At 30.5% G+C, this 57,671-nt stretch carries 49 protein-coding genes and 1 pseudogene (1 of these 50 running past the window's edge); 18 read left to right on the forward strand and 32 right to left on the reverse strand.

Annotation, left to right across the window (positions count from 1 at the left end; translation table 11 throughout):
- Positions 1-87 precede the first annotated feature (87 nt).
- From ACSHW5_RS10170 to ACSHW5_RS10190, 5 genes are all read left to right on the forward strand, one after another.
- Positions 88-1,053: an FISUMP domain-containing protein gene (locus ACSHW5_RS10170; RefSeq protein WP_435676022.1), complete on the forward strand. Its 966-nt coding sequence runs from the start codon at positions 88-90 to the stop codon at positions 1,051-1,053.
- Positions 1,054-1,866: 813 nt separating this feature from the next.
- Entirely contained in the window at positions 1,867-1,992 is a 126-nt protein-coding gene (locus tag ACSHW5_RS10175) for a hypothetical protein (protein ID WP_435676023.1), read from the forward strand.
- A 3-nt stretch (positions 1,993-1,995) separates the two neighbouring features.
- Positions 1,996-2,469, forward strand: a complete 474-nt coding sequence (locus ACSHW5_RS10180) for a DUF6169 family protein (RefSeq protein ID WP_435676024.1) — start codon at positions 1,996-1,998, stop codon at positions 2,467-2,469.
- Between the two features lie 606 nt (positions 2,470-3,075).
- Positions 3,076-3,690, forward strand: a complete 615-nt coding sequence (locus ACSHW5_RS10185; RefSeq protein ID WP_435676025.1) for a hypothetical protein — start codon at positions 3,076-3,078, stop codon at positions 3,688-3,690.
- Complete coding sequence (locus tag ACSHW5_RS10190) at positions 3,680-3,928, forward strand: hypothetical protein (protein WP_435676026.1); 249 nt, start codon at positions 3,680-3,682, stop codon at positions 3,926-3,928. Before ACSHW5_RS10185 ends, ACSHW5_RS10190 begins: the two co-directional genes overlap by 11 nt.
- Positions 3,929-4,302: 374 nt before the next feature.
- Here ACSHW5_RS10190 and ACSHW5_RS10195 read toward each other — a convergent pair whose 3' ends face one another.
- The 3 genes from ACSHW5_RS10195 to ACSHW5_RS10205 form a co-directional block, all read right to left on the reverse strand.
- Positions 4,303-5,481 (reverse strand): AIR synthase related protein, encoded by a 1,179-nt coding sequence (locus ACSHW5_RS10195; RefSeq protein WP_435676027.1) that lies wholly within the window; start codon positions 5,479-5,481, stop codon positions 4,303-4,305.
- A gap of 185 nt (positions 5,482-5,666) precedes the next feature.
- Positions 5,667-5,849: a hypothetical protein gene (locus ACSHW5_RS10200; protein ID WP_435676028.1), complete on the reverse strand. Its 183-nt coding sequence runs from the start codon at positions 5,847-5,849 to the stop codon at positions 5,667-5,669.
- 217 nt (positions 5,850-6,066) lie between these two features.
- On the reverse strand, positions 6,067-8,250 hold the full coding sequence (locus ACSHW5_RS10205) for a glutamine synthetase III (protein ID WP_435676029.1): 2,184 nt from the start codon (positions 8,248-8,250) through the stop codon (positions 6,067-6,069).
- Between the two features lie 174 nt (positions 8,251-8,424).
- On the opposite strand from ACSHW5_RS10205, the gene ACSHW5_RS10210 reads away from it, so the two are divergent.
- From ACSHW5_RS10210 to recQ, 3 genes are all read left to right on the forward strand, one after another.
- Positions 8,425-9,441, forward strand: coding sequence for a glutamine synthetase beta-grasp domain-containing protein (locus ACSHW5_RS10210; protein WP_435676030.1), 1,017 nt, complete (start codon positions 8,425-8,427; stop codon positions 9,439-9,441).
- Between the two features lie 421 nt (positions 9,442-9,862).
- Positions 9,863-10,789 carry a malate dehydrogenase gene (gene mdh / locus ACSHW5_RS10215; protein WP_435676031.1) on the forward strand — a complete coding sequence of 309 codons (927 nt, stop codon included), beginning with the start codon at positions 9,863-9,865 and terminating at the stop codon, positions 10,787-10,789.
- Positions 10,790-10,980: 191 nt separating this feature from the next.
- Positions 10,981-13,092: a DNA helicase RecQ gene (recQ, locus tag ACSHW5_RS10220; protein WP_435676032.1), complete on the forward strand. Its 2,112-nt coding sequence runs from the start codon at positions 10,981-10,983 to the stop codon at positions 13,090-13,092.
- Between the two features lie 114 nt (positions 13,093-13,206).
- On the opposite strand, the gene ACSHW5_RS10225 is transcribed toward recQ, so the two are convergent.
- Positions 13,207-14,883, reverse strand: coding sequence for a formate--tetrahydrofolate ligase (locus ACSHW5_RS10225; protein WP_435676033.1), 1,677 nt, complete (start codon positions 14,881-14,883; stop codon positions 13,207-13,209).
- Between the two features lie 190 nt (positions 14,884-15,073).
- Between ACSHW5_RS10225 and ACSHW5_RS10230 the strand changes: the two genes are divergently transcribed.
- The 4 genes from ACSHW5_RS10230 (at position 15,074) to obgE (ending at position 21,220) form a co-directional block, all read left to right on the forward strand.
- A complete protein-coding gene (locus ACSHW5_RS10230; RefSeq protein ID WP_435676034.1) occupies positions 15,074-15,676 on the forward strand; it encodes a hypothetical protein in 603 nt (200 codons plus the stop codon).
- A gap of 159 nt (positions 15,677-15,835) precedes the next feature.
- Entirely contained in the window at positions 15,836-18,811 is a 2,976-nt protein-coding gene (gene secDF / locus ACSHW5_RS10235; RefSeq protein ID WP_435676035.1) for a protein translocase subunit SecDF, read from the forward strand.
- A 204-nt stretch (positions 18,812-19,015) separates the two neighbouring features.
- A complete protein-coding gene (locus tag ACSHW5_RS10240) occupies positions 19,016-20,134 on the forward strand; it encodes an adenylate kinase (RefSeq protein ID WP_435676036.1) in 1,119 nt (372 codons plus the stop codon).
- Between the two features lie 96 nt (positions 20,135-20,230).
- Entirely contained in the window at positions 20,231-21,220 is a 990-nt protein-coding gene (gene obgE / locus ACSHW5_RS10245; RefSeq protein WP_435676037.1) for a GTPase ObgE, read from the forward strand.
- A 1,618-nt stretch (positions 21,221-22,838) separates the two neighbouring features.
- On the opposite strand, the gene ACSHW5_RS10250 is transcribed toward obgE, so the two are convergent.
- The 3 genes from ACSHW5_RS10250 to ACSHW5_RS10260 form a co-directional block, all read right to left on the reverse strand.
- Entirely contained in the window at positions 22,839-23,285 is a 447-nt protein-coding gene (locus ACSHW5_RS10250; RefSeq protein WP_435676038.1) for a hypothetical protein, read from the reverse strand.
- Between the two features lie 184 nt (positions 23,286-23,469).
- Positions 23,470-24,819 (reverse strand): M56 family metallopeptidase, encoded by a 1,350-nt coding sequence (locus ACSHW5_RS10255; protein WP_435676039.1) that lies wholly within the window; start codon positions 24,817-24,819, stop codon positions 23,470-23,472.
- A gap of 227 nt (positions 24,820-25,046) precedes the next feature.
- Positions 25,047-25,409, reverse strand: a complete 363-nt coding sequence (locus ACSHW5_RS10260; RefSeq protein WP_435676040.1) for a BlaI/MecI/CopY family transcriptional regulator — start codon at positions 25,407-25,409, stop codon at positions 25,047-25,049.
- A 166-nt stretch (positions 25,410-25,575) separates the two neighbouring features.
- Here ACSHW5_RS10260 and ACSHW5_RS10265 point away from each other — a divergent pair, with 166 nt between their 5' ends.
- The 5 genes from ACSHW5_RS10265 to ACSHW5_RS10285 all read left to right on the forward strand — a co-directional run bounded on the left by ACSHW5_RS10265 (position 25,576) and on the right by ACSHW5_RS10285 (position 32,376).
- Positions 25,576-26,076, forward strand: coding sequence for a DUF456 domain-containing protein (locus tag ACSHW5_RS10265; RefSeq protein ID WP_435676041.1), 501 nt, complete (start codon positions 25,576-25,578; stop codon positions 26,074-26,076).
- Between the two features lie 245 nt (positions 26,077-26,321).
- Positions 26,322-28,577, forward strand: coding sequence for a xanthine dehydrogenase molybdopterin binding subunit (locus tag ACSHW5_RS10270; RefSeq protein WP_435676042.1), 2,256 nt, complete (start codon positions 26,322-26,324; stop codon positions 28,575-28,577).
- A gap of 241 nt (positions 28,578-28,818) precedes the next feature.
- Positions 28,819-29,316 (forward strand): hypothetical protein, encoded by a 498-nt coding sequence (locus ACSHW5_RS10275; RefSeq protein ID WP_435676043.1) that lies wholly within the window; start codon positions 28,819-28,821, stop codon positions 29,314-29,316.
- A complete protein-coding gene (locus ACSHW5_RS10280) occupies positions 29,313-30,263 on the forward strand; it encodes an XdhC family protein (RefSeq protein ID WP_435676044.1) in 951 nt (316 codons plus the stop codon). Before ACSHW5_RS10275 ends, ACSHW5_RS10280 begins: the two co-directional genes overlap by 4 nt.
- A gap of 151 nt (positions 30,264-30,414) precedes the next feature.
- Positions 30,415-32,376, forward strand: coding sequence for an adenylate/guanylate cyclase domain-containing protein (locus ACSHW5_RS10285; RefSeq protein WP_435676045.1), 1,962 nt, complete (start codon positions 30,415-30,417; stop codon positions 32,374-32,376).
- Between the two features lie 565 nt (positions 32,377-32,941).
- On the opposite strand, the gene ACSHW5_RS10290 is transcribed toward ACSHW5_RS10285, so the two are convergent.
- The 15 genes and pseudogenes from ACSHW5_RS10290 to ACSHW5_RS10360 form a co-directional block, all read right to left on the reverse strand.
- Positions 32,942-34,348 carry an FAD-dependent oxidoreductase gene (locus ACSHW5_RS10290; protein WP_435676046.1) on the reverse strand — a complete coding sequence of 469 codons (1,407 nt, stop codon included), beginning with the start codon at positions 34,346-34,348 and terminating at the stop codon, positions 32,942-32,944.
- A 54-nt stretch (positions 34,349-34,402) separates the two neighbouring features.
- Positions 34,403-34,783: a hypothetical protein gene (locus ACSHW5_RS10295; protein ID WP_435676047.1), complete on the reverse strand. Its 381-nt coding sequence runs from the start codon at positions 34,781-34,783 to the stop codon at positions 34,403-34,405.
- Positions 34,784-34,836: 53 nt separating this feature from the next.
- Positions 34,837-36,525, reverse strand: a complete 1,689-nt coding sequence (locus ACSHW5_RS10300) for a CRTAC1 family protein (protein WP_435676048.1) — start codon at positions 36,523-36,525, stop codon at positions 34,837-34,839.
- On the reverse strand, positions 36,518-37,183 hold the full coding sequence (locus tag ACSHW5_RS10305; RefSeq protein ID WP_435676049.1) for a DUF6796 family protein: 666 nt from the start codon (positions 37,181-37,183) through the stop codon (positions 36,518-36,520). Before ACSHW5_RS10305 ends, ACSHW5_RS10300 begins: the two co-directional genes overlap by 8 nt.
- Before the next feature lie 95 nt (positions 37,184-37,278).
- Positions 37,279-37,737: a DUF2062 domain-containing protein gene (locus ACSHW5_RS10310; RefSeq protein WP_435676050.1), complete on the reverse strand. Its 459-nt coding sequence runs from the start codon at positions 37,735-37,737 to the stop codon at positions 37,279-37,281.
- 202 nt (positions 37,738-37,939) lie between these two features.
- A pseudogene (locus ACSHW5_RS10315) lies at positions 37,940-38,644 on the reverse strand (DUF547 domain-containing protein).
- A gap of 31 nt (positions 38,645-38,675) precedes the next feature.
- Positions 38,676-39,731: a DUF2652 domain-containing protein gene (locus ACSHW5_RS10320; protein ID WP_435676051.1), complete on the reverse strand. Its 1,056-nt coding sequence runs from the start codon at positions 39,729-39,731 to the stop codon at positions 38,676-38,678.
- An 11-nt stretch (positions 39,732-39,742) separates the two neighbouring features.
- Positions 39,743-41,257, reverse strand: coding sequence for an FMN-binding glutamate synthase family protein (locus ACSHW5_RS10325; RefSeq protein ID WP_435676052.1), 1,515 nt, complete (start codon positions 41,255-41,257; stop codon positions 39,743-39,745).
- Between the two features lie 38 nt (positions 41,258-41,295).
- Positions 41,296-41,982: a hypothetical protein gene (locus tag ACSHW5_RS10330; protein ID WP_435676053.1), complete on the reverse strand. Its 687-nt coding sequence runs from the start codon at positions 41,980-41,982 to the stop codon at positions 41,296-41,298.
- Positions 41,983-41,984: 2 nt separating this feature from the next.
- Positions 41,985-43,031, reverse strand: a complete 1,047-nt coding sequence (locus tag ACSHW5_RS10335; protein WP_435676054.1) for a D-alanine--D-alanine ligase — start codon at positions 43,029-43,031, stop codon at positions 41,985-41,987.
- 75 nt (positions 43,032-43,106) lie between these two features.
- Positions 43,107-43,610: a DinB family protein gene (locus ACSHW5_RS10340; RefSeq protein WP_435676055.1), complete on the reverse strand. Its 504-nt coding sequence runs from the start codon at positions 43,608-43,610 to the stop codon at positions 43,107-43,109.
- A 105-nt stretch (positions 43,611-43,715) separates the two neighbouring features.
- Positions 43,716-44,261 (reverse strand): YceI family protein, encoded by a 546-nt coding sequence (locus ACSHW5_RS10345; RefSeq protein ID WP_435676056.1) that lies wholly within the window; start codon positions 44,259-44,261, stop codon positions 43,716-43,718.
- 47 nt (positions 44,262-44,308) lie between these two features.
- Entirely contained in the window at positions 44,309-44,776 is a 468-nt protein-coding gene (locus ACSHW5_RS10350; protein ID WP_435676057.1) for an OB-fold protein, read from the reverse strand.
- A 280-nt stretch (positions 44,777-45,056) separates the two neighbouring features.
- Positions 45,057-45,329 carry a hypothetical protein gene (locus ACSHW5_RS10355; RefSeq protein ID WP_435676058.1) on the reverse strand — a complete coding sequence of 91 codons (273 nt, stop codon included), beginning with the start codon at positions 45,327-45,329 and terminating at the stop codon, positions 45,057-45,059.
- Positions 45,330-45,351: 22 nt separating this feature from the next.
- Positions 45,352-45,933, reverse strand: coding sequence for a sigma-70 family RNA polymerase sigma factor (locus tag ACSHW5_RS10360; RefSeq protein WP_435676059.1), 582 nt, complete (start codon positions 45,931-45,933; stop codon positions 45,352-45,354).
- A gap of 498 nt (positions 45,934-46,431) precedes the next feature.
- Between ACSHW5_RS10360 and ACSHW5_RS10365 the strand changes: the two genes are divergently transcribed.
- A complete protein-coding gene (locus tag ACSHW5_RS10365; RefSeq protein WP_435676060.1) occupies positions 46,432-46,752 on the forward strand; it encodes a hypothetical protein in 321 nt (106 codons plus the stop codon).
- 6 nt (positions 46,753-46,758) lie between these two features.
- Here ACSHW5_RS10365 and ACSHW5_RS10370 read toward each other — a convergent pair whose 3' ends face one another.
- From ACSHW5_RS10370 to ACSHW5_RS10415, 10 genes are all read right to left on the reverse strand, one after another.
- On the reverse strand, positions 46,759-46,893 hold the full coding sequence (locus ACSHW5_RS10370; RefSeq protein WP_435676061.1) for a hypothetical protein: 135 nt from the start codon (positions 46,891-46,893) through the stop codon (positions 46,759-46,761).
- Positions 46,894-47,007: 114 nt separating this feature from the next.
- Positions 47,008-47,559, reverse strand: coding sequence for a CHAP domain-containing protein (locus tag ACSHW5_RS10375; protein WP_435676062.1), 552 nt, complete (start codon positions 47,557-47,559; stop codon positions 47,008-47,010).
- A gap of 11 nt (positions 47,560-47,570) precedes the next feature.
- Positions 47,571-48,497 (reverse strand): endonuclease/exonuclease/phosphatase family protein, encoded by a 927-nt coding sequence (locus ACSHW5_RS10380; protein WP_435676063.1) that lies wholly within the window; start codon positions 48,495-48,497, stop codon positions 47,571-47,573.
- Positions 48,487-49,230, reverse strand: coding sequence for a transglutaminase-like domain-containing protein (locus ACSHW5_RS10385; protein ID WP_435676064.1), 744 nt, complete (start codon positions 49,228-49,230; stop codon positions 48,487-48,489). Before ACSHW5_RS10385 ends, ACSHW5_RS10380 begins: the two co-directional genes overlap by 11 nt.
- A gap of 5 nt (positions 49,231-49,235) precedes the next feature.
- Positions 49,236-49,946 (reverse strand): hypothetical protein, encoded by a 711-nt coding sequence (locus ACSHW5_RS10390; RefSeq protein WP_435676065.1) that lies wholly within the window; start codon positions 49,944-49,946, stop codon positions 49,236-49,238.
- The gene (locus ACSHW5_RS10395; RefSeq protein WP_435676066.1) at positions 49,943-50,674 is read right to left on the reverse strand and encodes a hypothetical protein; all 732 of its coding nucleotides are present in this window, start codon (positions 50,672-50,674) and stop codon (positions 49,943-49,945) included. Before ACSHW5_RS10395 ends, ACSHW5_RS10390 begins: the two co-directional genes overlap by 4 nt.
- Positions 50,674-52,281 carry a hypothetical protein gene (locus ACSHW5_RS10400; protein ID WP_435676067.1) on the reverse strand — a complete coding sequence of 536 codons (1,608 nt, stop codon included), beginning with the start codon at positions 52,279-52,281 and terminating at the stop codon, positions 50,674-50,676. Before ACSHW5_RS10400 ends, ACSHW5_RS10395 begins: the two co-directional genes overlap by 1 nt.
- 4 nt (positions 52,282-52,285) lie before the next feature.
- Entirely contained in the window at positions 52,286-53,497 is a 1,212-nt protein-coding gene (locus ACSHW5_RS10405; RefSeq protein ID WP_435676068.1) for a hypothetical protein, read from the reverse strand.
- A gap of 12 nt (positions 53,498-53,509) precedes the next feature.
- A complete protein-coding gene (locus ACSHW5_RS10410; protein ID WP_435676069.1) occupies positions 53,510-56,881 on the reverse strand; it encodes a hypothetical protein in 3,372 nt (1,123 codons plus the stop codon).
- A gap of 6 nt (positions 56,882-56,887) precedes the next feature.
- Positions 56,888-57,671: the 3' portion of a hypothetical protein gene (locus ACSHW5_RS10415; RefSeq protein ID WP_435676070.1), read on the reverse strand. It continues 692 nt past the right edge of the window; 784 of the gene's 1,476 nt are visible here — the last part of the coding sequence; the start codon falls outside the window, past its right edge; it ends in the stop codon at positions 56,888-56,890.

Here is a 57,671-nt window from a genome sequence, read left to right on the forward strand (position 1 = left end):
AAAAAAATCGGAAATAACTTTCGGTAAAAATTGAAAAATTAACCTAAAAAAAGGTCAACCTATATCAGGATAATACAATAAAACCCTATGAAAAAACTAAAAAGATATTGCTTAAGTATTAGTATGTTAATAACAATATTTACATCTTGTAGTGATGATAATTCTACACCAGAAGTGTCTAATGAATTACCAATAATTGAAATTCTTACGCAAATTGATGTAACAGATATTATTATAGGATCAACACTAACAATAGAAACAAATATAACTGATAGCGATGGATTGATAACCGAGGCAAAATTATCAATTAATGATATTGAAATAGAAACTATTAATTCATTACCTTTTAATTTCACTTGGAATACACAATCAGAAACTGAGGGTGTATCTGTTGTTAAAATTGCTGCTTTTGATGACAAGGGCTCTTCAACTATTATAGAAAAACAAGTGATTTTAAGCGCTAATTTTACTTGTGGAAATGATTTTTTTGACACAAGAGATGGAAACATTTACAAAACTATTCAAATTGGAAATCAGTGTTGGATGGCTCAAAACTTGAATTATAAAACAACTGAAGGATGTTGGAATTATCTAAACAATGAAATAAATGGAGAAATTTACGGGAAATTATATAGTCGCGAAAATGCTTTGATTGTTAGCCCGGAAGGGTGGCATTTACCCACTGATGAGGAATGGAAAATATTAGAAGGAACTGTTGACAGTCAATTTACTGTAGGTGACGAGGAATGGAATGATTGGTCTTATAGAGGATTTGATGCGGGAAAAAATCTTAAATCTACAACTATGTGGATTGAAAATGGAAATGGAACAGATTCATTTGGTTTTAATGCACTCCCAGGAGGATTTAGAACAGGAAGTGCTACAAACGAAGATAACAATTTTGAGAATTTAGGGTTTAGTGCTCCATTCTGGACAAGCACAAGCGCTGGAAGTGATTTACTATGGAATAGAGAATTATTTTCATCAAAAAACACGGTTCATCGTTCATTTGAAAATAGTTGGGCATTTGCTATACGTTGTATAAAAAATTGAATATAGCAAGACTACACACAACACCGGTAACCGTTGCACAACCCATTAAAAAAATAAAAAAATTCTTTTTTAAGCCCTTTTTAAGGGCTTTTTAATTTTTAAGAACTGCCATTTTTCTAAATTTAAATTGGCTTATAACTATGAATATGGACTTTACATCGAGCTTTTTGTCCCTGAATACAGAAAATCTAAATGAAGTATTTCTTTTAAAAGTCTGTAAAAATTGTTCTTGGGAACACGCTCACTCAACTGGAAATTATTGAACAGCTTTTCTTGATAGTTTTTCTTGCCTTGCATTACTAAATATACAAAATTTCTGTATCTTTAACAAGACGTTGTGCAACAGGCACAACGTGTATAATTTATTGCTGGCTTTCCTATAAATAAATAAAAAGTGACATCTATATTTGATTTTTTTTTAGCTTGACTTTCTCATAAAAAAACAACTAACTAACTTCGTTTAACCACTGATAAAATGAATTAAAACTCACCTTATCATTTCGTTACCTAAAATACTTAGGAAACGTTATTTTAATTAACATTCTTAGTTGAAATCTTTATTTTTTTTCCACAGCTTTTTTTAGCTTGTTTGTGGGAATTTACTCTCTGACTTGTAAAAGTGGAATAATTTTTGTAACTTCTGAACTGTATAAACGTCATATAATAAAGTAACAATAAGCAGTATTATAAGTTTTATCTATAAAATATAAATAATAAATAAATAATAAGTTTCATTTAATACGTAACAAAATTTTTTTAAACCATACATTTGTCAGAGACTTTGTTATAAATAAAGTATAAACATTAGCAACTATGAATTATTCAACAACAATAAAAGCAAATTCAAATACTATAAAAGTATTGAATAAGATGGTTTCTGATAAAGAAGCTCATAGAAAATCTATTGTTGCTTCAATTAAAAGAAAATTGAAAAAATAGAAAATGTATAAATATAGTAGAAAACAGGGGTCTAATGACCCCTATTTTTATTTTGAAACAAAAAATAATTTAACCTACTATGTTGCATTTAGAAATATTTCACAAGATTTACATCCTTTAAACAACTTGTATTCATTAGACTTTGGAGAAATAGATAACAAGAAAGCTAAAGGTGATTCAAAAATATCCAGAACAATACTTGAAATAATTTTGAAATTTATTGAAAAAGACAATTCTAGGGTAATTCACTATCTATGTGATAATAGTGATTCTAAAAATCTAAACAGAAAAAGACTTTTTAGTCGGTGGTTCGCATTGAAAGAAACAGAGAACTGGATGAAATATGATTATGATTTTGACAGTATAGAATATAATATTTCATTTATTTATAATACTAAATTTTATAATACTGATAAAATGCAAGAGGAAATATTGCTTACATTAGATGTTTACGAAAGAGCAAAAGATGAAATTTAATTTTACTTCCTACGTCAGTAATTTTGCCCACACTTTTAAAAAAATAAAGGTTCAGTAACGTCAATGAACTTTTGAGAAAACTCCCGTATCTACATACTTACCCTTTTGTTAATCTTTTGGGCGTTACAATGTTGTGCTTGCTTACCCAAGTAAATATGCCTCTGTATACGATTTCTGCTTGGTTTATACTGAGCGTAATCGATGTTCAGTACCGAGTTTTGTAGTCGGTATTTGCTCTTTATTCAATCGCAAATAACCTTCAGATAAAACCTCGCGGTTTTCACCCTTGCGACTTACTAATGCTTCAAGACATTACTCCCGCGTATAAGGGACTTGCACCCAATAGATTAATTATTTACCTTTCGGTTTATAAAAGATGCCCATACTGGGCATTCACACAGTGTATAAAACATAGCTATTATAGGCTTTCTGAGAGGTTTTTACTTATTTACAAAGTACGCCAAATTTTTATTTTTGTATATTTAGAAAAAGAAAGTAAACATAAAAAATAAAAATTCGGCTTGTGCTAAATCCGAAAAATTAGCGACTATTTATACGCTACGTTTCATACAATAACCGTTTACAAATATTAAAAACTAAAAAAAATTGGGAGGAGAAGGAAGCATCCAAGGAATGAGAACTAGTTTGAGTAACAATAAAAAGTTACTCGGAAAAAAAAGTATGTTCAGACCTGAAAGAACTTTCTTGAGATTGAAAAATGAATATATTACATACGCAGGTGGTAAAATTGTATTAAAAAAAGCTACTAAATCACAATTAAAAGCTATTCGATTAAAAATTATAAAAGAAAGGAAGAAAAAATATTATGTAACAAGCATTATATTTCTTGTGCTGTTTTCTACAATCGGCTTATTAACTTACAACTCTTTTCATAATAATATAAATGTTGAAAAAGAAAAAATTGAAAAAATTCAATTGAGCGACAAAATTGAAAAAAGTCTTGTTTATATAACAAAAGGTGATGATTGGTTAAAAGAACGAAGTTGGCATAATGCAATTTTTGAATATCAAATAGCTAATAAAATTTTACCCAATGATTATGTGATAAACCATCGATTAGCCAATGCATTTAGCTTGAGGTGTGAAAATGAATTTAAAGATTGTAAGAAAGGAAAAAAACTAGTTGATAGATTGATAAAGCAATTCCCAGAAAAAACGGAGTTACTAGCACTAAAAGAACGGCTAAAATATGAATACTAATGAAAACATATTAGACAGTATTGTTACTTTTCTTAACAACATAAATATTAAGGTAGTTGAAAAAGAATTAAAAAACGATACCTTCTTACCCGGTTTAAGTCTTAAAAGAAATACCATTTTAATGGATAAAAAGAAGTTAAAATATCCTGGTGATTTATTACACGAATCTGGTCATATAGCAGTAACAGAAGAAAAACGTAGACCATTAATTGGTACAAGTGAAATGGATACAGATTAGCCAACTCCTGCTGATGAAATTGCCGCAATACTTTGGTCTTATGCTGCTTTATCTCATTTAAAATTAGATCCGAAAGTTGTCTTTCATCCTAATGGCTATAAAGGTTCTTCAGAATGGTTTATAGAACAATTTAGTAATAAAATTTATACAGGATTACCTCTTTTAAAATGGATGGGCTTCTGTAGTGATGATGAAAAATTTCCTATCATGAAAAAGTGGCTAAGATAAATTTACTAGATGATTAGACTAAAACGAAACAGCTGATCACATTTAAGAATACAATCTAAAAGCAAAAAAGGCAGTGAAATAAAATCACTACCTTTTTTTATGAATTCTGAAATGCTATTTTAAAGCATCACATTGTTTACTTTATTTTAGTATTCAAATACACCAAACTCACTTGTAATGGTCAACTTCTTAGTTTCTGACGCTTCTACTCTACCTACAATTTTTGCATCTACATTAAACGATTTAGAAATGTTTATGATGACTTCTGCAATTTCTGGAGATACATAAATTTCCATTCTATGTCCGCAGTTAAAAACTTGATACATTTCTTTCCAATCTGTTTTCGATTGTTCTTGTATCAATTTAAACAAAGGCGGAATTGGAAATAGATTGTCTTTTACAATGTGTAACTCATCCACAAAGTGTAATATTTTTGTTTGTGCACCACCAGAACAATGAATCATTCCATGTACCGTATCTGAGTTAAATTCTGATAAGATTTTTTTAATAATTGGCGCGTATGTTCTTGTTGGAGACAATACTAATTTACCAGCATCAATAGGAGAATTCTCTACTTTATCTGTCAATTTTATATTTCCAGAATACACCAAATCAGCAGGAACGGCAGCATCAAAACTTTCTGGGTATTTTTCTGCTAAATATGAATGAAAAACATCGTGTCTTGCAGATGTTAATCCATTAGACCCCATTCCTCCATTGTATTCAGTTTCATAAGTTGCTTGCCCAAAAGACTCTAAACCAACAATTACATCACCCGCTTTTATATTTGCATTATCTACAACATCTGTACGTTTCATTCTTGCAGTTACCGTAGAATCTACAATAATGGTACGCACTAAATCGCCAACATCTGCAGTTTCACCTCCGGTGGAATGAATGGTAACGCCAAATCCTTTTAAGTCTTCTATTAATTCTTCTGTTCCGTTTATAATTGCTGATAAAACTTCACCAGGAATCTTACTTTTATTTCTACCTATCGTAGAGGAAAGTAGTATGTTATCTGTTGCACCAACACACAAAAGATCATCAATATTCATTATTAAAGCATCTTGTGCAATGCCTTTCCAAACAGAAATATCACCTGTTTCTTTCCAATACATATATGCTAAAGAAGATTTTGTTCCTGCACCATCTGCGTGCATTATTAAACAATAATCTTCATCATTTGTTAAATAATCTGGTACAATTTTACAAAATGCCTTTGGAAACAAACCTTTGTCTATATTCTTAATTGCATTGTGTACATCTTCTTTAGATGCCGAAACGCCACGTTGTGCGTATCTTTTAGAAACTTCTTTACTCATGTTATTGTATTGTGAGTTGCAAATTTAGTCTTTTGATTAAAAAAAACGATAGAAACCTGTATGAATATTTAAAATTAAAGACATCAAGTGCCTCTAGGGAATGTTCATTCTTTTTGTTTACGCTAAAGAATAACATAAAAAAAACCGAATGAATATCATTCGGTTTTTAAAAAATTATAATCTATTTATTCCCAATCTGGCATTGTAGCATCAGAGAATAACAAATATCTAAGATCAACAGCAATTATATAATCTACATCTACCTTATAAATCGATTTTAAAGACAATCCGTCATTAGAAGTATTCACAAAAATAACCTGTGATTCATTAGGAGAAAACCTAGGATCTACATCTATAGTTCTTACCATATTTTCTATAGATAACTTATGTTTTCTCCGTCTGGCTACCAATAAAAAACAACTTTAATTAGATGAAAATCAGCAACTTACGTTTTATACTTGCCAGTTTTAATTATATACGTGTTGTTCTCATCACCATAAAGAAAACCAAGACTTGTAAAACCTATTATAACAAAAGTAATTTCCCTTTTTCTTAAAAAAGCTAATTGATTTACGCCATACGTACTTACCTAGTAAATAACAATTCTCTATATTTTGTTAATGGCCATAAATCATCATCAACCATTGTTTCTAGCTTATCACAATGGTATCGTATTTGCGTAAAAAAAGGTTTTACTTTACCACAATACATTTCGGCAGATTTAAATCCGGTTTTTAGATTGGCTTTTTTTCGTTCTTCAATCATTTTTAAAACCAACGCATTAATTTGGGTAATATGATTAGAGATAGTCATAATTAACTCTAGCTGTTCTTTTGCAATATTTTTGTAGTCTTCTCCAAAAATTTCTTTTAAATTTTTAGCATTTTCCAATAATGTATTTTGGTATTTTATTGCAGTAGGAATTACATTGTTCCTAGCAAGGTCTCCCAAAACCCTACTTTCTATTTGTACTCTTTTTGTGTATTCTTCCAATTCTATTTCATAACGAGCTTCTACTTCTATTTTACTCATTACCTCCATTTCTTCATAAAGGTCTATCGTTTTCTTGCAATTTTTTACTTTTAAAGCTTCCGGCGTAGTTTTAATATTACTTAAACCTCTCCTTTTAGCTTCTTTTTCCCAAGCTTCTCCATAACCATCACCATCAAAACGAATCTTTTTTGATGCTTTGATATATTCTCTTAAAACATTAAAAATAGCTTCGTCCTTTTTTAAATTTTCAGAATCTATTAATGCATCAACTTCTACTTTAAATTCTTTTAATTGTTTTGCTACAATAGTGTTTAAAACCGTCATAGGTGTTGCACAATTTGCCCAAGAACCTACAGCTCTAAACTCAAATTTGTTCCCAGTAAAAGCAAACGGAGAAGTTCTGTTTCTATCTGTATTATCTAATAAAATTGCAGGAATCTTACCGATAATATTTAATTTTAAATCGGTTTTTTCTTGTGGTGATAATTTACCAATCGTTACGTTTTCTAACTCGTCTAAAACTGCGGATAATTGTGTACCTATAAACACAGACACAATTGCCATTGGTGCTTCATTTGCGCCTAACCTGTACTCATTACTTGCAGATGCTACAGAGGCTCTTAGCAATTCTTCATTTTCATAAACGGCTTTTATAGTATTTACAAAAAAAGTTAAAAATTGCAGGTTTTTCATGGGGGTTTTTCCCGGACTTAACAAATTAATGCCAGAACTAGAAGACAAGGACCAGTTATTATGCTTACCAGAACCATTTATTCCTTCAAAAGGTTTTTCATGAAATAATACTTTAAGTTTATGTCTGCGAGAAACTTTTTCCATCACATCCATTAATAATGAGTTATGATCTACCGCTAAATTTGCTTCTTCAAAAATAGGCGCTAACTCAAACTGATTTGGGGCAACCTCATTATGTCTTGTTTTAACAGGTATACCTAACAACATACATTCTTGTTCTAAATCTTGCATAAAACTCATAGCTCTAGCAGGAATTGTTCCAAAATAATGATCGTCTAATTGTTGTCCTTTTGCAGAAGAATGCCCTAATAAAGTTCTACCGGTTAACAAAATATCTGGTCTAGACAAAGCAAGCGCATCATCAATTAAAAAATATTCTTGTTCCCAACCTAAGGTTGCAATTACCTTGTTTGCATTTTTATCAAAAAACTTACAAACCGCTGTTGCATGTGTATCTATGGCTTGCAAAGCTCTTAAAAGTGGTGTTTTATTATCTAAAGCTTCTCCAGTAAAGGCCACAAAAATAGTAGGAATACACAAGGTAGTTTCATAAATAAAAGCAGAAGATGTTGGGTCCCAGGCTGTATATCCTCTAGCTTCAAATGTATTTCTAATTCCTCCATTCGGAAAACTTGAGGCATCTGGCTCTTGTTGCACTAGTTGCTCTCCATCAAATTTTTCCATAGCCAAACTACCATTGATAGATTCAAAAAACGCATCGTGCTTTTCTGCAGTTGCACCTGTAAGTGGCTGAAACCAATGTGTATAATGAGTAGCTCCTTTAGACATTGCCCAATCTTTCATACTAACGGCAACTTGGTCTGCAATTTTGCGATCTATTTTGGTACCATGTTCAATGGCATTCATCACACTTTCATAGGCCGCTCTTGTAAGATACTGTTGCATAGCGTATTTGTTAAAGACATTTTTACCAAATAAAGATGATCTTTTTTCAGTTTGAATCACTTTTATAGGGTTCCTATTCAGTGTTTCTTGCAAAGCGTTGAATCTAATTGTTGACATAATCTTAGTTATTGCTATCTATTTTTAATTTAAAACAAATATACCCCAATCAAATTTAGGGATAAAATTATTTTTTAGCTATTTTAAATATTTAACCCCTTATTTTTTTGATATGTTACGATTTTTTTTGACTTTTGTAAAAGAAAAATCATTTAAACAATTATATAACATATTATGGCAAAAATTAAATTAGAATACATTTGGTTAGATGGATACTTTCCAACTCAAAACATGAGAAGTAAAACTAAAGTTGAAGAACACGATGACTTTAAAGGAACAGTTGAAGAATTAGGCCTTTGGTCTTTTGATGGATCTTCTACCAAACAAGCTTCTGGTGGAGCTTCTGACTGTATTTTAAAGCCAGTTGCTATTTATCCAGATCCTACAAGAAGAAATGGGTATTTAGTAATGACGGAAGTTATGAATGCTGATGGAACACCACATGCTTCTAACGCACGTGCAACTATTGAAGATGATGATAATGATTTCTGGTTCGGATTTGAACAAGAATATTTTATCATGAACACAAGCACAGGTTTACCTTTAGGATTTCCAAGAGGTGGTTACCCAGCTCCACAAGGACAATATTACTGTTCAGTAGGTGGATTATACACACATGGTCGTGATTTTGTTGAAGAGCATGCTGATTTATGTATTGATGCAGGTTTAAACTTTGAAGGAATTAACCAAGAGGTTGCTTCTGGACAATGGGAATACCAATTATTTGCAAAAGGAGCAAAGAAAGCAGGTGATGAAATTTGGGTATCTAGATATTTATTAGATCGTTTAACAGAAGGTAAAGGAATGTACATTGAGTACCACCCAAAACCATTAGGTGATACAGACTGGAATGGTTCTGGAATGCACGCTAACTTCTCTAACTCTATCTTAAGAACTTGTGGTTCTAAAGAAAAATATATTGAAATTTGTGAAGCTTTCCGTCCTGTAGTAAAAGAACATATTGAAATTTACGGTGAGTTTAACGACCAACGTTTAACTGGTAAGCATGAAACTGCTTCAATCAACGATTTCTCTTGGGGAGTTTCTGATAGAGGAGCTTCTATCCGTATTCCAATTATCGCTGTAGAAAAAGGATACAAAGGATGGTTAGAAGACCGTCGTCCTTCTTCAAACGCAGATCCATATAAAGTAGCTGCAAGAATTATTAAAACTGTAAAACCAGTTAAATAATCTTACTACTTTTAGTAAAACACAAACGCTAACATTCATTTGTTAGCGTTTTTTTATGCAAATACTAAATACCAAATTCACCCAACAGAACACATCACTATTATTTTAGTAGCTTACTATAAAAACAGAACGAGCCATTATTATACGTACAGAGCCAGAGACAAAGAAACTTTTTGCAAATACACATTCCTAAGAAATAATTAGAGAAATTGCTTAAAAGCAAGATAATAAACATTTAACGATAGCATACACAAAGTTATCTACACCAATTACGAGATGAAAGCCCACTATTATTAATAAACATCTTTATAAAAAAAGACTAGTTTTTTAAACAGTCTTTTTCCTTTTTAATAGCCTCAAATTAGTACAATTATCGTATTTTTGTTATATAAATTAAACATAAATTTTAAATATAATAGATATGAAAGTTACAGTAGTAGGAGCAGGAGCAGTAGGTGCTAGTTGTGCAGAATACATTGCAATTAAAGACTTCGCTTCTGAAGTTGTTATTTTAGACATTAAAGAAGGTTTTGCAGAAGGTAAAGCAATGGATTTAATGCAAACCGCCTCTTTAAACGGTTTTGATACAAAAATTACAGGAAGTACAAATGACTATGCTAAAACAGCTAATTCTAATGTTTGTGTAATTACTTCTGGGATTCCAAGAAAACCAGGAATGACACGTGAAGAATTAATTGGAATAAACGCAGGAATTGTAAAAACTGTTTCAGCAAATTTAATAGAACACTCTCCAAACACAATTATTATTGTGGTTTCTAACCCTATGGATACAATGACCTATTTAGTGCATAAAACCACAGGTTTACCAAAAAATAAAATTATTGGAATGGGTGGTGCTTTAGACTCGGCTCGTTTTAAATATAGATTAGCAGAAGCTTTAGGAGCGCCTATTTCTGATGTTGATGGTATGGTAATTGGTGGGCATTCTGATGTTGGTATGGTGCCTTTAACCCGTTTAGCTACTCGTAACTCTGTTCCTGTATCAGAATTTATTTCTGAAGAAAGATTAGAACAAGTTTTACAAGACACTAAAGTTGGTGGTGCAACCTTAACAGGTTTATTAGGTACTTCTGCTTGGTATGCTCCTGGAGCTGCTGTGAGCGCTTTAGTACAAGCTATTGCTTGTGACCAAAAGAAAATTTTCCCATGTTCTACTTTATTAGAAGGAGAATACGGTTTAAATGACTTATGTATTGGAGTTCCTGTTGTTTTGGGTAAAAACGGAATTGAAAGCATTGTAGAAATTAACTTAACTGACGCGGAAAAAGCGCATATGCAAAAATCTGCAGAAGGAGTTTCTAAAACTAACGGATTGTTAGAATTATAATATGTTTTTAGACATCGTCTAAAAAACAACACAAACTTAAAGCCTCAAAAATATTTTTTGAGGCTTTTTTATATCCACTTTTTATCAGAAGCAACTTTTAAAAACTACCAATACCTCAAACACACTTCTACATCCAAGTTGATTACAAACACGTAAAACATGTATATTTGCACCTAAAATTGCTCAAAAATTTGAATAGAGAAACACATACACTTTTAAAAAACGTATTTGGTTATGATAACTTTCGCCCTTTACAAGAAGAAATCATAAACCGAACAATAGATGGCAAAGACAGTTTTGTACTAATGCCAACTGGTGGCGGAAAATCAATTTGTTTTCAAATTCCTGCATTGGTTTTTGATGGAATTACACTTGTAGTCTCACCTCTTATTTCATTAATGAAAGACCAAGTACAAGCCTTAAAAGCTAACGGAATAAAAGCAGATTTCTTTAACAGTTCTATTTCTCCACAAGAAGAAAATGAAGTAATTACAAAAGCAATTAACGGAGAATTGCAATTGTTGTATTTATCACCTGAAAAATTAATATCGGTGAGCAATACGTGGTTAAAACAACTAAACATAAAATTAGTAGCTATAGATGAAGCGCATTGTGTAAGTATGTGGGGACATGATTTTAGGCCAGAATACACACAATTAAAAGTATTTAGAAATTCGTTGCCAAATGTACCTTTTATGGCATTAACAGCCACGGCTGATAAATCTGCTAGAAAAGATATTGAAGAACAATTGGGCTTAAAAAACTCTAAATTATTTATTTCCTCTTTTGATAGAAAAAATTTAAGCATCGATGTTAGAGGACAAGTACAAAAAAAGCAGAAGTTACAAGAAATTATCAATTTTATAAACCGTAGAAAAAACGAAAGCGGCATTATTTATTGCTTGAGCAGAAAAAACACAGAAGAAGTTGCCAATTATCTTAAAGAGAATGGACATTCTGTTGCGTTTTATCACGCAGGAATGAATCACGAAGAAAGAGAAAACACACAAAGTGATTTTATAAATGACGACACAAAAATAATTGTGGCTACCATTGCCTTTGGAATGGGAATTGACAAATCGAATGTGCGTTATGTAATTCATTATAATTTACCCAAAAATCTAGAAGGCTATTACCAAGAAATAGGAAGAGCAGGAAGAGACGGATTGCCGTCTGAAACCATACTTTACTACAACATGAGAGATTTTGTACTGTATAGTCAATTTGCAGACAATGGTGCAAATAGCAACATGCAAAAAGAAAAGCTACATAGAATGCTTCAGTTTACAGAAGCAAAATCGTGTAGACGAAAAATATTATTATCCTATTTTGGAGAACATCTTACTGAAAATTGTGGCAATTGTGACGTTTGCGAAAATCCTCCAAAAGATTTCGAAGGCACTATTTTATGCCAAAAAGCGCTTTCTGGAATTGCACGAATGAAGGAAAAAGACGGTATTACAATGCTGATAAATATGCTAAGGGGAAGTAATAATGCAGACATTCATTCAAAGCAATATTTCAACCTAAAAACGTATGGAATTGGAAAAGATGTTAGTTTTTTTGATTGGCGAGATTATATCATTCAAATGGCAAACCAAGGGTTGATAGAGATTATGTACAGCGAAAATTCTGCTTTAAAAATATCGCCTATTGGCTGGCAAGTTTTAAAAGGAGAAAAAACCATCCGATTAACAACCCCATTAAAAGCAAAAGATAAAAAGAAAACACAAAAAGCAATAAAATCTACTATAAGTAGCAACACAAACACCGACTTATTTACAGCACTAAAACAATTAAGATATACTATTTCTAAAGAAGAGAAGATGCCTGCTTACATTATTTTTAATGACAAAACATTAAAATTAATGGCAAGCGAACTCCCTACAACTGAAAATGAATTTTTAGCCATTTCTGGAGTTGGAATGAACAAAATGGAAAAGTATGGAGACGAATTTATGAACGTAATTCGTAAATTTAAAAACAGCGCGAAACCTAAAAAAATCACCACCACACAAAAAACATTTGATTTCTATAAAGAAGGGTTAAATCCTGCAGAAATTGCCGAAAAAAGAGATTTATCCATTACCACCATTTTCTCACATTTATCTCAATTATATTCCGAAGGGAAAAATATTGATTTAGAACAATATGTAACCAAAGAAACCATAGACAAAGTTCGTGTTGCTTTTAATGAATTTGACCGAAAACTGGAATTAAAACCCATTTACGAAAAACTAAATGAAGAAGTTACTTATTCAGAAATAAGAATAAGTATTACACTTATTTTAAAAAATGAATAGCTAAAAAACATATTTAAGACTTGTCAGGTCTAATCCTTTAAATTTCAACAAAAAACAACAATTCCATAAACAAACTAAAATTTCCCCTTTGGGGAAATAAAAGGGACTTTTTTTTTACGAAAGCCCAGAAATTACACCATCATTATCTATTTTCATATTTTCTGTAGCTGGTATAGCTGGCAACCCAGGCATGCGCATCATTTTACCCAAAATAGGGATTACAAATTGCGCCCCTGCTGCTATTTCAATTTCTCTAACTGTTACTGTAAAACCTTCTGGCCTGCCAACTAAAGACGCATCGTCTGAAAATGATTTTTGAGTTTTAGCCATGCAAATCGCAAAATTATTAAAACCCAATCTATCAATTCTTCTTAAATTTAATTGAGCCAATTTACTATATTCAACAGCTACCGCCCCGTACATTTCCTTAGCAATAATTTCAATTTTATCTTTAATGGGAGATTTCCAATCGTAAAGAGGTTTGTATTGACTGGCTTTATGTTCAACAACATGCACCACTGCTTTTGCCAACTCAATAGTACCCTCACCTCCTTTTGCCCAACCTTCAGACAATACAGCCACAACACCCAAACTAGCACATTTTTCAATCACAAAATTTACTTCTTCATTTGAATCAGAAGTAAATGAATTAATTGCCACTACTGGTTCAATTTGAAACTTTCTAATATTTTCTATGTGTTTTTCAAGATTTTTAAAACCATCTTTCACTTTTTCTAAATCTGGCGTACTGTATTCTGCTACTTTTGCACCTCCATGATGCCGTAAAGCTCTAATTGTTGCCACCAAAACCACACATTTAGGATTTAGTTTGGCAAATGTAGATTTGATGTTCAAGAATTTTTCTGCGCCTAAATCTGCGCCAAAACCCGCTTCTGTAACGGCGTAATTAGATAAAGACAGTCCCAATTTAGTAGCAATAATTGTATTTGTACCTTGTGCAATATTTGCAAAAGGTCCACCATGTATAATTGCAGCATTCTCTTCTAACGTTTGTACTAAATTTGGTTTTATGGCTTCTTTTAACAAAATAGCCATGGCGTTTTCCGCTTTCAAATCGCGTGCAAAAACAGGTTTGTTATCAAAAGTAAAACCAATAAAAATATCACCTAAACGTTGCTTTAAATTATCTAAATCAGAGGCCATGCATAAAATAGCCATCACCTCAGAAGCTGGTGTAATGTTAAATCCGTCTTGTCTAGGAATACCATTTGTCTTTCCACCTAAACCAATTGTTATATCGCGCAAAGCTCTATCATTCATATCAATGACACGTTTCCACAAAATAGTTCTAGGATCTATATTCAAATTATTTGTTTTACTTTGAATATTATTATCTATTAAAGCCGATAATAAATTGTTTGCTTTTTCAACAGCATTAAAATCACCCGTAAAATGTAAATTAATATCCTCCATTGGTACAACTTGAGAATATCCGCCACCAGCGGCACCACCTTTCATTCCAAAAACAGGTCCTAAACTAGGTTCTCTTAAAACCACAACTGCTTGCTTTCCAATTTTATTTAATCCTTCGGTTAAACCGATAGAAACTGTTGTTTTTCCCTCTCCTACCGGAGTTGGCGTTAAGGCAGTAACCAACACTAAATTGTTTTCGTTTACTTTTTCATCATCAATTAAAGATAGCGGTAATTTTGCTTTGTATTTACCGTACATTTCTAAATCCTCTTCATCAACATTTAATTTTTGAGCAATCTCTTTAATATGCAACAGTGTTTTTGCTTGCGCAATTTCAATATCTGATAAATGTGTCATATTTTCATTTTAAGGACTATTATTTTATCAATTTAAGCAAATAAATATACTGAATTTAAAAAATCCATACTATGATATTAATCTTGTATTAAAAAATTGAAAATTATGTTCTTTAGACAACAACTTTATAAAATGAAATAAGATTGTTTATTAGCGTACTAAAAATCAATCTTTTTTATATATTTGACGCATGAAAGCAAAATGGTACCTCTGTACTTTATTCTTACTATTTATTTGTTTTAGCGCATTTCAAGAAGAGGTAACCATCCCTAATCAAGAAATTGTACTTGAGTTTGTTGATACTAAAATCGACAAAAAAGATATTGAAAGTAGCATTGCTGAAGTACAAGAAAAACTACTAAAAATTGGTGTTGCAAATATTACCATCAACAAAACCCACAACGGTACTTTAAAAATTTCTTACTACAGTGCTTTTCATATTGATAATATAAAAGAAAAACTTGCACAAGATCATACCATCGTTTTAAATAAAAATTCTGATCCTAAAGAAAAAAACAACAGTTCTTCTAAGTACAATATTGACATTCATGAATTAACAAACGAAACTGATATTTCTAATGCTGATTTCCATTTTGTTATTGAAGTTAAATATAATTCTGACAAACTTACCACGTATAATTCTTTTGCTTTTATCAAAAAAACAGATCAAGTAAAAGCAAATACACTTTTTAAAACTACGTATAAAGTCAATAAAAACAATTACTTTATAAAAGATAGAACCGCTTACAATGAACCTGAAGTTAGAGCGGGTCCACAAAGCTTTCTACTTTAAAAAATGTAATCCTATACATTTTTATATTTCCGATTTAAATCCATGAGTACCAAACTTATGGAAACAAAAAAACAATCAACAAAAATAATTGTCAGGTTTTACGAGAAGCTATATATTTGCTCGTTTTTAAAAAATTTGAATAAAACATAAATAACAAAGATGCAAAACAAAGGTCTTATTAAAGTATTCGCAATCCTTTTCGGATTGGTGAGTTTATATCAATTATCATTTACATTTTTAGCCAACAAAGTAGAAGATGATGCAAAAGTATATGCAAAATCTAAAACCCCAGATAACAACGCTAGGCAAAGGGCAACTTTTGAAAGAAAGTTTTTAGACAGTGTTGCTAACAAAGAGATTATTGATTTAGGAGTAGCACAATACACTTATGATGATGTAAAAGACAAAGAGATGAATCTTGGTCTTGATTTAAAAGGTGGTATTAACGCAATTCTACAAGTTTCTGTAAAAGAAGTTTTAAAAAGTTTGGCTAACGATTCTAAAAATGTCGTTTTTAATCAAGCTTTAACTGCTGCAGATGAAGCTCAAAAAAATAGTAATGCTACATATTTAGACTTATTTTTTACCGAATTTGAGAAAATTGCAGGCGCTACTAAATTAAGTGATCCTTCTATTTTTGGAACAAAAGCATTAAGTGAAAAAATTAAGTTTGACGAGGCAAACGCTACCGTTAAAGAAACTTTACAAGAAGAAATTAATAGTTCTATTGGTACTGCTTTTGAAGTATTAAGAAGTAGAATTGATAAATTTGGTGTTACACAACCTAACATTCAAAGAATTGGAAATTCTGGAAGAATTCAAATTGAATTGCCAGGAGCAAAAGATATTGAGCGTGTTACAAAGTTAATTACTAGTAAAGCTGAATTACAGTTCTGGGAAGTGTATACAAACGCAGAAGTACAAAATTACTTTTTTGAAGCGAATGGTAAAGTTGCAGAAATCTTAAAAGATGATACTGTAGTACAAAAAGTAAAAGACTCTACAAAGACAGATGATATTGATGATTTATTAGGTGAAGAAAGTGATTCTACAAACGTTGCTCAGAAAAATTTATTTACGTATTTATTTCCTAATGTAGCGCAATCTCAACAACAAATGAGCTCTTTGGTTGCACAAGCTAGAGTTTTAGATACTGCCAAAGTAAATCAATTATTAAAAAACAAAGAAGTTAGAGCTTTATTACCAAACGAATTAAAATATGTTAAGTTTTTATGGGATTATAAATCTAATAAAGGCGCAGACGGTTCAGACCTAATTGGTTTGTACGCAATTAAAGGAAGTAGATCTGGAAAAGCAACTATTGAAGGTGATGTTATTTTAGATGCTGCTCAGGTTTTTGATCAATTAAACAAACCAGAAGTAAGCATGACCATGAATAGCTCTGGTACTAAACAATGGGCAAAAATGACCGCAGATAATGTTGGTGGTTTTGTTGCTGTAGTTTTAGATGACTATGTGTATACGGCACCTTCTGTTAACCAAGCAATTACTGGTGGTAGAACTTCTATTTCTGGTGGAACAATGACCGTTGCAGAAGCTGAAGATATTTCTACCGTATTAAAAGCAGGTAAATTACCTGCAGCTGCAAGAATTATTCAAGCAGAAGTGGTAGGACCATCTTTAGGGCAAGAATCTATTAATGCTTCTATTAGTTCTTTCGGATTAGCAATTATCTTAGTTTTACTTTGGATGATTTTATACTATGGTAAAGCAGGTTTGTATGCAGATATTGCTTTAGCAGTAAACATCTTATTCATCTTCGGAATTTTAGCCTCTTTCAACGCGGTGTTAACATTACCTGGTATTGCAGGTATTATCTTAACCATTGGTATGTCTGTAGATGCAAACGTTATTATTTTTGAAAGAATAAAAGAAAGTTTAGGATTTAAAAAAGGATTAAAACAATCTGTAGATGAAGGTTTCTCTATAAAAGGAGCATTGTCTGCAATTATTGATGCAAATATTACAACATTATTAACAGGTATTATTTTATATGTATTTGGTACAGGACCTATTAAAGGTTTTGCCTTAACATTAATGATTGGTATTGCAACATCATTATTTACAGCTGTTTTTATTACACGTTTATTAATTGACAGAGCTGTTAATAAAGGATCTAACTTAACATTTAACACATCTATTTCTAAAGGATGGTTTCAAAATATTAATATCGAATTCTTAAAGAAACGTAAAATTGCTTACATTATTTCTGGTGCAATTATTGTTGCAGGAATTGTTTCTATATTCTCTATCGGATTAAAACAAGGTGTAGATTTTAAAGGAGGACGTTCTTATGTTGTTCGTTTTGATCAAACCGTAAGCGCTACCGATGTTGCCGGAACTTTAAAAGATGCCTTTGGTACAGCGCCAGAAGTAAAAACTTATGGTTCTGATCATCAATTAAAAATTACAACCGTTTATAAAATTGATGAAGAAGGACAAGAAGTAGATGATCAAGTTCAAAACGCATTGTTTACAGGTTTAAAATCTTATTTAGGAGATACAACTTATGACAACTTTAAACCAGGTTTCGAAAAAGAAGGCGCGGGTGTAATGAGCTATATGAAAGTAGAACCTACCATTGCAGATGATATTAAAACATCAGCTTTATACGCAGTATTTGGATCTTTACTAGTTGTTTTCTTATATATTCTATTGCGTTTTAGAAAAATATCTTTCTCTATTGGAGCCGTAGTTGCCGTTTTTCATGATGTATTAATTGTATTGGGTGTATTCTCTATTTTATACAAATTTATGCCTTTTGATATGGAAATAGGACAATCATTTATAGCTGCAATCTTAACAGTTGTGGGGTATTCCTTGAATGATACCGTGGTTATTTTTGATAGAATTAGAGAGTTTACAGGAACACATCCTAACTGGAAATATAGCCAAGTAGTAGACAAAGCATTAAGTTCTACATTAGGTAGAACCATCAATACTTCTTTAACAACATTATTAGTAATGTTATCTATCTTCTTATTTGGAGGAGATTCTATTAAAGGATTTATGTTTGCCTTAATTATTGGTGTTGTAGTAGGTACATATTCATCATTATTTGTGGCAACGCCAGTAATGTTTGATACTTCTAAAAAAGAAGAAAAGAATAACTAAAGTGCTATTCTAAGATAAATTATAACCGTTTTCCTAGATACTGAAACACAATCAGAACACCATGGAAAACGGTTTTTTCTATCCTGCATGGTTTTAAAAACCGTGTAGGTATTTATAATTTAGACCTTTATATTTGCATAAAAAAGTTGTAACATTAATTGCAGCTTTAAATCATTAAATTAAACCTAAAAGAATTGGTTAAAAATGAGCTTATTAAAACTTCAAGATTTATACTTTAAACCTTATATTAACAAGGAAGAAATTGCGGTAATTATAAAATATTTAGCAAAACAGGTTAAAAAAGATTTACCAAAAGATGAAGTACCTATTTTTGTAGGTATTTTAAATGGATGTTTTTTATTCGCAGCAGATTTTATCAGAGAATTTAACGGAAACTGTGAAGTTTCATTTGTAAAATTAGCTTCATATAACGGAACATCATCAACAGAAAATGTAAAACAATTAGTGGGTATCAATGAAGATTTAACAGGTAGAACTGTTATTATTTTAGAAGACATTATTGATACAGGAAACACACTTCAAGAAATTTACAATATCTTTAGAGACAAAAACTTAAAACAACTAAAAGTTGCAACGTTATTTTTTAAACCAGATGTATTTAGAAAAGAACTACCAATAGATTATATCGGAAAAAGTATTGAAGATAAATTTATTGTTGGTTTCGGATTAGATTACAATGGTTTAGGAAGAAACTACCCAGCTATATATCAACTTTCAACAACACCAAAAATGAAAAACATTGTATTATTTGGCCCTCCTGGAGCAGGAAAAGGAACACAAGCAGAATTCTTAAAAGACATGTACAATCTAGTACATATATCTACCGGAGATGTATTTCGCTTTAATATTAAAAATCAAACCGAATTAGGTTTGTTAGCTAAAAAATACATGGATGAAGGAGATTTAGTACCGGATGAAGTTACCATAAATATGCTAAAAGCTGAAGTAGAAAAAAATGCCGATGCTAATGGATTTATTTTTGACGGTTTCCCAAGAACACAATCTCAGGCAGAAGCTTTAGATGCTTTTTTAGCCGAAAAAGGTGAACAAATAAACGGAATGGTTGCTTTAGAAGTTCCTGAAGACGCTTTGGTTGCTCGTTTATTAGAAAGAGGAAAAACAAGTGGTAGAACCGATGATACTGATGAAGGAAAAATCAGAAATCGTTTTAACGAATACAATACAAAAACAGCTGTTTTACAGCATTATTTTGAAGGTCAAAATAAATACTATGGCGTAAATGGTGTAGGATCTATTGAAGAAATTACACAACGTATTGCTACCGTATTTGATAAATTATAAAACGTGTAACTGTTTAAGCGTTTAATTGTGTAAACTTTTAAACACTATTCGCAGAGTAATTACACAATTAAACAATTACACGATTAAACAACAATAATGACTGAAGGAAATTTTGTCGATTACATAAAAATATACGCTTCCTCTGGAAAAGGTGGGCAAGGTTCTGTGCATTTACACAGAGAAAAGTACATTACCAAAGGTGGTCCTGATGGTGGAGATGGAGGTCGTGGAGGACACATTATTTTACGTGGCGATAAAAATATGTGGACATTATTTCACCTGAAATTCAAACGTCATTTTAGAGCAGAAGGCGGTGGCGCAGGTAGTGCAAGTAGAAGTTCTGGTGCAGATGCAGAAGATATTTACATCGATGTTCCATTAGGAACCATTATTAGAGATGCAGATACCGATGAAATTATTGTAGAAATTACGGAACATCAAAAAGAAGTAATTTTATTACAAGGTGGAAAAGGTGGACTTGGAAACTGGAATTTTAAATCTTCTACAAACCAAACACCAAGATACGCTCAACCAGGAATAGACGGTTTAGACGGCTGGTTTAGAATGGAATTAAAATTATTGGCTGATGTAGGTTTGGTTGGTTTTCCAAATGCAGGAAAATCTACATTATTATCAGTTTTAACTTCTGCAAAACCAAAAATTGCAGATTATGCGTTTACCACACTAAAACCTAATTTAGGAATTGTAGAACACAGAAATCATCAAACATTTGTAATTGCAGACATTCCTGGAATTATTGAAGGAGCTGCAGAAGGAAAAGGATTAGGACATCGTTTTTTGCGTCATATAGAACGTAATTCTGCCTTGTTATTCTTAATTCCTGCAGATTCCGATGATATTAACAAAGAATATGAAATTCTGTTAAACGAGCTTAAAAAACACAATCCAGAGTTGTTAGATAAAGACAGATTATTGGCAATTTCTAAAACAGATATGTTAGACGATGAATTACAAGCAGAAATAAAAGCGGAATTACCAGAAGGTGTAGAAGCTATATTTATTTCTTCTGTTGCTCAAAAAGGCTTACAAGAATTGAAAGACAAACTTTGGAAAATGTTGAATTAGGTAATTTAACGCTTCAAAAAAAAAGAAACTCAAACATTAATTTGTTTGAGTTTTTTTATGCTTAAAAAAGCGAAACAAATGATGACGTGCAGATTTGTCATTTCGATCGGAGAGAGAAATCTCATAACAGTGAGAACCCAAAACCTGACAAACTTTATGTGATTTCTCCCAAAAAGTCGAAATGACAAACTGTATGTTTTTTTTAAAAGCGAAACAAATGATGACGTGCAGTTTTGTCATTTCGATCGGAGAGAGAAATCTTATAACAGTGAGAACCGAATACCTGACAAACTTTATGTGATTTCTCCCAAAAAGTCGAAATGACAAACTGTATGTTTTTCTAAAAAAGCGAAACAAATGTTGACGGGCTGTTTTGTCATTTCGATCGGAGAGAGAAATCTCATAACAGTGAGAACCCAAAACCTGACAAACTTTATGTGATTTCTCCTAAAAAGTCGAAATGACAAACTGTATGTTTTTCTAAAAAAGCTAAACAAATGTTGACGGGCTGTTTTGTCATTTCGATCGGAGAGAGAAATCTTATAACAGAGAGAAGCCAATACCTACCAAACTTTATGTGATTTCTTCCAAAAAGTCGAAATGACAAACTGTATGTTTTTTTTTTTAAAGTGAAACAAATGATGACATGCAGTATTGTCATTTCCATCGGAGAGAGAAAATCTTATAACTGTAAGAACCCAAAACCTGACAAACTTTATGTGATTTCTCCAAAAAAGTCGAAATGACAAACTTTATGTTTTTAAAAAAAAGCGTATCAAATGATGGCGTGCACTTTTGTCATTTCGATCGGAGGGAGAAATCTTATAGCAGTGAGAAACCCATACCTGTCAAACTTTATGTGATTTCTCCTAAAAAGTCGAAATGACAAACTATATATTTTTTAAAAGCCAAACAAATGATGCCATGCAGATTTGTCATTTCGATCGGAGAGAGAAAATCTTATAACTGTAAGAACCCAAAACCTGACAAACTTTATGTGATTTCTCCTAAAAAGTCGAAATGACAAACTGTATGTTTTTTTTAAAAGCGAAATAAATGATGACGGGAACTTTTGTCTTTTCCATCGGAGAGAGAAATCTTATAACAGTAAGAACCCAAAACCTGACAAACTTTATGTGATTTCTCCTAAAAAGTCGAAATGACAAACTGTATGTTTTTCTAAAAAAGCGAAACAAATGTTGACGGGCAGTTTTGTCATTTCGATCGGAGAGAGAAATCTCATAACAGTGAGAACACAAAACCTGACAAACTTTATGTGATTTCTCCCAAAAAGTCGAAATGACAAACTGTGTGTTAAAAAAAAAGCGAAACAAATGATGACGGGAACTTTTGTCATTTCGATCGGAGAGAGAAATCTTATAACAGTGAGAACCCAAAACCTGCCAAACTTTATGTGATTTCTCCTAAAAAGTCGAAATGACAAACTTTGTAGTTTTTTTTAAAAAAGCGAAACAAATGATAACGTGCAGGTTTGTCATTTCCATCGGAGAGAGAAATCTTATAACAGTGAGAACACAAAACCTGACAAACTTTATGTGATTTCTCCCAAAAAGTCGAAATGACAAACTGTGTGTTTTTTTAAAATAACTGAAAACAACTAGTCTGTTAACTGAATTCTTATGGGTAATTTATATTTTGTAGTTACAGGAATACCTCTTTTAATTGCCGGATATACTTTTGGAATATTTAACAAACTAGCTTTTAACAAACTATCTAATTGAGGTAATTCAGTTTTTATTCTTTCAGAAGATTTAATAGTGTCTAATATAAAATTACCATTGGCATTAATAATTAAATCTACATAGATAATTTCATCAATAGAATCTTTTATTGTTAGTTGATGTTTCTGAAGCTCCTCTCCTATTTTTTTATGAATGGTTGCTCTAAAGCAAGCTGCTTTTTCTTCTTTATCAAGAATTGCATCACAAACATTAAAAGAAGGAAAAGTATCTACCGAAGAAAAATCTACAATAGTATCTAAAACGTCTATCTTCTTGTTTTTTGTAAATGAAAATTTATCACACGAAGTGATAAAAACCATCATTATAAATAAAGCTAAAAACCTTAAAAACATACTTTTAATTAAAGCGTGAATTTACAAAACTTTACCGACTTTTTATTCTAAACATGTAACACTTTAAAAATCGCTTATTTAAGCAAAAAAAGCTAGAGTCTGCACACTAGCTTTTTATAAATAACTACATAATATCAGTTAGAAGTTAGGTGTTTTACTCTACAAGTAAAGTAACTGGTAAGGAATATTTAACAATCAGTTTTTCTCCATGATGTTCCCCCGGTCCCATTTTTGGCAAGGTATTCATAACTCTAATCACTTCTTCTTTAATATCTGGGTGTGGAGCTCTTGCAGTTACATCTACAATATTTCCTTCTTTATCAATTTTAAAACCAATAAAAACTCTTTTTTTACCTGCTTCCAAACCTAATTGATTTGGTAAATCTGATTTAAAATTCCTTGTAAAATGTTTTTGAACTTCTTTAGAAAAACAAGCTTTATCTCCAGACTCACAACCCAGAAAAGTAGGTGCTTTGTCTATTTCCATAAAAGAAATTGAGCCATCAGAAGATTTTGGACTTGATATTTTTTTAGATAGATACTTAGTTAAACCTGAAGTAATTTTTAATTCTCTTTTTATAGCATTCAACGAATCTTTTAATGCTTCATTTTCGTTTTTAAGCAATGCAATTTCAGATTTTTTATCGGTAGATGTACACGAAGTATAAAATAACATACTCGCCAATACCGGAATCAATACCAAATATTTTAACTGATTCATTTTTTTAGATTGTGTTTTTTTCATCATAATAATTCTTTTTTTAAGTAAGGTTTTTTTATAAAATTGATTGACAAACGCTATGTTTTCAACTTGAAAAAAGTTGGATAGTAAATTATTGATATACATTTCTTTGCTTGCTGATTTTGCAGCCACTTCATCGGAAATGTATTCGTGTAATAAGGTGATTCTTTTCTGATAGAAATAAATCATTGGATTAAACCACATGACAATTTTTAAAAACTCGAAGAATAATAAATCCAAAGAATGTTTTTGTTTGCTGTGTACAAATTCGTGTGCAATAATTTGCTTTTGCTGAGAAACGGGAATTTCTTTTCCTAAAAAGATAAAGTTGAAAAATGAAAATGCTTTTGTTTGCTTAGGAAGTAAAACCAATGTGTAAAACTCCTTTTTTACAACTTCGTATGTTCTAATTAAGTTAATTATTTTAAATAATTTTAAACAAAATAAGATTGAAAAAAGCCCCACGCCTGTCCAAAATATAAGGTTTACATAATTTACCTCATTTATAGATTGATACATTGCTGTTTTTTCTATTACTTTTTCTGGTGATAAAACAATTTCTGGTAAATAAATAATAAACTCTTGAGAAACCGCTTTTTGAAACGTTGGTATTTTAATAAACGGTAAAATGAAAGACAACATTGGCGTACTTATTAAATACCATCTGTTTTTAGTAAAAAAGGTTTCTTTGCTTAAAAAGAAATCATAAACCGTCAAGAATAATACTTGAAATAATATGACTTGTAAAATGTAATTGATCATCGCTTTTTTTTATTTTTTTATTATCACACCGTCATTTCGAAATAAGTCTTTTTAGACGATTGAGAAATCACATGCAAACAGATAATTATGAGATTCCTCTTCATTAGCTGCGCTAGATACTTTCAATTAAAAAAGTATTTTAATTTCAGTAGCATTCGGAATGACAATTCGTTTCAATACTTTATTTTTAAAAACAATTGAGACTGCCAACTGCAACTGAAAACTGCCTACTCTTTCTTATTCACTTCCTTTAAAATGGATTCTAATTCCGCAACATCCATTTTATTTTCTTTTACAAAAAAGGACACCATACTTTTAAAAGATCCATCAAAATACCCGTCCATTAATTTGTGTAAACTTTGGTTACTATACGCCTCTTTTTCTATAATTGGAAAATAGATAAAACCTCTTCCTAAAGGTTTATGACCTACAAATTCTTTGGTTTCTAAAATCCTGATAATTGTAGAAACCGTATTGTAGGCAGGTTTAGGTTCTGGCAATTTGTCTATTACTTCTTTTACAGACGCTTCTTCTAAAGTCCATAAAACTTGCATTATCTGCTCTTCTGCTTTGGTTAATTGTTTGTTCATAATTTCAACTATCTTTTTAGTTCAATACCACAAATATAACTAATTAATTAGTTTGAACTAATTTTTTAGTTGATAATATTTGTAACAAAACTTTTATATAATCGTTATATTATTAGAAAACTGCGTTCATTATTGACTTTACATCAGTTTATTTATTAAAATTTATATGGATATATTTTTATTATTACTAGGCTTTCTTTTAGTTTTCCTAGGCATTATTGGTTCCTTTTTACCTATTTTACCAGGACCTTTAACAGGTTGGTTTGGACTTCTTTTTTTACATTTAACCAACGTAATTCCTATGAATTGGACCTTTTTAGGAATCACTTTGGCTATTGCAATCCTTATATGGATTCTAGATTATTTTATTCCTGCAATGGGAACAAAACGCTTTGGCGGTAGCAAATATGGAGTTTACGGAACCACCATTGGCCTACTAGTTGGCCTCTTCTCTCCTATTCCGTTTGGCATTTTAATTGGTGCTTTTTTTGGCGCATTGGTAGGAGAACTTTTATACGATAGTAAAGACACAAACCGTGCAATAAAAGCTTCGTTTGGTGCTTTTCTAGGATTTTTAACTTCGGCAACCATCAAGTTTTCTATTTCCGTAGTGTATGTTGTTTTATTCCTTATGAAGTTTTGGGAATATAAAAACGAATTCTTTTAAAGAAGCTTAGTACTTTAGATTTTCAAAAGATTTGCAAACAAGTTTAGCCCAGATTGAAGTGGCATCCTTTTTTCTGGCAGTTCGAGTGAATTTGCTTTTTTGCAAATTTGTATCGAGAACAGAAGAAAAAAGATATAACGGAAAGCTGGAAATAGCTTCAGAAATAAAAAACTGAGCGCTTAAATCACTTTCTTTTTTATATATTTAGGTGCCACAAAATCTAAAAATTAGGTGGCAAACTTAAAATGAAAAATATTGATAGTTTTAAGCATTTGCGTGGCGAATCGGTTTTTGTTGATGATATTATTACAAGACAAGATACGTTGTATGGTTTGTGTTTCGACTCTCCGGTTGCGCATGGAATTATTAAAAACGTAGACTATTTGCAAGCAGAAATGTTAGATGGCGTTGTAAAAATTTTTACGTATAAAGATATTTTAGGCGAAAACCAAATTGGTGGTATTATTCCTGATGAACCACTTTGGGCCGAAAATGAAGTCCATTTTTGTGGACAGCCCATAGCTTTTATTGTTGCTAAAAGTGAAGCAATTGCCAAAAAAGCACGCGCCTTAATAACCATTAACATAGAAAAATTGCCTGTAATTTCAACAGCAAAAGAAGCCAAAGAAAAAGGAAGTTTTATAAATGCGCCACGTACTTTTAATTTAGGAAATACCACAACTGCATTTAAAAATTGCGCTCACATTTTTGAAGGAGAAACCTTTACAAACGGACAAGAGCATTTGTATTTAGAAACCCAAGGTTGTTATGTGGTTCCGCAAGAAAATGGAAGTATAAAAATAACTTCTTCTACACAAGGACCCACGCAAGTTCAGAAAACTGCGGCAAAAGTTTTGGGAATTCCCATGCATAAAATTGAAGTAGATGTAATTCGTTTGGGTGGTGGTTTTGGTGGTAAAGAAGACCAAGCAACGCCTTGGGCGGTGATGGCAGCCGTTGCAGTGCAACACCTAAAAAAACCTGTAAAATTTATTTTAAATAGACATGATGATTTACGCATGACAGGCAAACGTCATCCCTATTCTTCTTCTTATAAAATAGGATTGACCAAAGATTTTAAAATAAAAGCTTTTGAAGCTGAGTTTTTACAAAATTCTGGCGCTGCAGCAGATTTATCTCCGGCAATTGCCGAAAGAACCTTGTTTCATGCCACCAATAGTTATTTTATACCTCATGTAAAAACAACCGTTTTTAGTTGTAAAACCAACTTACCTCCAAACACCGCATTTAGAGGTTTTGGCGGTCCGCAAGGAATGTTTGTAATAGAAAGTGCCATTGCAAAGGCGGCCAATGAACTTGGCGTTGCTAAACAAATAATTCAAGAAAATAATTTAATTTCAGAAAATGATGAATTTTCATACGGACAAATAGCCACAGAAGTACAAGCAAAAAAATCTTGGTTTAAAGCCAAGGAAAAATTTGAATTTGAAAAACTAGCAAAAGAAGTAGCAACTTTTAACACAGAAAATCAATTGTATAAAAAAGGAATTTCGCTCATGCCCATTGCATTCGGAATTTCATTTACCAACACGCCTATGAATCACGCAAGAGCATTAATTCATATTTATCAAGACGGAAGTGTTGGGGTTTCTACCGGCGCCGTAGAAATGGGGCAAAGTGTAAATACCAAAATGTTGCAAGTAGCACAAGATGTTTTAGGCATTTCTACAGATTTCATAAAATTAGAAACAACCAATACAACGCGTGTTGCAAATACATCGCCATCGGCGGCAAGTTCTACCGCAGATTTAAACGGAAAAGCAGTAGAAATGGCGTGTAATTCCTTGATAAAAAGGTTAAAAAAAGTTGCTGCAAAATTTCTTTCTGTGGATGAAAACAAAATAACAATGAAAGAAAATTTTGTTTTTGTGGATGCTAAAAAGTCGGATATTGATTGGAAAAAACTTATTACACAAGCCATGTTAGAAAGAGTGGCTTTGTCGGAAAATGCACATTATGCAACGCCTATCATTCACTTTGATAAAAGCAAAGAAAAAGGACATCCGTTTGCATATCATGTTTATGGAACCGCAATTACCACAGTAACGGTAGATTGTTTGCGAGGAAATTATGAAATAGATAGCGTAAAAATTGTACACGATTTTGGAAAATCTATGAATATAGGCATTGATATTGGCCAAGTTGAAGGAGCTTTAGCACAAGGAATTGGTTGGATGACTTTAGAAGAAATTGCCTATAATTCCGACGGAAAATTAGTATCAAACGCTTTATCTACGTACAAAGTTCCAGATATTTTCTCATCACCAAAAACCATAGAAACCATTCCGTTAGAAACGGATGGGCATGAATTGGCTGTTAAAAAATCTAAAGCTGTTGGAGAGCCTCCATTAATGTACGGCATTGGTGCTTTTTTTGCCATTCAGGCAGCTGTAAAAGCATTTAATTCTAATTATGGTTTAAAATTTAATGCACCGTTTACACCGGAAAAAGTATTGATGGGATTGTATGAAAATCCGTAATATGACTAAAAAAAAGGTTTATTACCTAAAAATAATTAAAATAAACAATGCCTTTCTGAGCTTGCAGAAGAAAAGTGTTACATATTAAAAAAAGTATTCGACAGGCTCAGACGGACAATCATTCAGGTAATTGTAACTAGGAAAAACTACCCTATGAATGAATAATAGTTTGTACATCTAGATTAATAATCATCATATCTTCAAAGATTTTAAAACCTTAGAAGCTGGTAAAATTTAAAATTTGAATTTCAGTAATTTACAATTTACAAAACAAAATATTTTAAAAGGCGCACTTATTTATAGCGCCGGAGATACAATTGCGGCTCTTTTATTACAAGAATTTTCTATCTATAGAGTATTAGGAATGATGTGCGTTGGTGCAACTGTGTATGCTTTTGAAATTCCTAATTATTTTTCTTGGATTGAACACAAAACAGCAAAACTATCAGGAATAAAAAAAACAATCTCTAAAACAAGTTTGGCTATTTTGTATTTTAATCCTCTTTGGATTTTTAGACACTTGGCTTTTATCAAATTATTTTCCGGAAATTATGAAGTGATAAATAGTAGTTTATTACAAATTGCATTGGTCTCTTTTTTAGTAAATATTCCTATCTCTTATATTGCAAATTATACGATTCAAAATAACATAAAACTCGATTGGCGATTTATAGCTAGTGCAATTTTCTCTGCAATTATGGCTATTTATTATGCGGCGAGTGAAACTCTATTTACATGATTATCTGGCAACATATCTTATCCAAACTAAAAGAAAACACAACCGTTTATTTGTTAGTTGTTGTTCAGAATACCGGAAGTTCTCCAGGTAGAAAAGGTTTTAAAATGCTAGTGAGCAAAGATGGTTTTATTTTTGGCTCTATTGGTGGTGGCGTTATGGAATTCTCTTTGGTAGAACAAGCAAAAAAGCTTTTACAGGAAGAAAACACACCTATTTTTATCAAAAAGCAAATTCACAAAGGACATGTAAAAAATGGGTCTGGAATGATCTGTTCTGGCGAACAAACTGTCGCTTTTTATCCTATGGTAAAAAGGCATATTTCTATGGTAAACAACGTTGTAAATTGTCTAGAAAATAATCTGAATGGAGTTTTACAACTCACGCCAACGTCTATTTCTTTTGCTGATAAAAAAATGGATTCTCAGTTTAATTATCAACTAAATTCTGAGAATGAATGGTATTTTAAAGAACAACTCAATTTTAAAGAAACCTTATACATTATTGGCGGCGGACATGTGAGTGTTGCCGTTTCTGAATTGCTGGTAAACCTAGGTTTTTATGTAATTATAATAGACAACAGAAAGAATCTTAACACTTTAGAAAACAATAATTTTCCTCATAAAAAACTGATTATCAACTATAAAGATATCCATAATTCTATTGATGAAGGTTTGAATACTTATGTGGTAATTATGACACATAAATACACAGAAGACAAACTAATATTAAGTAAATTATTAAAAAACAACTACAAATTTATGGGTGTTTTAGGCAGCAAAGCAAAGTTAGCAACTATGTGGAAGGTTTTGTTGGATGAAGGTTTTACTCCTCATGAATTAAATAAAATTCATGCACCCATAGGACTTTCTATAAAAAGTGAAACTCCGCTAGAAATTGCCGTTAGTATTGCAGCGCAAATTATTAAATGTAGAAATTCTGAAAAATAGTTTTCCTTTTATATTTGTGCAGCACTTTTAATAAATTCTAATGGCTGACGCATTATAAATCTCTACTTTTTTCTATTTATAATTTATTTACTAACTTTAGTGATTCATCAAACCTTGTAGCGAACACACAGCGAATTTTATTTTCATCAAAATGAAACAACTAATTCTATTGCTTTTTTTGTGTTTTTCAATTTTAGAGCTTTCTGCTCAAAACTCGCTTGACTCACTTTTAACTATTTGGAACAACAAAACTGTTTCAGATACCATAAGATCAAAAGCATTTACAGATTATATTTATACAAGTTCTTTTTATACAAATCCCGATAGTGCAATTATACAGGCTGCCAAATTATATAAGTTTACAGAAAATGCAAATTATAAAAAAGGAAGTGTGGATGCACTTAACTTATCTGGCTATACTTATTTTAGAATTGGCAAATACGCCAATGCTTTAGAGGCTTATAAAAAAGGGCTAAAACTTGCAGAAGATATTCAGTATAAAAAAGGAGCAGCCAATATATTACTAAGAACAGGTTACATCTACCATGATAATGGAGACATATTTAAAGCGTTAGATTATTATCAAAAAAGTTTAAAAATTTTTGAAAAAATTGAAGATAATAATGGAATGAGTGCTATTTATAATGAATATGGAAATATCTATTTATCGAAAATGGAATATGAAAATTCATTGAAATATTATCAAAAAGCAATTACCATTAATAACGAACTTAATAATCAAAAAGGCAACGCTTCCCTCTTCCTAAATATAGCGCAAGTATACTTACAACAAGATAATCTTACCAAGTCTCTTGATTATTTTGAGAAAGGTTTGCGTCTTTTTGAAAATACCAATGATAAATTAGGGATTGCTTCTGGTCTTGCCGGTATTGCTGATATTTATAACGCAAAAGACAATATTAATAAAGCTTTAGAATACTTTCAAAAAAGTTTAAAACTGAGTGAAGAAATAAATGATGTGCAAGGAATGGTAGGTACCATGTTTGGCATTGCCTATATTTATATTGATAAAGGTGAATACACAAAGGCTATAAATATTTGTAAAAAAAGTCTTGCACTCACCAAAGATTTGGGTGATATAAATGATCAAGAAGAATCTTGCTATTGCCTATATGAAGCCTTTAAAGCAAAAGGAAATACCAAAGAAGCAGTGGCTTATCTAGAAAAAGTAATGGTATTTAAAGACAGCATAAAAACGGAAGCATCTAGCAAAAAACTACAACAAATGGAGTTTTCTAAACTAGTACTTCAAGACAGTATTGCTACCGTAGAAAGAGAAAGACTGGTGTCTGCAGCACATGAAAAGGAAATGCAGCAAGAAGAAAAAACAAGAAATATTTTATTTGGCATTGCTATAATCATCTTAATTTTGGCAAGTGGTTTATATCTTCGTTTGCGTTTTGTACGAAAATCTAAAGCAATTCTTAAAATTGAAAAAGATAGATCAGAAAATCTTTTGCTAAATATTCTTCCTGCAGAAATTGCCCAAGAACTTAAAGATAAAGGCAAAGCCGATGCCCGTGATTTTGATAAGGCAAGCATTCTTTTTACAGACTTTAAAGGTTTTACCCAAGCAAGTGAAAAACTGAGTGCAAAAGAATTGGTGGCAGAGATAAATACTTGCTTCAAAGCCTTTGATATTATTATAACAAAATATGGTATAGAAAAAATAAAAACTATTGGAGATGCATATATGGCAGCAGGAGGTTTACCTGTGCCAACAGATGACTCCGTAAAGAAAACTGTTCTAGCCGCATTAGAAATGCAAGATTTTATTTGTAAACGTAAATTGGAATTAGACTCTATAGGAAAAACTTCTTTTGAAATGCGCGTAGGAATTTATACAGGACCTGTTGTTGCCGGAATTGTTGGTGTAAAAAAATTTCAATATGACATTTGGGGAAATACAGTAAACACAGCCAGTAGAATGGAAAGTTCAGGCGAAGTTGGTAAAGTAAATATCGGTCATGACACCTATGAGCTTTTAAAAAACGACCCAGATTTCACTTTTGTTAAACGTGGAAAAATTGAAGCAAAAGGAAAAGGAAAAATTGAAATGTGGTTTGTAAAATTAAAAGGGAATCAATTGTAAAAAAGGAATTTTAATAAGTCCTTAGTTGTCGTATAAAAATTAAATTATTCACGAGCAACATTACATCGATAAATTAAGAATATCTTGAGCAAAAAAGAAACTCCAAATAAAATAATCAGTTTATGCGTAAATGTCCCCCAACAATTTAGCTAAAACAGAAATTATAATAGATGGAGTTATTCTAATATTGCTCTATTCATTTACCTGTTTCACATCAATATTTTTATCCTTTTTAATCAATTGGCTTTGTAAATTGCAACCAAATTATTGTAAAAATCAGCAAACAAGTGAAAAAGTAGTCTCTATAAAAACAAAACCTTACAGATATCTGTAAGGTTTATAAATAAAACGTTTCTTTTGTTTATAATTGCTTTTTACACTTCGTTTTTAAAATGTAATTACTCCATACAAAATAAGCGTGATGGGTTCCGTAAGCTACTTAAAACGACAAGAGTTGCATGTAAAACAGTTCTATTAAAATTATGAAAAAAAATTACTAATTAAGTCTAAAACTACATTTGTTGATATTTTTTCTACTGTTATATACTACAGAGAAGGCAATATTCTATTTAAAATATTGACGTACACCATAACTTGCCAAAACACCTTCTCCTGTTGCTGCCGCTACTTGTGCGATAGCTCCTTCTCTACAATCTCCAGCGGCAAATATGCCTTTTACATTAGTTTCAGCCAATCCTGTTGTAGTAATAAAACCTTGTTTATTAAGCTGTATAAAATCCTTTATGCTATCTGTATTTGGAATAAGTCCAATAAATATAAACGCACCATCAGCATATAATTCTTGTGTCTCTCCAGATTTCACATCCTTTATCTTTAGTCCTTTGAAATTGCCTTTATCACTTTTAATAAACTCAACAGACTCTTTGTTCATATAGGTTTCTATATTTTTAATTGATGGCAGTTTTTCAATATAAGTCTGTGAAGCCGAAAATTCATTATTTCGATTTACAATAGTTACTTTTTTACAAAATTTAGCTAAAAACACGCCTTCTTCCAAAGCACTATTTCCGCCACCAATAACAATAATTTCCTTATCTCTATAAAATGCACCATCACAAGTTGCGCAAAAATGAATGCCAGCTCCAATTAAATCTTCTTCATTTGGAATTCCCAATTTTCGATAAGTGGACCCCAAAGCCAATACCACCGTTTTACTTTCATATTGCCCCATATTTGTGGTTACAGAAAAGGTGGTTCCTGTTTTTTGAATAGCATTTACTGAAACTCCTGTTTCAATTTTTGCTCCGTAGGTTTTAGCCTGTTCAGCCATTTTTTGTGTAAGTTCTGGTCCTGAAATAGTTGTAAAACCCGGATAGTTTTCAATTTTTTCAGTTAGAAAAGCATTACCGCCTACGTTTTTCTTTTCAAGAATCAATGAATTAAATCGATCTCTTTGAATATAAATAGATGCTGTTAATCCTGCAGCTCCTGCGCCCACAATAATACTATCATACACTCTTTTTTCAGTTTCATGACCAATTGATAAAACTTCTTTTAAAATAGCATTGTCTGGATTGGTATACGCAACATCATCTATGAAAATTGTTGGAATAATGCGTTTTCCTTTATTGGTTTCTTCAACCAATTTTGCCGCCCAATCATGTTTATCTACTTCAATAAATTGAAAATTAATATGGTTATCTTGTAAATATGCTTTTGCACGTTGACAATCTGGACACCAGTTTGCTCCATATAGCACTACTCTTCCATTTTTGTTAATTCCTAATGAATTCGCAAGTATGGCATTATCAGGATTTGTGTACGGTTTATCATTAATAATTATGGTAGGTATTATCCGTTTTCCTTTGTTTATTGCTTCAACCTTAGACGTTGCCTCTTTATCTAAATCAACATCAACAAAATTAAAATTAATATTGTTTTCTTTTAAATATGCTTTTGCTCTTTGGCAATCTGGACACCAATCGGCTCCAAAAAATTGTATGGTATTCATTTAGTTAGTTTTTACTATTATTTTAGTTTCTTGAATAATTTAAACGATTTCAAATTAGCGATTTTCTTTATTTATCAAGGTTATTTTTAATCCGATTAATGTGGAAAATATAAGGAATGACAAGTAACACATTGGTGTTCCGTTATCTAATTTTGGGCATTCTCCATTGCCCGTAAATTGCATGAAAGATGCAACAATGGCAATTGTTAATGCAAGTCCTGTAAAAACAAAATACAATCGATTCCATTTATTAAAAATATGTGCAATAAGTGGAATTAAAAAGCAAAAAAACACAATTACACAGGCGGGAATAATCCAAATTTTAGGACATCCATTTCCTGTTTGAATTTCATTCCACACCAAACCTAAAGTACCCCAAACACCTATGAGTAATAGCATTATTATAGCAATAGACAATCCTTTTTTTACAGTCATTTATTAAAAATAAATTAAGTTATTTTACAATTTCGTGTATGCTTTCTACTTAATTAGTTTTGACTTGAATGAGAAATAGAATCTTTAATTTGTTGTTTTTCTCTTTCAGATTTTATGTTTACAATTGTATTGATTTTAGGATTAATTACTTCGTCTGTTTCTCCGTTTAAATATTGTACCGTTACCTTTTTTACTTCGGTATCTTGTCCTAAACCAAAATGCAACAAAGCGGTTTGGTCACTTGCCAAACCTTCACCAGTTACTAACCACTCAGTTAATGTTTTTGTTGCAGTTGTAATAGTAACTTTAGCTCCTTGGTCTTTAGCTGCATCTTCTAAATCTATTTGAATAAAATTATTAACACCTCCTTTATTAATGTAGGCTAATGATGGTGTATCAATATTGGTCCAAATCATATCTAAATAACCATCTTTATTAAAATCACTCACCAAAGCCGTAATTCCAAAATGCGGATTTACAACGCCACTTTCCGTTTCGGTAGGTGCAAATGTGCCATCTTCTTTTTGTACCAAAAATCGACTTTTTAAACGAAATATTTTATTTGGAGCAAAATCTACATAATTTTCGGCTACCATTAAATCCTGAAGACCATCATTGTTCATGTCGGCAAATGTACAACCCCAAGAAAATTCATAATCGGCAATTTTAGTTTCGGCGGCAACATCGGTAAATTTAAAATGACCATCATTGCGTAATAAAATCCATTTTTCATTAAATTTTGAGGCATCTTTAACATCTCCTTTTGCCAACGTCCTTGGCAAAGTACTCCCCGTATTAGAGAACATAAAGTCTACCAATCCATCATTATTGTAATCGCCAACAGCAATTCCCATAGGATATGCAAATTTGTTGGTTGTTGGATTCTCTTTCATTGTAAACGTAAGATTTCCATTGTTTTTATACGTTCTTACTTCTCCCGTATCATGTGCTACAACTAAGTCTATATTGGTATCATTATCTATATCTACAAAAACAGCCATAAATGTATTATGTACATATTCAAGTCCTGCTTGTTTAGTAATGCTGGTAAAATTTTCTTGGCCATCATTTAATAATAATTCACTGGTAGCACCGTAAGTTTTATCTTCAAAAATGGTTTGACCTTCCATCAAATTCTTTTTTAGATATGTAGACATAAAAATATCTAAATCACCATCTTTGTCAATATCTGCAACAGTTAACCCTGCCGGGATAGATTTTTCATTTATTGGTGTATCAATAACTTTTTCGGTGAATTTACCATCAAAATTGTAGTAAATTCGAAGTCCATCTTCACGACTTAAAATCAAATCTGTAAATCCATTATTGTCAAAATCTACTGAAACTACACCCGTACTTGTGGTTAAAGTTCCTTTTTTAGGTAAATTAACTTCAGAAGAAATATTTACAAATTTGTTATCTCTAAATGCTAAAATAACATCTTCCTGATCCATTCCTCCTCCAAAAAATACTTCATCAACGTTATCATTATCAATATCTATTAACGCAGAAGGTGCAATTGGAAGCGATTTATCGCCATTATATTGATGGATAAAATCTAATTCTACTTGAGCAAATCTGGGTATTTTATCTTCACTTACAGTGGTATCATATTTATCTGAAACGGCATCATTCCAGAAAAAATAAATGACCACAGCAATAAGTGCTAGTAGTACAACTCCTATAATCTTAAAGATATTTTTAAAGATGCTTGTTACATTCTTTGTTTTTTTACTAGACATTGCTTTTGTTTTTAGTTCGTTTATTTAATTGATAAAGTGAAAGTGAAAAGAGTATAAAATGTGTTACATTCATTAATATTGGCAACATATATTTACCAATTGACGGTATAAGTTTCCCTAAGATTACTAATAATAAAAGAATGGCTATAGGGCTAAAAATGGCCATCCATTTTTTATAATAGGTTTTTCCTTTTAATATTGCTATAACAAAAACTATGGAAAGTAACGCTATAACAATACGTAGTGCTTTTACTAGAACCTCTAAATGATTGGTATAATTGTCTATAAGAATTTTATAATTCTCTACATTTAAAGCGTCTTTTAGATGAACAATATTCCCTATTGAAGCACGAGAACCAATCCAAATACCTCCTATTGCAAAAGATACAAAACCCAATCCTAAAACTATTCTAGCTAATGTTTCGTTACCAGATTTAAGCATTCTGTATATATGAATATAACCGGCAAAATAAAAAGGCAAACCAATAACGGAAAGAAAATGCCCTGTTGTTAAGTTTTTAAGTGATACATATTTGAAAAACTCATAATCTGTTGAGCTCTCTAAAATATGAGGAGAATAATGTAAATAGAATTCACCTACTCCTACTAATATTGCTCCTAAAAGACCTAGATAGCCTACATTTTTTGTGAGTTGCATATACTATAATTTATTAAAATTTGAAATTTGAAAAATTAATTTCTTTTGAGAAAAACTTAAAATCAACATGAAAAAATTCTTTAAAAAAATTAACATCAGACTGTTTTATTTTTAGATACGTCTATTTTATTTATGAACAAAATACTCAATAAAGCAATTGGTAACGCCAATACTAACCAACCACTTATACCACAAACTAATTCAAAAACAAGCTGTTTTATAGTATTAAAAAACGAGGATTCAAAAGCATTTTTAATTTCTAAAACTGTTAAAAGCGTGTGTTTTGCATTAAAAATAGTCTCTCCCAGATGAATAAATGGCATAAAAAGCAGAAACTGTAAAGGGGTTGCTACATAACTAACCACAATCATAATTGGTAAGTTAAGCTTCAATTTAACAGCTAAAAAAGTTAGAAGAATTGTAGTGACGCCAAATATTGGGAACACAGTAACCAATAAACTAACAATGATGGCTTTTGCAATTTGAGTTCCACTGATACCTTGTCTAAAAGGTTGTTTAATTTTTTGCCATAAGGTCTGAAAAGTAAGTTGCATTTATAAACTATAAATTATTTTGTGAATAGACGTACCAATGTTAAAATCCTGACAATCTGTACTCTTTTTTTTAATTTACTTGTTATTGTGGATCTACTTAAAGTATTTCTATTTTGATGAAACGACAGGTAAAATGAACATCAAAATGTATTAAAAATTGTCATTTCTAAAAATCATTTAAAATAAAATCAAAACTTTTATATTACATAAAATTGTTTAATTGGGTTTCCCAACTATACTCCTTAAATAAGAGTTTATAATTTGTAAAATCTCGATTTAAAACATCTTTCAACACCTTTTTTATTTTGAAGTAACCACCAAAATCACCACAGTACCAATACAGTAATTTTGATGTAGATACGGTTTTATTTTTCTCATCAATAGTGGTTTCAGAAACAAGAAATGATTCCGTGACAAAGTTTAATTCTTCATCCAATTTTTCTGGAGTATAAAAAGCTATGGGCGGACAGCTTTTGGCACCACAATTTAGAGCAAAATGAATGCGATAATCAATTGTTTGAACTGCTAAATCTTTAATTAATGTTGATACAAAAGGATATGATAGATAACCAAAACCAGGCTTCCATCAAAACCTTCTTAAAATACCATGTTCAATATCATCTAGACTAAATTTATTTTGAGCAATTTCTATAAATTTCTCTGTGAAAATAGTTTTCCGTTTCGTTTTTCCAGAATTAAACAATAACTGAAAATACGCATTGTATATATTGATCCAAAATGCCTTTTTGGCTGTATCGTTATTCAATTGATGCTGTAATTCTTTTAAAGATAAAAATCTTAATTGGTGTTCTACTAAGGTTGTATCTTTCTTTAATTTTACAGTAAGCAATAATGAGCTTGAAAGCGCTGCTAAAGATATTTGGCTTTTCATACTTGTAGTAATCATAATTAATTGGGAATACGAATAGGTGTAATAATTAAAGTTGAATTTTATTTTTTGATAATTTTTCTAATTGCACTAATTTTAGATTCCACATTTTTGACACCTTTTTTAGGATGGTATTTTTCATAAAAGTACCAACTGTAGAAAAAGTGATAGAAATATTTAGAACAATTGTGGTAGTATTTTGGTCTATTTTATGAAGCTTAATTAAGTATGAAAAGGCATCTGTAAACAGCATTTCTTTGGTTCTTTCGCCATACGTTAAATCGTCGGAAGAAGGTTCGGTAATGGTTTCAAACTTCATGTTTCCAAAATTTAAAACGCAATTATGTTCTGTGCCAATTCTGTTTATTTTGCTGGTATCAAATTCAATTCTCTTCACTTCTTTGTCCCAAAGATGCCTATATTTAAGTTCGCTTATATACGTGAAAACATCTTGAATATTGGCATTAAATGTTTTCTCTATTGTTAAAATAGGTGTCGCTATATTTCCTTCTAATAAAGGGTTTAACGCTGTACTATTAACTTTTACTTTTTCTAGGTTTTTATAGAAATAATCGAGACTTTTTAAATCGTATATTTCTGTATCCTTATTCCAACCTTTATCAATGGTTCCCGTATATAATTCATAAACAGCTTTTGTAAACAACATATACTCATTTGAAGAAATACTATTTTTTAGCAACCTATGAATTTTTATCACTTCCCTTCCATAAGGTTTCACAATTTGTTTCACTTTAATAAAATTCAAATCACCATAATGCACCAAAAATTTAAGCTTTAAATTTGTGGTTGTTCGGCAAGAACCGCAATTGCAGATTCTCATGGTATCATAACTTTGCGTGTGTTTATGAAAAGCTTCATGCATCAACTTTATTTGCTGATGTAACGCCTCATAACTCGGAATATTTGTAACATACATAAACAACGCATCACCTTCAATTTCAACCAATTTTAAATCTATGGTATTATTATCAAGTAAAATTTCAAGCAATTCTGAAATAATATGAATACTATGCTCTACTTCTGTGTGATTTACAAAATCTGTAAACCCACTAATGTCTGGCATAAAATAAAGTGCTTTGTCCATCATGTATTTTTTTAGAATCTAATTTCTGGATATAATTCTTCATAAGTTACCATTTTATTAGGACCAGTACGATATAAAATATGTTTTCTCTGAATCTCATCACCATGACTCAATCCTGCGGCAGCAATCATTTCAGAATAACTATCTACGGTTCTTTTATGAAAATTGGCTACACGAACATATTTGTCATTAACGTCTAAACCTTTCATTAAACTTTTATCCTGAGTTGCTACCCCCACCGGACAAGTATTAGAGTTACACTGCAACGCTTGAATACAACCAATTGCCATCATCATAGCACGCGCGCTATTTACTGTATCGGCACCTAAAGCTATTAATCGAATCATGTGAAATGCCGAAAAAACGCGACCGGAAGCAATAACTCTAATATTGTCTTTGAAGTCATATTTGATTAGGCTATCTACTACAAAAGATAAACCTTCACGCAGCGGTAACCCTATTGAGTTTGTAAACTCAACGGGTGCTGCTCCTGTACCTCCTTCACCTCCATCAACCGTAATAAAATCAGGTAAAATTTGTGTTTTTTTCATGGCTTCACAAACTTCAATAAACTCTTCTTTACTCCCTACACAAAGTTTAAATCCAACAGGTTTTCCTCCTGAAAGTTCTCGCAATTGCTGCACAAAATGCAACAAACCTTCTGCATTCTTAAAAGCGGTATGATATGTTGGTGAAAGTATTTCTGTATGAGGTTCTACATCTCTAATTTTAGCAATTTCTTCAGTATTTTTTGATGCTGGCAAAATACCTCCATGACCCGGTTTTGCACCTTGTGAAAGTTTGATTTCAATCATTTTTACATGGTTACTTATAGCCTTTTTCTCAAAAGTATCTGGACAGAAATTTCCATCTTTTGTTCGGCAACCAAAATATCCAGTTCCTATTTGCCAAATTAAATCGCCACCACCTTCTATATGGTATGGACTTATACCTCCTTCTCCGGTATTATGCGCAAAACCACCTAATTTAGCACCTTTGCTCAAGGCTAAAACAGCATTTTTACTTAAGGATCCGAAACTCATCGCAGATATATTTAAGATGCTTGCATTATAAGGTTTTTTACAGTCTTTTCCTCCGAATAAAACTTTTGGATTTTGTTCTACCTCATCATGATGCTTTGGATACATGGAATGCGCCATACATTCATAACCAACACGATAAACATCTGATTTAGTTCCAAAAGGCGTGGTATCGTTTGTATTTTTAGCTCGAGAATAAATGAGCGAACGAAACATGCGGTTTATAGGTGTACCTTCCGTCTCGGTTTCAACAAAATATTGTTGAATTTCTGGTCGAAAAGATTCTAAAAGATATCGCAACCTTCCTATTACCGGAAAATTATTTTTTATGGCATGTTTTTTTTGAGTAATATCATAGATACCGATGATTAACAGTGGCAAAAAGACAATGAAACTCCATAAAACGGGTTTCCAAAATAGAGAAGTTATCCCAATGGTAAGTATAATAAATGTTGCTAATGCGATGAAAATTTCTCTTGGTTTCATGTTTATTTTTGTGTTTTTTAAATATTATTGTTTGCCAATTAAAGCCTTGTTGTATTCCTTTCCTTTACTATTTTATTTTGATGAATAAACATTTTTACTATTTGAATGCTTGTCAATATCAAAAACAACAAAGCGAAAGCCGGATTGAGATACTGTGTAATTTCTATATTATTTTCAACCAAAATATAATGTCCCGTATATGCAAAAAGCAACATACCTAATCCTGTACCAATCAAGGCGCCAATAATAAATATATAATTAGCTTTTTTAGTTGTTTTAAGCGAATTTGTACGGAAAATATAAATGTAAATACCAGACCAATAAGGCCATTGAATAGCATTTAAACCATTTAAAACCACCCCTAATAGAAAGGGGTATTTTGCAAATTGTAATTGTGATACACTAAAACTCTCATTATTATTAATATTACTCATAAAATACAAAGCAATACTCAAAAAAAATAAGATTGTAAAAACATCAATTGCTAGTAATAGTTTTTTTTGGTTTACCAACCAGTTGGCAGCAAAACTCACTATTTTAAGTACAAAAAACTCAATAGCAATAATTCCAAAAATAAAGGACACAATAGCCACATGACCTTGCTCAACTAAAATTTGTAAACCAATCACATTTAAATAACCTAAAGGCAAAGAACCAACAAGGCTAATTACAAATGCCAATAGAAAAGGGTTGTTCTTAAAACTATATTTATCTATCCACTTCATAGTTATGATATGGATTTTAGATAATTGGTTAAGCGTTTATTATCTACAACCAATTGTCTGGATTGTTTTATATTTAAATACGAATACCCTTTTTGGTGATTGTAAGTGCTAATCTTATATAAAATATCATAGTGTCTTATAATCTCTTTCCAAGCAAAAAAGATGGAATGTTTAGGATCATAAATATGAGTAGGCTCACTTCCTGCTCCATTAAGTTCAATGATAGAAAAGTTTTTTCCTTGTTCTATATCTTTCCAAGATTGAAACATTATATCTAAGCGTCCAAAATAAAAATCTGGAATTTGTAAACAAATGTTATTGATTGTTTGCAGAAGTTTTTCATTAACTCTATGGCTAACATCAGTAAACTTACTGCCTCTTACATGGTTTCCGAAAGGCACCAAATTAAGTTGTGCGTTTATGGGCAGAACATCGTTTAGTTTGTTGCCATATTTTTTCTTCAGAGTTGCTAATTGCAAAGCAAATCTTGGATTTTGTTCTATAAGTTCATGAACTGTATTTTTGCCATTTCCCGTAACTATTAAAAACTCCTTATTCACAATTCCTGAAATAACTCCTTGCTTCTGGTTCGGAATTCGGTAATAAAACACGCCTATTTCTAATGGATAATTGATACATTTTTGCACTAAAAAATCATAATTTGTTTTTAGTAAATATGCATCTAATGATTTCCAAGAATTAATTTTTTCCACTCTTAAACCTTGCAAGCCTATATCTGGTTTTATTATGAACGGAAAATTAATAGTAGTGCTTTCTAACGCCTTCTTTATAGTACCCAATGTTTCATGAGCTTTAAAAAACAGCGTGTCTGGATAATATTGATTAGGAATTAAATCATAAATTTCCTTTTTACTCTCAAGTGCAAAACCACCATTTATTATTTTAGGATTACTGGCATTAAAAAAACCTAATGACCGTGCTTTGATGCTTAAAAATATCCAATAGAAAAATATTGGAAAATAAATCACATTTGTATTCCAATATTCCCAATTTAAGATTTTATGTACGGTATTTTTTAAAGTTCTCAAAGTAGTTTTTTAATGATTATTTTTCTCACACTTCATTTTTCTAAATATATAATTGCATCAGTGGTAGCGTAAAACCTACTGAACACTTTGTTTTCTATGCCTTATGGTTGCTGGTGCTAACCCAAAAGTGTCATCTATAAAATGTAAACATTTCAGTTCTAATAAACCAACTTTAATCAACGCTTGATGATGAATACTATGCTCTAAACAATAGGCCAATTCTCTTAAAAAGGACGTTTCAATTTTAATTTGATTTCCTTCTATTTCGCAAAAATTACCTTCCAAAATCAGTTGTATATCCGTGTGATTTTCTTTTAATATTGAACAAATTTCATCAATGGTTTGAATGGCAAAATTTGTATCTGTTTCCGCTAATAAATTTCGTTCTCTATGATCATAGTTGACAGCCTTAGTTTCAAAACCATTAAAAACACTTTGATAGATTACAAGAATATGTCTTACATGTTGCCCAATAGTTGCACCAAATAATGTTGTAGATTGAAATGTAAATTGATCATTTGTTACTTGAAGCAATACATTTTTTATCTCATTTAAATTCTCTTTACAATAGGTTTGCATTGAACATTTTTTAAATAGGTATTTTTTAATATTTGTAACTATATAAATAAAAAACAATCTTAATTATTAGATCAAGATTGTTTTTCACCTGATGTATACTTTAAATTAGTATTCAGCTTCTACTGTAACCTCTACTGTTTTTGCAATGTTCGTTGACGGTTTTCCCTTTTTAAATGCAACTTCATAATCTGCCAAAGTGATATTAAACTTAGAATTAAGGCTCACTTTACCATCTTTTACCATAACTGTTGCTTTTTCAGTTACAGGTTTGGTAACTCCATTTATAGTTAAATCTCCTTTTACATTTGCTTGGTACGTTCCATCTTTAGTAAAATTAACTGCTTCAAGATTCGCTATTTTACCAATTAATTTAGCTTTTGGATTTGCTTTGGTATTTAAAAATTTCTTGCTATTAAAATGCTTTTGCATCAATGCTTTTTCAAATTCAAAACTTTGCATTGGTACAGAAAAAACAATATCTCCAGAAGAAGGATCAATAGTACCTACAGAAGCATAGTTATTAGCTTCTATGTCTTCTACTGGTGTTGTAGAAAAGAATTTAAAATGTGTTTTTGTGCTCATTTGCTTTTGAGCAGAAACTGTTATTGAAATAGTTATTAATGCGATTAGGGTTAAGAATGTGCTTTTCATTTTATTAAAATTTAAATTAATTATTATTTGTTTATTTATTTATTTATTTATTTGGACACGATGTCACATTTATCTATGATTACATTTTCGTACATTTCTAAATCAGGATCGTATGCTGCACCAGAACGTATCACACCTTTTATGGTAATCTCATCGCCGATTTTCACATTGGTGGTATGAGCGTTGGTTTCTTTAGTGAAAGTTGCACTAACACCAGCATTATCTTTGGCATTTTTAAGTAATATTACTTTTTGATTCTTAAAATCTTCAGAGATATTGGCAACGGTTCCTTTGATTTCTAAAACTTTAGAAACCCCCTCTTCGTCTAGATATTTGTCATTTGCAACTTTAGCGTCTGTAAGATATTCATTAACAATAGCGCTTGCGCTATAACTAAAATCTGTTTGGGTAGCTTGCACATCTCTTGCTGGCGCGTTAAACATATAGAACACTATTCCTAGTGCAATTATGATTCCTGTAGTTACCGTTAATAAAATTTTCTTTTTGATTGTCATAATAAAGGTTATTTTAAATTTAGTTTAACTGAATGAATAGACTTTAACTTCATTAGTTCCTGACAATTAAATTTAAAAAAAACTAAAATAAAATTATATTTACCTGATTTTAAGTACATTAATTTGTGCTTAAAATTGCTATTGAGAAAAAAGGGAGGTTTATTCCTGTGATTTCAAATAAGAAATGGTATTGGTGAGAATAAGCTATTGATGGCCACAAAAAAAGCACCACAATCTCTTGTGATGCTTTTATTTTTAAGGTTACTAACCAACTATTTATTTAAGACTTTTTGATTTTCTCAATAATTTTTCGCTTTCTTTCTTCAGACGAATCTGCATTGCTTTTAGATGCATTACGAAAGAATTTAGAGACTGCTTTATCTAAAAATTTAGATTGACGCTCATAAGAAGAACATGTTTTACACATAGACGTATGAAAATACAATTGCATTCTCTCTTTAATTGATAATGAAGTAATACATTTTTTATCAATTAATTCGGTTGTTTTTTTACATGAATTCACCATTTTACCCAGTATTCTTTTAAATAACATTTTTTATATTTTTTAAAACAAACTAAACCCATTTGAGTTCCAAGCATTTTTTTAAAACCAGTTTAGCTCTATGAACGATCTGCCAATAATTGGACACCGTAATATTTAAATCCTGACAAATTTCTGCGGCTTTTTTATCTGTTAGATATTTTGAGGAGATTGCAAAATTCCATTTTTCAGGCAAATCATCCATACAATGTTTCAATACATTATTAAATTCTGGATTATCCAACAACTCTTCATCTTGGTTCCATAAAGGGTTTGTAGTAGTGCTTTTCCAATTTTCTGATGCATCAAAAAACCCTTCAGAAATCTCATGTCCTTTATCTTCCGACAGACTAACCGTTTTTTTGCTTGTTTTGGCGCTTAATCTATAATAATCAATAATTTTATTATTCAAAATTGAAAACAACCAGCTTTTAGGTTGGCTGTTCCGTTTAAATGAATCTATTTTGTTGTAAGCAGCTAGAAAGGTATCCTGCACCAAATCTTCAGCAGTTTCCTTTGAAGAGGTTTTATAAAAAGCCCAAGAAAAAAGAGTATCACTGTATTCGTTTACCCAATTTTCAATCGTTATTTTAGAATCTACTTTGATAGTATCCATGAATATTTATTCCATTTTAGAAACTCAAATATACTATTTAAGAAATTAATAAATGAACTGTATAAGCTGTTGTAAAGATTTAAATATAATAATGATACTAGACAAAAAAGTACTTAATTTTTAAAGTACTTCACATTTTATTGTTTTGATCTATTTTTGTCTTGACCACGAAGAATAGCTGAATTAAAAACAAAAAAAAGAGTAATCATTGCTGATTACTCTTGCTTTGTAGCGGGAACTGGACTCGAACCAGTGACCTTCGGGTTATGAGTTCACGTAAATCATTGACTTACTGAATTTTAACCTTTTTATTATTTAAATCGTGTTCTAAAACGTGTTCAGCTTAGTTCAGATTATTATTGTATTATTCTTGTTGCAATTTAGTGATTTTTCTTAAATAATTTCAATAATTTAAAAAGTAATTGAAAATCATTTAATTATCTATAATTAAGAATAAAGTTGCAGCATAAATTAATTTGGATATATTTAAATAAAAAAATGGGAAGTATTATTTCTGCAGAATGTGAAAATTGTGGTTTTAAAAAAGAATTTAATTTTGGAGGAAATATGATGAATTTCGCAATTAATAATCCTGTGCCAGCAATCCACAAAAAATCTGGTATATTTAGAAATGTGAATTATTTTAGAACCCAAAAACAAGCAAACTATTTGTATTACTTCGAAGACATTTTGAAAGGTAAAAATGAAGAAGGGTTTACTTTCCAAAACTATAGTTTTCGTTTAAATGAAAAAGATAATTATTGTCCTGAATGTAAAAATTATTCTTTTGACTTTATTTTAATAGCACTTACAGACTAATTTAATTTAAAAACCATGGTTGTTTTTTTGCATATCACCAATTGTTAAGGTTTTTATTTTACCACCAGTTTGCTTTAAAATAACTTTTCTAAAAATGGAACTAATTTTTGCATTCCTACCATGTTTAATTAAAAATTTCAATTTTGATATTTTACTCCAAAACAAATTGGCTTCTCTATATTTATCTTGAAAAATTAACCGTAGTAAACATATTTAAAACTTAGCCCCCCTATTCTTAAGTTGAATATAGTAGACTTATTTTCTAAGCCAGCCTAACAATAAATCATTCTCAATTTCCCATATTCCATTTTTGTGAATCAACTTAAAAGTTGTTCTAGACATTCTACCTACATTTTGTTGAACAATCTCAACCTCATTGTCACTAACTTTAGATACAATTGCAACATGACCGTATTTATTAAAAGTATGGCCATCCATTATTACTAGATCATTTACTTTTGGTTGAGATTTGCTTTTATTAGAATATTGTGTGAGATTTCTTGCTGTATTTTTTTGCCCATCTTTTAAACCATGATTATAAAAGTTTTTTGCATGCCCAAAGGTATTTGGCATCTTGTGTTTTAAATGATCATAATAATACCTTTTTACGAACTCTACACATTGCCATTCTAAACCGTAATTATAACCATCAGAAGCCTTATGTCTAGTATTTTTACCTTGATGTAGATAAACAGGTATTTTATTAAAGGTATCTATAATTTCATTTCCTTTTTTATCATACACTCTATCTGAATTACAATTTATAAAGCAAGCGCTTAATATCAATAGAAAAACAATATTTTTCATAACTAAGAAATTTAATCAATAATACATTCTAAAAAAACAGGTAAATGATCAGATAACATTCTGGCAGTTTTTAAATTATCACATGATTTAACAAAATCCAAATGATTTGAATTAACAATCTGTACCTCTGCTGAATTATAGTATATATTATCAATAGAATGGTTTAAATAAACATCTTTCTTACATTTCATTTTTAAGGTAGTTTTTTTATTTTTAACAGCGCTTTTAAAGCCTAAGTTATATAGATCATTCCACACCTTATGACGTTCGTTTAAATTAAAATCTCCAACAATAAAAATATTATTTGTATTTAACCTTTTTGGGTAATCTTTGAAAAATTTAATTTCTTCTTCTGGATGATCATTGTGTTTTCTTGAATGAAAGTTGACCACATAAAACGGAGTTTCTCCTTTTCTTAGTTTAAACATGCCCATATATGGTTCTCTAAAACACTTATCCTCTAATTCTTTATCTAAATATGCCTTTTTTAGTAAACTAACTTTTGAAGTTTTCCACAGAAAAGCATATCGTTCTGACATGTATACAGATTGACTTTTTGTAGGATTACTAATTTGATAATCCCATTTACTCCCCATTCTATTTAATTCGTCGACAATTTTAGCCACTGATTGAGCTCCTGCAGGGTCTTTTGCCACGACTTCTTGAATAGCTACAAGATCAAAATTTTTAAGAATTTTAGCAATTTCAATAATTTCTTCTGCATTCTTAGTTCTACCTAAATCTTGGACATTCCAAGTTATTAAAGAAAAAATTTGTTTTCTTGTAGAATCATTAGAAGAATTCTCTTTTACCTCTACTCCTATTGATTGTGTTATTGCTTTAATATTGTTTTCGTATTGTTTCGAGCTTTTTGATTGACAACTAAATATTGAAAAAAAAACAACTATATAACTATATTTCAATAATCTAAATCCCATTTAAAATCTCTGTATTATTCGTAAAACGATTATGCTCACTTCCTTTAAACCAATCTAAACTAACCCAATAAGAACCATTCATTGATCGATAATCAAAACCGTTTAGATAACGACTCTTCAAATCACTTTTATTAATTTCAAATTCTGCAAATGCATGACCTGAATCTCCATCAAACCCACCAACTACTCTCGAATTTAACCCTATCTGTCTAGCAAAAGAAGCTAATAAAATTGCATAATCATCACAATCACCAGAATACTTTCCTTGGTATTTTAATGAAATTGTTGCCTCGGCAGACCTCCAAGTATCATGACCTGTGGCAGGATCAAATATATAATGCCATTCCTTTTGTACATGTTTTTTCATTTTAGAAATTTGATCTAACTGAGAACTAGTTGCACCTAACTTTATCGTTAATTCTCTAACTTCTTTTAACACCAACCCTTCTACCTGTATTAAGTTACCTTCTACCTCAGGAATTTTATTCTTAACCAACTCCTTATTAATTACTTTTTTTTCTTTTGGAGTTACAACATCTTCAATTTCAATAATTTTGGGAGCTATATCTTTTATAATTGTATTTGGTTCTGGGATTGTATTTTTTTTACGTCCCTCCTTTTTTGCCATTGCAATAATTTGTGCTCTCCCCGACCTAGAACAACTTGTACAAGACGATGTTAAAACTAGTAGTAACACCACAATAACACTTACAATTAATAATTTAAAATTCATTCTTTCTAATTAAATAACTTGTCAAAAAAACTCTCACTTACTTCCTCTTCTTGTGCATCTTTTAAAGGTACTTCTTTCTTATGCAAGAACTTACCTACCTTAGAGGTTACTTGAATTGTAAAGCGTCTATTATTGTTCTCATTAAGTTCATCTCTTGATTGACTAAAATAACCACTACCAGCAATGATAACTTCACATTGGCTTCCTAAACCTCTAAAATCGGCTCCTTCTTTCTTCCAATAATTGTATAAGGATAGTGCACGCTGATAGCTTAACTTATAACCTAAATTAGGACCTTCTTGCCAATTGTTATTATACCTTTGAGTACTTCCTTCTATTATTAACAAATAGTCTATTGTTTTACTTGTATCAATTATACTTTCAATTTTATCATATAAGTTTTTTCCTGCTTTAGATATTTCATTTCTTTTATTTATTGGAATGTCATTTAAATTTGAACTATTAGGTCGAAATCTGGCATCAATATTTAATTTATACCTTTTGTTTTCTTTGTCAAATTGATAGTAGGTTGTATCTAAACTTTCAATAGCCTTTTGAACATTTTTAATTTCCGCTAATTGTTGTGCTTGCACCTCTAAAATACCCTGCTTAGATTGTAAAAAAGTAAATGATACTATGTATAAGACCAACATAACAAAGAATAGACTCGTCATTAAATCGGCATAGCTAACCCAAAAAAAGCCTGATTTTTTCATTTTCTATTTTTTTTTGACTGGTTTTCTGTTTTTGGAATTATTTGAATTGAAAACCTTTTATTGTTACCCTCTTCCTTATCTCTACACAAACCATTAAATCCACTTCCACAAATCATAACTTCAACATTGTATTTTCTAAAATCAATAGACCTTTTTTGCCACAGATTATATACAGCTAAAGCTCTTTCATAACTTTTTTTATATCCCCATAAATCATTAATATTAATACTCTTATCTAACTCATTAGCCATATTACCTTCAATTACTAATAAATAAGATTGATCAGGATTAGAATTTTGCATATTTTTTAGAAAGTTTTCTAAAACTTCACCCGCCCTAACAGTTACCTCAATAAATTCATTCTTAATAATAGTCTGTTTAGATTCAAAAATCTGTTTCCCTATTAAATCTCTAGCTACAAATTTTTTACATTGATCTAGGTAAACAAAATAAGGGCTATCTTCTAAAGGTTTAAATTGCTCTTCAATTTTTAACAACCTATTTAAACGTTGAATTTCAATATTTAACTGTTTTTCTTTATTTTGTAATGAGCTAATTAATGTTGAATTGTTTCTAAACAAGTCTTTATTCTCCACAATAATACGTTCATTTTCTTTCATTTTAAATTGGAGAAAACTAATAGTAACAACAAAAAGCACTAACATTATAAAAAACAAACTTGTCATTAAATCTGCATACCCGACCCAAAAGAAATTAGATTTTTTCATTAATTGATAAAATCTAAATACCTTAATAAGCTAAACACACCAAAAATTATTATAACGACGTAAGTACCAATCTGTAATCCTGGTAATAACTTTTCTAAAGTTGATTTTCTCTTTTTCTCTTCTTTAATCTGAGGTATAGAAATTGGACTATTATTACTAGGAATTTGATTACCACCTTTTAATGCTGAAATTATATCCTGGCTATTTCTATTAAAAATACTAGCTAAATTTGTTTCTAAACTCTCCAAACGAGAATTTATACTATCCAATTTATCTAGTTGATCTAATTTGTTTAATTTTTCAAACCTTGGTGTGCTATTTTCGAACGCTTCTTCTGTTCTTAATATTTGCGCCTCCATTGCTTCTGTAAATTTATCAATAGATTGAGTAAATGCTGTTGAAAGTTTTGAGTCAAAGCTTGCAATTGCTCCATTAAACGAGTTAAACTGCTCTTCTGCTAATCTACCGAGTTCACTTACAGCTTTTGACATTCTAGAGTCTGCATTAACAACAGCCTCATTTACAGCATCTCCATACCTAGAAAATGATTGGATATGAGAATTAAAAAATGTAGTTGCAGCATTACTTTCTTCAATATTATTCTTAACACCTTCTAGAACAGCATTAATATTTTCTGTAGTTGAAACAAACTTTTGTAATTGATTTACAAGATCAGAAGTTCCTTCCATGGAACTATTTAACTTGTTGTAATAATTTGCAAAATTTGAAAAAGACTCCATCATACCATCAAGCTTAGTAAATATTTGAACATTGGCTGATGTGATTTTAGAAACATCTAACTTTCTAATATCCTGAATTAATTGTTGTTCTCTTTCAACAGTATTAGAAGTCGTACGAACAATATTGTCTAAATGAGAAATTGAACCTGACGTACTTCTTGCAAAAACATCCAATTTATCAGACAAAATAGCAACCTCAGGCATTTTACCTGTTGCCATTTTGGGCATTAATTCGGATTGCAACTTTGATAAAAACTCACTCTTTTCTTGGTCTGCCTCAACCTGAGCATCTTTATAAATCTTTATAGAAAATATAGTTGTAATTATTAACCCTATTACACTTGCAGACATTGCCCACTTAACTCCATTAATAAGAGGTTGGATCGCATTTAAAGCATCACTATTAGCATCAAAATTAACAGAAAAAAGACCGATAATGATTCCTAACATGGTAGCAGCTAAACCCAAGTAAAGGGGAGCTGGTATTCTATTTTCTATTTCATTTTGTGATGTTTCAGCATGCTTGTCTATAATATCTTTTATTAAATGAAAATCTATAGTCGCTCCTTTATTTTTAATCAAATACACATTTATATATTTCACTATTGTAGTCAATATACGACTCTTATTATTATATTCTAGGTAGGTTATATTTATAACACCTGCTTCTCCTTCATATGTTAAAATATCATAAACCTCTCCAGATTTAAAAACTCCTTTTGAAATTTTTTTTTGAGTAATAACAGGTAGATCCTCAAAATCGAAAATTGCTTTATAAGCTTTTATCTTAGAATATAAATCTCTAGCAATTATAACCTGAAAAATTACAATACAGACTATTATGAGCACTTCAAATGATTGGTACATATTTTTAAATAAATTTAATTCTAATTTTAGATTTCACTACCCAATCGTCTCCTTCTAACACAACTTCTCCTTCGGCTATTACTTTAATTTCTCTTGCTGATGAACTGTATGCATTTTCATAATTACAAACAGGTTCTAAAAAGGTATTTGGAGAATTTAAAGCTCTAGAAAGGTCTGCTGTCTCTATTAAACTGATTGCTCCTTGATTTGTATTTACATCAATTTCAGCTACATATAATGAGAAAGACACTTGACTTTCGCTTACATCTTCGGTTGCAAATCTATCGGTATCAAATGGTGAAGGAAAGTATATTAATTTTGTTAAAGTCTGTTGTCTTTTAGTAACATTTAAATTTCTAGTTAAAGACTTTTTATCCTCAACAGGCTTCTCATTACGGTTAATTTCTAAGTTATTTTTAGTTACATTTAAATCATTTAATAATTCCTGATTTTGTTTTTCTAATGATTGAATTCTACTGTTTAATAATTCAATATTTGCGTTAAATTTAGACTCCGTATTATGATCGACTTGTACTCCTTTAATCCTTTTCTTATCTTCCTTTTCTAAAACTTCTAACTTTTTAAAAACTTTTTTCAATTTAATAATTAAAAAAAGTATTAATAAAAGTGATATCACCAACACTAAATAAACAATTGTGTTTAGTAAACTTGATTTTTCTTTATTCGTATTGGTTATTGTAGGTGATTTTTCATCATAGATAACTTCTTCTACTTTTAGAATTTCTTTTTCCTTTTCAATAGTATTAGGTAAGAACGAAGTGTATTGGGCTTTAATTTCTTTAATAGCTTCTCTTCGTTTATTTTCACTTGCTTTAGCAGGAACAAAATATATCTTATCAAAACTATTCGCAGTCGAACTACTATCCACAAGTTCTTTCTTATAATTTTCAAACACATTCCCTCTGGTCTTCTTCCAACCTTTTAACAAAAGACTACTCACTTTGTCTAAATCTACGTTTTCTAAATATGAATCATAGTCTTCTTTTAACTTCGTATAAGTTTCTAATTCTTGATTTTTTTTAGCTCTTTTTGCAGGCCACCCTTTTAAATCTTCCATATATGCAATGGTTAATTTAACCACTGCCCATTTATTTACTTTTTGAAAAGAACTAATACTATCTTGTTTTGTTTGTCCATAATAATTATTACAAACAAACAAAAAGATCACCACAAACAAACCTCCAATTTTTCTCATATCATCGATTCATTATTCGTTACTAATTTCATTCGCTAATTCATTTAATTTCCCTATAAGGGGGAAAAAGAATAAGGTTTCACCCAATGGGTCTTCTTCAGTTGAATCTAATTTTAAATTCTCAATACCTTGCATCTCATAATCTAAAAGATCTAATGATTTTATCTTATTAAATTTCTCTACTGATTTATTAGAAATATCAAACCTGTCTCTAAAATTAAGTTCTATCATTAATTTATTAAAAAGTTTATAAAAATCTTCAACATTATTGACAACACCCTGCTGGTAATTTGTAGATAAATCCTTATATTTTATGGTTGATTCTGACATAGTACTCAACTTCTGAACAACAGTTTCCTTACTTCCTACGCTTACCTCTATCAATTCTATATGATTTAGATTATCTATTTTACCATCCATATAAAAACCTCCTTTACAAGTCACTTCTTTAGGGTTATCACTTCCTTTAACAATAATATTTGTATCATTCTCTTGATAAACATTATTAAATATAGCTTCAAAAAGACTTTTTAATGAGCTATATTTTTTTGTGTCTTGATCTAAGATTTGGATTGTTTTTGACCCTGTACCACTAAAAACAATATTCCTAGGAGTATCAAATCCTTTTGATTTCATTAGTTCTGCTATATGATAGATAATTGATGAATAAAACAATAAAAAGATGATTTTAAAATCACTATCTCCTGCCAATTTTTCAGAAAAATTTAGGTTATTTAATTTTTTATCTTTTATGTTTTTGTTTTCATCTAAAGAAAAGAAAAAGTTAATTAAATCTTGTGACGTTTGATTTTCATTAAATAATTTTTCTAAGATTTCTAATTCTGCCTTTAAATTATTCTGAATTAAAATTTCTTTAAATTCAGAATAATATTTATTCACAAAGCCATTACTACTAATATTCCCATTAAATCCATCTCCAAAAATGGAATTTCCTGCAAATCTAAATGAAGAAATTAATTTAGGCTCTCCATCTGCATATATCATAATGTCCGTAGTTCCACCTCCAATATCTATCGAAACAGATGGTTTTGCCATGGCTTTAAGCCCTTCTTTTGCTTTGTAATAATAAAAAGGAGCTACACTTTCTGGATAATCAATCAAGTTGTTTTCATCTATACTACTCCCAAAAACTTTTTTAAAATTCTTTTTCCATATTGTTCTTAACGTTCCTAAATGAGACGAAGACATACTTACAGGGTAAAACCAAGTAACTTTTGTATTACTTATATTTCCATTATTACTTAACACTTTACCTTTACATAACAATAATAGCTCCTCAATATAATGAGTTAACCTTGCATTATTATCTGTTTTACTATTTGCCCATTTTAAATCTGTAAAAGCCTTTAAGTATTTTCTAATAGCCACTTTTTCATAATCAAAAGCAGCATTGGCATCTGCAAAAACAAACGTGGGTTTACTATAATTTACATCCTTATTCTGAACTAAACAGGTTCTAAAAGGTGAATTTCTCAATTCATCTTCACCAAAATACTTACTTATTACTTCTTGTTTTAAATGCGACTCCCCATCTAAAATTGTTCTTATTGCTTCACTCCTTTTAGGTATATCATTAGGCATTAAAAAAGCTATCTGCATGTCTTTTTCAGAAATATCAAATGCTTTTTCATTCCCTTGTCCTTCAATTTTATATTCAATATGAGAATTTGTTGTTCCAAAGTCAATAGAAAATTCATAATCATCTCCACCATTTCCATTATAGCTTGACCAGGTTGGTATTAAATAATTCTCATAGTCTCCATATTTAATAGAAACTATATCAAAACGGTCTTCTACAATAGTTTGTGTAGTTATGTATGGAGTTTCTGACCTTTGCTTTTGATGTACAGAAATACTTGCATTCTTTTGTTTAGAATTAAACACTTTTAAACTTATGGATTTCCCATTTTCAGGTAATACATCGGCTAATCCTAAAGCATACGTTATATCTACTTCTTCACTAAAAACAAATGGGTAAATAGAAAAAGCAAATGATTTCTCTACAATACTCCCTTTTTTGGGATTATTGCTAGTTGTTGGATTATATATCTTTGAATATTGAATAAATCCCTTTTTAATTGGAATACTTAATTTTATCTCTACACTGTCGCCTGCTCTTGCATTTAGTTCAATCATATTTTTATTTAAAATATCATCAACACTGAAATAGTCAAAAAACCTTTTTGTAAGGGGTAATAAATATTTATTTTCTCCAACAGTGAAAAATTTATCCTTATCTATTTCATATGGCAACTTAATAATTGAAGTTGTTAAAAAATCATTCATTGTTAAATAAGGATACAAATCTCCTTGTTCTGGCAATGTTCTTTTTGACAAAGATCTAGAATCTTCAACAGGTACAATTGTTGTAGGATTCCAAGTATCTAAAGTATATTTATAGCTTGAACTTAAAGGATCTACTGGAAGTACCAAAGGATTAAAACCTTCATTTGTTTTTGATGTTGCAATTGTGAAATCACTATTATCTTGAATTTTAATTGGATCTAATACATATTGTTTTAACAATAGACCTCTAACAACTTCTATAGGTTGTCCTGCTTTTCCATTAAAAGTTACATTTGGTAAAGATTCTAAATACTGATTAGAATTAATAGTCATTAACTCATTGTAAAAAGTCTGATCTATATTATAAATTTTCTCAAAAGATTTTATTAAATAGCTATTAAATTCAGGAAAATTAGAGTTAAAGTTAGCGGTTTTAGACAATGCGTATAAATACTTTACATATTCTTTATCCCTTTTATATAAAGGATGTAAAGCATCATCTAACATGATATCATTTCCAAATTTAATATCAATCTCCTTTGAATTCGGAGCTGCAAAAAATAAAGTGCGTGGAGATGTCCCTCCAATAATTTTATGTTTGTATTTTAAAATATAAATTTTATCAAAATCATTAAAATTATACTGTAGACTGTCTTGTTTTAAAAATAAGTCAAGTGTATTTCCTAAATGCCTCTGCTGTTCATTCCCGTTTAACAGTTTGTTTAAACTTGTTACTTTATCCCAAGCAACAAATTCTAAATCATCTTTGTATTTATCATAATTAAAAATAATTTGACCTATATCTAAAGCATCAGAAATTAATTTATGATTGTCAGAAGCTACGGCTTTCCCCATTTTTTCAACACCGTCTAAATGACCACTATTACCAATAATGTTAAATGCTGTTCTTACTAAATCAATTCTTGCAAATGGGCTTGGAATGGAAGTAGGTAACTTTTTCCCATCTCCTCCATCTGTATCTATACTATCTATTAATACTGCATTAATTGGAGTTGATGAAAACCAATCATTAGTTAAAGCACCTTGATTATGTATTCTAAAAACTTTCTTTCCCATCTTTTATTAATTTAAAATGTTATTAAGTTGTTCCGTTAAAATCTTATCAAATACTTTAATAAAACGTTCTTCTTCGGTAATGTTATTAAGTTTTCCTTCGCTCACTATTTTATGAGCCCTTTTAATTAAAAAGTCTCCTTTAGCTTTATTTTTTGAAAAAAGTGAACTTCCTCGAGAAACTTCGTTTCCAATTATAAAATCTAATAAAGAATCATGATTTTGGTTTTCATGAAAAGGAGTAAAAGAAATCTCATTTGTTCCCATTTCGTCCATCCATTTTTTAAAATAATTTAAAAACGGAATGAATTCTATTTTATAAAAATCTGAATTGTAAAAATCTTTCTCAACTCCACTTTCACCATTATACTTTCCTGGTGATTTTAATAATTCAGCCATAGATTTTTCAATAAACTTGTCAAACAAGTACATTTTAGACAACGGTACCTTTAATTTATCCTTGGTATCCTGCCCTAAACTGTCAAATTTCAATTTTGTACTACCATCTTCTACCCCAAATTCTTTTATAGTTACTTGGTTACTTTGGGTAATAACTGGTATGCTTTTTACAAAATCTATAATTGCTAATGCTCCTGCTAATTCAACAAAATGTGCATCGTTTTTCTGATCTGCTTTCCCTTCGGCATATTTCATGTTATTATTAGCTTTATCACCTATGTGATAAAAAGAATTCAACATATCTTTGTTATTAAAAATAGCATGCTCATAATAACTTAACGCCGCTTTTGCTTTTCCAAAAAATGTTGTAGAATCAATCTCTTTTTCGTCATTA

This window comes from Polaribacter sp., from assembly GCF_051251875.1.
Classification (GTDB): Bacteria; Bacteroidota; Bacteroidia; order Flavobacteriales; family Flavobacteriaceae; genus Polaribacter.

Coding starts and splice junctions, on each gene's coding strand:
- ACSHW5_RS10170 (WP_435676022.1), top strand. CDS start 88: ATGAAAAAACTAAAAAGATATTGCTTAAGTATTAGTATGTTAATAACA.
- ACSHW5_RS10175 (WP_435676023.1), top strand. CDS start 1,867: ATGAATTATTCAACAACAATAAAAGCAAATTCAAATACTATAAAAGTA.
- ACSHW5_RS10180 (WP_435676024.1), top strand. CDS start 1,996: ATGTATAAATATAGTAGAAAACAGGGGTCTAATGACCCCTATTTTTAT.
- ACSHW5_RS10190 (WP_435676026.1), top strand. CDS start 3,680: ATGAATACTAATGAAAACATATTAGACAGTATTGTTACTTTTCTTAAC.
- ACSHW5_RS10195 (WP_435676027.1), bottom strand. CDS start 5,481: ATGAGTAAAGAAGTTTCTAAAAGATACGCACAACGTGGCGTTTCGGCA.
- ACSHW5_RS10200 (WP_435676028.1), bottom strand. CDS start 5,849: ATGGTAAGAACTATAGATGTAGATCCTAGGTTTTCTCCTAATGAATCA.
- ACSHW5_RS10205 (WP_435676029.1), bottom strand. CDS start 8,250: ATGTCAACAATTAGATTCAACGCTTTGCAAGAAACACTGAATAGGAAC.
- ACSHW5_RS10210 (WP_435676030.1), top strand. CDS start 8,425: ATGGCAAAAATTAAATTAGAATACATTTGGTTAGATGGATACTTTCCA.
- mdh (WP_435676031.1), top strand. CDS start 9,863: ATGAAAGTTACAGTAGTAGGAGCAGGAGCAGTAGGTGCTAGTTGTGCA.
- ACSHW5_RS10225 (WP_435676033.1), bottom strand. CDS start 14,883: ATGACACATTTATCAGATATTGAAATTGCGCAAGCAAAAACACTGTTG.
- ACSHW5_RS10230 (WP_435676034.1), top strand. CDS start 15,074: ATGAAAGCAAAATGGTACCTCTGTACTTTATTCTTACTATTTATTTGT.
- secDF (WP_435676035.1), top strand. CDS start 15,836: ATGCAAAACAAAGGTCTTATTAAAGTATTCGCAATCCTTTTCGGATTG.
- ACSHW5_RS10240 (WP_435676036.1), top strand. CDS start 19,016: ATGAGCTTATTAAAACTTCAAGATTTATACTTTAAACCTTATATTAAC.
- obgE (WP_435676037.1), top strand. CDS start 20,231: ATGACTGAAGGAAATTTTGTCGATTACATAAAAATATACGCTTCCTCT.
- ACSHW5_RS10250 (WP_435676038.1), bottom strand. CDS start 23,285: ATGATGGTTTTTATCACTTCGTGTGATAAATTTTCATTTACAAAAAAC.
- ACSHW5_RS10255 (WP_435676039.1), bottom strand. CDS start 24,819: ATGATCAATTACATTTTACAAGTCATATTATTTCAAGTATTATTCTTG.
- ACSHW5_RS10260 (WP_435676040.1), bottom strand. CDS start 25,409: ATGAACAAACAATTAACCAAAGCAGAAGAGCAGATAATGCAAGTTTTA.
- ACSHW5_RS10265 (WP_435676041.1), top strand. CDS start 25,576: ATGGATATATTTTTATTATTACTAGGCTTTCTTTTAGTTTTCCTAGGC.
- ACSHW5_RS10270 (WP_435676042.1), top strand. CDS start 26,322: ATGAAAAATATTGATAGTTTTAAGCATTTGCGTGGCGAATCGGTTTTT.
- ACSHW5_RS10280 (WP_435676044.1), top strand. CDS start 29,313: ATGATTATCTGGCAACATATCTTATCCAAACTAAAAGAAAACACAACC.
- ACSHW5_RS10285 (WP_435676045.1), top strand. CDS start 30,415: ATGAAACAACTAATTCTATTGCTTTTTTTGTGTTTTTCAATTTTAGAG.
- ACSHW5_RS10290 (WP_435676046.1), bottom strand. CDS start 34,348: ATGAATACCATACAATTTTTTGGAGCCGATTGGTGTCCAGATTGCCAA.
- ACSHW5_RS10295 (WP_435676047.1), bottom strand. CDS start 34,783: ATGACTGTAAAAAAAGGATTGTCTATTGCTATAATAATGCTATTACTC.
- ACSHW5_RS10300 (WP_435676048.1), bottom strand. CDS start 36,525: ATGTCTAGTAAAAAAACAAAGAATGTAACAAGCATCTTTAAAAATATC.
- ACSHW5_RS10305 (WP_435676049.1), bottom strand. CDS start 37,183: ATGCAACTCACAAAAAATGTAGGCTATCTAGGTCTTTTAGGAGCAATA.
- ACSHW5_RS10310 (WP_435676050.1), bottom strand. CDS start 37,737: ATGCAACTTACTTTTCAGACCTTATGGCAAAAAATTAAACAACCTTTT.
- ACSHW5_RS10320 (WP_435676051.1), bottom strand. CDS start 39,731: ATGGACAAAGCACTTTATTTTATGCCAGACATTAGTGGGTTTACAGAT.
- ACSHW5_RS10325 (WP_435676052.1), bottom strand. CDS start 41,257: ATGAAACCAAGAGAAATTTTCATCGCATTAGCAACATTTATTATACTT.
- ACSHW5_RS10330 (WP_435676053.1), bottom strand. CDS start 41,982: ATGAAGTGGATAGATAAATATAGTTTTAAGAACAACCCTTTTCTATTG.
- ACSHW5_RS10340 (WP_435676055.1), bottom strand. CDS start 43,610: ATGCAAACCTATTGTAAAGAGAATTTAAATGAGATAAAAAATGTATTG.
- ACSHW5_RS10345 (WP_435676056.1), bottom strand. CDS start 44,261: ATGAAAAGCACATTCTTAACCCTAATCGCATTAATAACTATTTCAATA.
- ACSHW5_RS10350 (WP_435676057.1), bottom strand. CDS start 44,776: ATGACAATCAAAAAGAAAATTTTATTAACGGTAACTACAGGAATCATA.
- ACSHW5_RS10355 (WP_435676058.1), bottom strand. CDS start 45,329: ATGTTATTTAAAAGAATACTGGGTAAAATGGTGAATTCATGTAAAAAA.
- ACSHW5_RS10360 (WP_435676059.1), bottom strand. CDS start 45,933: ATGGATACTATCAAAGTAGATTCTAAAATAACGATTGAAAATTGGGTA.
- ACSHW5_RS10365 (WP_435676060.1), top strand. CDS start 46,432: ATGGGAAGTATTATTTCTGCAGAATGTGAAAATTGTGGTTTTAAAAAA.
- ACSHW5_RS10375 (WP_435676062.1), bottom strand. CDS start 47,559: ATGAAAAATATTGTTTTTCTATTGATATTAAGCGCTTGCTTTATAAAT.
- ACSHW5_RS10380 (WP_435676063.1), bottom strand. CDS start 48,497: ATGGGATTTAGATTATTGAAATATAGTTATATAGTTGTTTTTTTTTCA.
- ACSHW5_RS10385 (WP_435676064.1), bottom strand. CDS start 49,230: ATGAATTTTAAATTATTAATTGTAAGTGTTATTGTGGTGTTACTACTA.
- ACSHW5_RS10390 (WP_435676065.1), bottom strand. CDS start 49,946: ATGAAAAAATCAGGCTTTTTTTGGGTTAGCTATGCCGATTTAATGACG.
- ACSHW5_RS10395 (WP_435676066.1), bottom strand. CDS start 50,674: ATGAAAAAATCTAATTTCTTTTGGGTCGGGTATGCAGATTTAATGACA.
- ACSHW5_RS10400 (WP_435676067.1), bottom strand. CDS start 52,281: ATGTACCAATCATTTGAAGTGCTCATAATAGTCTGTATTGTAATTTTT.
- ACSHW5_RS10405 (WP_435676068.1), bottom strand. CDS start 53,497: ATGAGAAAAATTGGAGGTTTGTTTGTGGTGATCTTTTTGTTTGTTTGT.
- ACSHW5_RS10410 (WP_435676069.1), bottom strand. CDS start 56,881: ATGGGAAAGAAAGTTTTTAGAATACATAATCAAGGTGCTTTAACTAAT.